This window comes from Serpentinicella alkaliphila, from assembly GCF_018141405.1.
GTDB lineage: Bacteria > Bacillota > Clostridia > Peptostreptococcales > Natronincolaceae > Serpentinicella > Serpentinicella alkaliphila.
This window is the reverse complement of record NZ_CP058648.1, coordinates 3,071,593-3,128,644: the sequence shown is the minus strand read 5'-3', so window position 1 is coordinate 3,128,644 and position 57,052 is coordinate 3,071,593. Positions and strand designations below refer to the sequence as shown.

General features: G+C 31.4%; 68 protein-coding genes and 2 riboswitches (2 of these 70 running past the window's edge). Of the genes, 40 read left to right on the top strand and 28 right to left on the bottom strand.

The window, feature by feature from the left end:
- Together HZR23_RS15975 and HZR23_RS15970 are read right to left on the bottom strand one after the other, a co-directional pair.
- A protein-coding gene (locus HZR23_RS15975; RefSeq protein WP_132847734.1) for a thiamine pyrophosphate-dependent enzyme crosses the window boundary here: on the bottom strand, positions 1-1,563 show its 5' portion. The gene continues 246 nt to the left of window position 1, outside the view; 1,563 of the gene's 1,809 nt are visible here — the first part of the coding sequence; the start codon lies at positions 1,561-1,563; its stop codon lies beyond the left edge, outside the window.
- Between the two features lie 45 nt (positions 1,564-1,608).
- Positions 1,609-1,917: a hypothetical protein gene (locus HZR23_RS15970; RefSeq protein ID WP_132847662.1), complete on the bottom strand. Its 309-nt coding sequence runs from the start codon at positions 1,915-1,917 to the stop codon at positions 1,609-1,611.
- A 235-nt stretch (positions 1,918-2,152) separates the two neighbouring features.
- Here HZR23_RS15970 and HZR23_RS15965 point away from each other — a divergent pair, with 235 nt between their 5' ends.
- Positions 2,153-2,722: a GDSL-type esterase/lipase family protein gene (locus tag HZR23_RS15965; RefSeq protein WP_132847661.1), complete on the top strand. Its 570-nt coding sequence runs from the start codon at positions 2,153-2,155 to the stop codon at positions 2,720-2,722.
- Positions 2,723-2,758: 36 nt separating this feature from the next.
- Here HZR23_RS15965 and HZR23_RS15960 read toward each other — a convergent pair whose 3' ends face one another.
- Positions 2,759-3,778: a nucleoid-associated protein gene (locus HZR23_RS15960; RefSeq protein WP_132847660.1), complete on the bottom strand. Its 1,020-nt coding sequence runs from the start codon at positions 3,776-3,778 to the stop codon at positions 2,759-2,761.
- Between the two features lie 152 nt (positions 3,779-3,930).
- On the opposite strand from HZR23_RS15960, the gene HZR23_RS15955 reads away from it, so the two are divergent.
- A complete protein-coding gene (locus HZR23_RS15955; protein ID WP_132847659.1) occupies positions 3,931-4,212 on the top strand; it encodes an NUDIX hydrolase in 282 nt (93 codons plus the stop codon).
- Between the two features lie 74 nt (positions 4,213-4,286).
- Here the strand turns inward: HZR23_RS15955 and HZR23_RS15950 are convergent, their stop codons facing one another.
- From HZR23_RS15950 to HZR23_RS15930, 5 genes are read right to left on the bottom strand one after another with little or no spacing between them, the layout of a single operon-like run.
- Complete coding sequence (locus tag HZR23_RS15950) at positions 4,287-5,012, bottom strand: tyrosine-type recombinase/integrase (RefSeq protein ID WP_213050287.1); 726 nt, start codon at positions 5,010-5,012, stop codon at positions 4,287-4,289.
- The gene (locus tag HZR23_RS18155) at positions 4,934-5,302 is read right to left on the bottom strand and encodes a site-specific integrase (RefSeq protein WP_213050286.1); all 369 of its coding nucleotides are present in this window, start codon (positions 5,300-5,302) and stop codon (positions 4,934-4,936) included. Before HZR23_RS18155 ends, HZR23_RS15950 begins: the two co-directional genes overlap by 79 nt.
- Positions 5,292-5,558, bottom strand: coding sequence for a site-specific integrase (locus HZR23_RS15940; protein ID WP_213050285.1), 267 nt, complete (start codon positions 5,556-5,558; stop codon positions 5,292-5,294). Before HZR23_RS15940 ends, HZR23_RS18155 begins: the two co-directional genes overlap by 11 nt.
- On the bottom strand, positions 5,546-6,292 hold the full coding sequence (locus HZR23_RS15935; protein ID WP_213050284.1) for a tyrosine-type recombinase/integrase: 747 nt from the start codon (positions 6,290-6,292) through the stop codon (positions 5,546-5,548). Before HZR23_RS15935 ends, HZR23_RS15940 begins: the two co-directional genes overlap by 13 nt.
- Entirely contained in the window at positions 6,282-7,508 is a 1,227-nt protein-coding gene (locus HZR23_RS15930; RefSeq protein ID WP_132849885.1) for a site-specific integrase, read from the bottom strand. The genes HZR23_RS15935 and HZR23_RS15930 overlap by 11 nt, the downstream gene beginning before the upstream one ends.
- A 265-nt stretch (positions 7,509-7,773) precedes the next feature.
- Here HZR23_RS15930 and HZR23_RS15925 point away from each other — a divergent pair, with 265 nt between their 5' ends.
- The 5 genes from HZR23_RS15925 (at position 7,774) to HZR23_RS15905 (ending at position 10,334) form a co-directional block, all read left to right on the top strand.
- Positions 7,774-7,935 carry a hypothetical protein gene (locus HZR23_RS15925; RefSeq protein WP_165913806.1) on the top strand — a complete coding sequence of 54 codons (162 nt, stop codon included), beginning with the start codon at positions 7,774-7,776 and terminating at the stop codon, positions 7,933-7,935.
- A 113-nt stretch (positions 7,936-8,048) separates the two neighbouring features.
- Positions 8,049-8,522: a MarR family winged helix-turn-helix transcriptional regulator gene (locus HZR23_RS15920; protein WP_132849875.1), complete on the top strand. Its 474-nt coding sequence runs from the start codon at positions 8,049-8,051 to the stop codon at positions 8,520-8,522.
- Complete coding sequence (locus HZR23_RS15915; protein WP_132849876.1) at positions 8,519-8,995, top strand: flavodoxin domain-containing protein; 477 nt, start codon at positions 8,519-8,521, stop codon at positions 8,993-8,995. Before HZR23_RS15920 ends, HZR23_RS15915 begins: the two co-directional genes overlap by 4 nt.
- Positions 8,996-9,028: 33 nt before the next feature.
- The gene (locus HZR23_RS15910; protein WP_132849877.1) at positions 9,029-9,913 is read left to right on the top strand and encodes a hypothetical protein; all 885 of its coding nucleotides are present in this window, start codon (positions 9,029-9,031) and stop codon (positions 9,911-9,913) included.
- A gap of 22 nt (positions 9,914-9,935) precedes the next feature.
- Positions 9,936-10,334, top strand: a complete 399-nt coding sequence (locus HZR23_RS15905; RefSeq protein ID WP_132849878.1) for an FMN-binding protein — start codon at positions 9,936-9,938, stop codon at positions 10,332-10,334.
- A gap of 113 nt (positions 10,335-10,447) precedes the next feature.
- Here HZR23_RS15905 and HZR23_RS15900 read toward each other — a convergent pair whose 3' ends face one another.
- The 3 genes from HZR23_RS15900 to HZR23_RS15890 are packed head-to-tail and all read right to left on the bottom strand — an operon-like array spanning position 10,448 to position 12,238.
- Positions 10,448-10,840, bottom strand: a complete 393-nt coding sequence (locus HZR23_RS15900; protein WP_132849879.1) for a hypothetical protein — start codon at positions 10,838-10,840, stop codon at positions 10,448-10,450.
- Positions 10,833-12,071 carry an N-acetylmuramoyl-L-alanine amidase gene (locus tag HZR23_RS15895; protein ID WP_207667953.1) on the bottom strand — a complete coding sequence of 413 codons (1,239 nt, stop codon included), beginning with the start codon at positions 12,069-12,071 and terminating at the stop codon, positions 10,833-10,835. The genes HZR23_RS15900 and HZR23_RS15895 overlap by 8 nt, the downstream gene beginning before the upstream one ends.
- Complete coding sequence (locus HZR23_RS15890) at positions 12,068-12,238, bottom strand: hypothetical protein (protein WP_213050283.1); 171 nt, start codon at positions 12,236-12,238, stop codon at positions 12,068-12,070. The genes HZR23_RS15895 and HZR23_RS15890 overlap by 4 nt, the downstream gene beginning before the upstream one ends.
- Positions 12,239-12,532: 294 nt before the next feature.
- Here HZR23_RS15890 and HZR23_RS15885 point away from each other — a divergent pair, with 294 nt between their 5' ends.
- The 3 genes from HZR23_RS15885 to HZR23_RS15875 are packed head-to-tail and all read left to right on the top strand — an operon-like array spanning position 12,533 to position 14,256.
- Positions 12,533-13,231, top strand: coding sequence for a hypothetical protein (locus HZR23_RS15885; protein WP_213050213.1), 699 nt, complete (start codon positions 12,533-12,535; stop codon positions 13,229-13,231).
- On the top strand, positions 13,228-13,653 hold the full coding sequence (locus HZR23_RS15880) for a transposase (protein ID WP_213050282.1): 426 nt from the start codon (positions 13,228-13,230) through the stop codon (positions 13,651-13,653). Before HZR23_RS15885 ends, HZR23_RS15880 begins: the two co-directional genes overlap by 4 nt.
- A 9-nt stretch (positions 13,654-13,662) precedes the next feature.
- Positions 13,663-14,256 carry an IS1634 family transposase gene (locus tag HZR23_RS15875; protein WP_249536768.1) on the top strand — a complete coding sequence of 198 codons (594 nt, stop codon included), beginning with the start codon at positions 13,663-13,665 and terminating at the stop codon, positions 14,254-14,256.
- Positions 14,257-14,325: 69 nt separating this feature from the next.
- On the opposite strand, the gene HZR23_RS15870 is transcribed toward HZR23_RS15875, so the two are convergent.
- From HZR23_RS15870 to HZR23_RS15850, 5 genes are all read right to left on the bottom strand, one after another.
- A complete protein-coding gene (locus tag HZR23_RS15870) occupies positions 14,326-14,520 on the bottom strand; it encodes a hypothetical protein (RefSeq protein WP_213050281.1) in 195 nt (64 codons plus the stop codon).
- A gap of 210 nt (positions 14,521-14,730) precedes the next feature.
- Positions 14,731-15,780, bottom strand: coding sequence for a YheC/YheD family protein (locus HZR23_RS15865; RefSeq protein ID WP_132849850.1), 1,050 nt, complete (start codon positions 15,778-15,780; stop codon positions 14,731-14,733).
- 97 nt (positions 15,781-15,877) lie between these two features.
- Positions 15,878-16,135, bottom strand: a complete 258-nt coding sequence (locus HZR23_RS15860) for a DUF6897 domain-containing protein (RefSeq protein ID WP_132849849.1) — start codon at positions 16,133-16,135, stop codon at positions 15,878-15,880.
- A 118-nt stretch (positions 16,136-16,253) separates the two neighbouring features.
- On the bottom strand, positions 16,254-19,268 hold the full coding sequence (locus HZR23_RS15855; RefSeq protein ID WP_132849848.1) for a DUF4183 domain-containing protein: 3,015 nt from the start codon (positions 19,266-19,268) through the stop codon (positions 16,254-16,256).
- A 153-nt stretch (positions 19,269-19,421) separates the two neighbouring features.
- Positions 19,422-19,781, bottom strand: coding sequence for a DUF4183 domain-containing protein (locus HZR23_RS15850; RefSeq protein WP_132849847.1), 360 nt, complete (start codon positions 19,779-19,781; stop codon positions 19,422-19,424).
- Between the two features lie 164 nt (positions 19,782-19,945).
- Here HZR23_RS15850 and HZR23_RS15845 point away from each other — a divergent pair, with 164 nt between their 5' ends.
- Together HZR23_RS15845 and HZR23_RS15840 are read left to right on the top strand one after the other, a co-directional pair.
- On the top strand, positions 19,946-20,332 hold the full coding sequence (locus HZR23_RS15845; RefSeq protein ID WP_132849846.1) for a hypothetical protein: 387 nt from the start codon (positions 19,946-19,948) through the stop codon (positions 20,330-20,332).
- Positions 20,301-20,870, top strand: a complete 570-nt coding sequence (locus HZR23_RS15840; RefSeq protein ID WP_213050280.1) for a hypothetical protein — start codon at positions 20,301-20,303, stop codon at positions 20,868-20,870. Before HZR23_RS15845 ends, HZR23_RS15840 begins: the two co-directional genes overlap by 32 nt.
- A gap of 393 nt (positions 20,871-21,263) precedes the next feature.
- Here HZR23_RS15840 and HZR23_RS15835 read toward each other — a convergent pair whose 3' ends face one another.
- Both HZR23_RS15835 and HZR23_RS17410 read right to left on the bottom strand, forming a co-directional pair.
- Positions 21,264-22,799 (bottom strand): IS1634 family transposase, encoded by a 1,536-nt coding sequence (locus HZR23_RS15835; protein WP_249536701.1) that lies wholly within the window; start codon positions 22,797-22,799, stop codon positions 21,264-21,266.
- A 17-nt stretch (positions 22,800-22,816) separates the two neighbouring features.
- A complete protein-coding gene (locus HZR23_RS17410) occupies positions 22,817-23,032 on the bottom strand; it encodes a hypothetical protein (RefSeq protein WP_249536655.1) in 216 nt (71 codons plus the stop codon).
- A gap of 206 nt (positions 23,033-23,238) precedes the next feature.
- Between HZR23_RS17410 and HZR23_RS15830 the strand changes: the two genes are divergently transcribed.
- A complete protein-coding gene (locus HZR23_RS15830) occupies positions 23,239-23,496 on the top strand; it encodes a hypothetical protein (RefSeq protein WP_213050279.1) in 258 nt (85 codons plus the stop codon).
- Between the two features lie 323 nt (positions 23,497-23,819).
- Here HZR23_RS15830 and pepT read toward each other — a convergent pair whose 3' ends face one another.
- Both pepT and HZR23_RS15820 read right to left on the bottom strand, forming a co-directional pair.
- The gene (gene pepT, locus HZR23_RS15825) at positions 23,820-25,043 is read right to left on the bottom strand and encodes a peptidase T (RefSeq protein ID WP_132849659.1); all 1,224 of its coding nucleotides are present in this window, start codon (positions 25,041-25,043) and stop codon (positions 23,820-23,822) included.
- Positions 25,044-25,101: 58 nt separating this feature from the next.
- The gene (locus tag HZR23_RS15820; RefSeq protein WP_132849660.1) at positions 25,102-25,392 is read right to left on the bottom strand and encodes a DUF1292 domain-containing protein; all 291 of its coding nucleotides are present in this window, start codon (positions 25,390-25,392) and stop codon (positions 25,102-25,104) included.
- A gap of 195 nt (positions 25,393-25,587) precedes the next feature.
- Between HZR23_RS15820 and HZR23_RS15815 the strand changes: the two genes are divergently transcribed.
- From HZR23_RS15815 to HZR23_RS15800, 4 genes are all read left to right on the top strand, one after another.
- Positions 25,588-28,848 carry a hypothetical protein gene (locus HZR23_RS15815; RefSeq protein WP_132849661.1) on the top strand — a complete coding sequence of 1,087 codons (3,261 nt, stop codon included), beginning with the start codon at positions 25,588-25,590 and terminating at the stop codon, positions 28,846-28,848.
- A gap of 149 nt (positions 28,849-28,997) precedes the next feature.
- The gene (locus HZR23_RS15810) at positions 28,998-30,314 is read left to right on the top strand and encodes a nucleotide sugar dehydrogenase (protein WP_132849662.1); all 1,317 of its coding nucleotides are present in this window, start codon (positions 28,998-29,000) and stop codon (positions 30,312-30,314) included.
- The gene (locus HZR23_RS15805; protein WP_132849663.1) at positions 30,301-31,044 is read left to right on the top strand and encodes a glycosyltransferase; all 744 of its coding nucleotides are present in this window, start codon (positions 30,301-30,303) and stop codon (positions 31,042-31,044) included. The genes HZR23_RS15810 and HZR23_RS15805 overlap by 14 nt, the downstream gene beginning before the upstream one ends.
- 100 nt (positions 31,045-31,144) lie before the next feature.
- Positions 31,145-32,461, top strand: a complete 1,317-nt coding sequence (locus HZR23_RS15800; protein WP_132849664.1) for a DUF6395 domain-containing protein — start codon at positions 31,145-31,147, stop codon at positions 32,459-32,461.
- A gap of 47 nt (positions 32,462-32,508) precedes the next feature.
- Here HZR23_RS15800 and HZR23_RS15795 read toward each other — a convergent pair whose 3' ends face one another.
- Entirely contained in the window at positions 32,509-33,174 is a 666-nt protein-coding gene (locus HZR23_RS15795) for a transporter associated domain-containing protein (RefSeq protein ID WP_132849665.1), read from the bottom strand.
- A 238-nt stretch (positions 33,175-33,412) separates the two neighbouring features.
- Here HZR23_RS15795 and HZR23_RS15790 point away from each other — a divergent pair, with 238 nt between their 5' ends.
- Positions 33,413-33,688 (top strand): hypothetical protein, encoded by a 276-nt coding sequence (locus HZR23_RS15790; protein WP_132849666.1) that lies wholly within the window; start codon positions 33,413-33,415, stop codon positions 33,686-33,688.
- Positions 33,689-33,744: 56 nt separating this feature from the next.
- Here the strand turns inward: HZR23_RS15790 and HZR23_RS15785 are convergent, their stop codons facing one another.
- The 3 genes from HZR23_RS15785 to HZR23_RS15775 are packed head-to-tail and all read right to left on the bottom strand — an operon-like array spanning position 33,745 to position 36,052.
- Complete coding sequence (locus tag HZR23_RS15785) at positions 33,745-34,533, bottom strand: metal ABC transporter solute-binding protein, Zn/Mn family (RefSeq protein WP_132849667.1); 789 nt, start codon at positions 34,531-34,533, stop codon at positions 33,745-33,747.
- 26 nt (positions 34,534-34,559) lie between these two features.
- Positions 34,560-35,360, bottom strand: coding sequence for a metal ABC transporter permease (locus tag HZR23_RS15780; protein ID WP_132849668.1), 801 nt, complete (start codon positions 35,358-35,360; stop codon positions 34,560-34,562).
- Positions 35,357-36,052 (bottom strand): metal ABC transporter ATP-binding protein, encoded by a 696-nt coding sequence (locus HZR23_RS15775; RefSeq protein WP_132849669.1) that lies wholly within the window; start codon positions 36,050-36,052, stop codon positions 35,357-35,359. The genes HZR23_RS15780 and HZR23_RS15775 overlap by 4 nt, the downstream gene beginning before the upstream one ends.
- Before the next feature lie 274 nt (positions 36,053-36,326).
- On the opposite strand from HZR23_RS15775, the gene HZR23_RS15770 reads away from it, so the two are divergent.
- On the top strand, positions 36,327-36,725 hold the full coding sequence (locus HZR23_RS15770; RefSeq protein WP_132849670.1) for a DUF3842 family protein: 399 nt from the start codon (positions 36,327-36,329) through the stop codon (positions 36,723-36,725).
- A 27-nt stretch (positions 36,726-36,752) separates the two neighbouring features.
- Here the strand turns inward: HZR23_RS15770 and HZR23_RS17405 are convergent, their stop codons facing one another.
- Positions 36,753-37,247 (bottom strand): transposase, encoded by a 495-nt coding sequence (locus tag HZR23_RS17405; RefSeq protein ID WP_249536676.1) that lies wholly within the window; start codon positions 37,245-37,247, stop codon positions 36,753-36,755.
- A 134-nt stretch (positions 37,248-37,381) separates the two neighbouring features.
- On the bottom strand, positions 37,382-38,284 hold the full coding sequence (locus tag HZR23_RS17400) for a transposase (RefSeq protein ID WP_249536700.1): 903 nt from the start codon (positions 38,282-38,284) through the stop codon (positions 37,382-37,384).
- Between the two features lie 370 nt (positions 38,285-38,654).
- Between HZR23_RS17400 and HZR23_RS15760 the strand changes: the two genes are divergently transcribed.
- Both HZR23_RS15760 and HZR23_RS15755 read left to right on the top strand, forming a co-directional pair.
- Entirely contained in the window at positions 38,655-39,461 is an 807-nt protein-coding gene (locus tag HZR23_RS15760) for a CsxC family protein (RefSeq protein WP_132848953.1), read from the top strand.
- A gap of 228 nt (positions 39,462-39,689) precedes the next feature.
- The gene (locus HZR23_RS15755) at positions 39,690-40,481 is read left to right on the top strand and encodes a CsxC family protein (protein ID WP_132848952.1); all 792 of its coding nucleotides are present in this window, start codon (positions 39,690-39,692) and stop codon (positions 40,479-40,481) included.
- A gap of 102 nt (positions 40,482-40,583) precedes the next feature.
- Here the strand turns inward: HZR23_RS15755 and HZR23_RS15750 are convergent, their stop codons facing one another.
- The gene (locus tag HZR23_RS15750; RefSeq protein WP_165913720.1) at positions 40,584-41,522 is read right to left on the bottom strand and encodes a peptidoglycan-binding protein; all 939 of its coding nucleotides are present in this window, start codon (positions 41,520-41,522) and stop codon (positions 40,584-40,586) included.
- A 6-nt stretch (positions 41,523-41,528) separates the two neighbouring features.
- Positions 41,529-41,663: riboswitch (cyclic di-AMP (ydaO/yuaA leader) on the bottom strand.
- Between the two features lie 292 nt (positions 41,664-41,955).
- On the opposite strand from HZR23_RS15750, the gene HZR23_RS15745 reads away from it, so the two are divergent.
- The 12 genes from HZR23_RS15745 to HZR23_RS15690 all read left to right on the top strand — a co-directional run bounded on the left by HZR23_RS15745 (position 41,956) and on the right by HZR23_RS15690 (position 51,983).
- The gene (locus tag HZR23_RS15745; protein ID WP_132848950.1) at positions 41,956-43,323 is read left to right on the top strand and encodes a DEAD/DEAH box helicase; all 1,368 of its coding nucleotides are present in this window, start codon (positions 41,956-41,958) and stop codon (positions 43,321-43,323) included.
- Between the two features lie 131 nt (positions 43,324-43,454).
- Positions 43,455-44,036, top strand: coding sequence for an ECF transporter S component (locus tag HZR23_RS15740; protein ID WP_132848949.1), 582 nt, complete (start codon positions 43,455-43,457; stop codon positions 44,034-44,036).
- Positions 44,037-44,155: 119 nt separating this feature from the next.
- Entirely contained in the window at positions 44,156-45,049 is an 894-nt protein-coding gene (gene queG / locus HZR23_RS15735) for a tRNA epoxyqueuosine(34) reductase QueG (protein ID WP_132848948.1), read from the top strand.
- 100 nt (positions 45,050-45,149) lie between these two features.
- On the top strand, positions 45,150-46,799 hold the full coding sequence (locus HZR23_RS15730; RefSeq protein ID WP_132848947.1) for a glutamine--tRNA ligase/YqeY domain fusion protein: 1,650 nt from the start codon (positions 45,150-45,152) through the stop codon (positions 46,797-46,799).
- Positions 46,800-46,903: 104 nt separating this feature from the next.
- The gene (gene rarD, locus HZR23_RS15725) at positions 46,904-47,836 is read left to right on the top strand and encodes an EamA family transporter RarD (RefSeq protein ID WP_132848946.1); all 933 of its coding nucleotides are present in this window, start codon (positions 46,904-46,906) and stop codon (positions 47,834-47,836) included.
- 354 nt (positions 47,837-48,190) lie between these two features.
- Positions 48,191-48,397: a DUF1657 domain-containing protein gene (locus tag HZR23_RS15720; RefSeq protein ID WP_132848945.1), complete on the top strand. Its 207-nt coding sequence runs from the start codon at positions 48,191-48,193 to the stop codon at positions 48,395-48,397.
- Between the two features lie 13 nt (positions 48,398-48,410).
- Positions 48,411-49,271, top strand: coding sequence for a DUF421 domain-containing protein (locus HZR23_RS15715; protein WP_132848944.1), 861 nt, complete (start codon positions 48,411-48,413; stop codon positions 49,269-49,271).
- An 11-nt stretch (positions 49,272-49,282) separates the two neighbouring features.
- A complete protein-coding gene (spoVAC, locus tag HZR23_RS15710) occupies positions 49,283-49,762 on the top strand; it encodes a stage V sporulation protein AC (RefSeq protein ID WP_132848943.1) in 480 nt (159 codons plus the stop codon).
- Positions 49,763-50,764, top strand: coding sequence for a stage V sporulation protein AD (gene spoVAD / locus HZR23_RS15705; protein ID WP_132848942.1), 1,002 nt, complete (start codon positions 49,763-49,765; stop codon positions 50,762-50,764).
- Between the two features lie 13 nt (positions 50,765-50,777).
- Positions 50,778-51,131, top strand: a complete 354-nt coding sequence (gene spoVAE / locus HZR23_RS15700) for a stage V sporulation protein AE (protein WP_132848941.1) — start codon at positions 50,778-50,780, stop codon at positions 51,129-51,131.
- Between the two features lie 25 nt (positions 51,132-51,156).
- Complete coding sequence (locus HZR23_RS15695; protein WP_132848940.1) at positions 51,157-51,363, top strand: DUF1657 domain-containing protein; 207 nt, start codon at positions 51,157-51,159, stop codon at positions 51,361-51,363.
- 116 nt (positions 51,364-51,479) lie between these two features.
- Positions 51,480-51,983, top strand: coding sequence for a hypothetical protein (locus tag HZR23_RS15690; RefSeq protein WP_132848939.1), 504 nt, complete (start codon positions 51,480-51,482; stop codon positions 51,981-51,983).
- 27 nt (positions 51,984-52,010) lie between these two features.
- Here HZR23_RS15690 and speD read toward each other — a convergent pair whose 3' ends face one another.
- Positions 52,011-52,838, bottom strand: a complete 828-nt coding sequence (gene speD / locus HZR23_RS15685) for an adenosylmethionine decarboxylase (RefSeq protein ID WP_334295598.1) — start codon at positions 52,836-52,838, stop codon at positions 52,011-52,013.
- Positions 52,839-53,005: 167 nt separating this feature from the next.
- Between speD and HZR23_RS15680 the strand changes: the two genes are divergently transcribed.
- From HZR23_RS15680 to HZR23_RS15650, 7 genes are all read left to right on the top strand, one after another.
- The gene (locus tag HZR23_RS15680) at positions 53,006-53,779 is read left to right on the top strand and encodes a hypothetical protein (protein ID WP_132848937.1); all 774 of its coding nucleotides are present in this window, start codon (positions 53,006-53,008) and stop codon (positions 53,777-53,779) included.
- A 106-nt stretch (positions 53,780-53,885) separates the two neighbouring features.
- Positions 53,886-53,971: riboswitch (cyclic di-GMP riboswitch) on the top strand.
- 131 nt (positions 53,972-54,102) lie between these two features.
- Entirely contained in the window at positions 54,103-54,294 is a 192-nt protein-coding gene (locus HZR23_RS15675) for a Flp family type IVb pilin (RefSeq protein WP_132848936.1), read from the top strand.
- A 62-nt stretch (positions 54,295-54,356) separates the two neighbouring features.
- Entirely contained in the window at positions 54,357-54,863 is a 507-nt protein-coding gene (locus HZR23_RS15670) for an A24 family peptidase (RefSeq protein WP_132848935.1), read from the top strand.
- 2 nt (positions 54,864-54,865) lie between these two features.
- Complete coding sequence (locus HZR23_RS15665) at positions 54,866-55,267, top strand: TadE/TadG family type IV pilus assembly protein (protein ID WP_132848934.1); 402 nt, start codon at positions 54,866-54,868, stop codon at positions 55,265-55,267.
- A gap of 10 nt (positions 55,268-55,277) precedes the next feature.
- Complete coding sequence (locus tag HZR23_RS15660) at positions 55,278-56,183, top strand: TadE/TadG family type IV pilus assembly protein (RefSeq protein ID WP_132848933.1); 906 nt, start codon at positions 55,278-55,280, stop codon at positions 56,181-56,183.
- Positions 56,184-56,200: 17 nt separating this feature from the next.
- Complete coding sequence (gene cpaB, locus HZR23_RS15655) at positions 56,201-56,917, top strand: Flp pilus assembly protein CpaB (RefSeq protein WP_165913719.1); 717 nt, start codon at positions 56,201-56,203, stop codon at positions 56,915-56,917.
- Positions 56,918-56,946: 29 nt separating this feature from the next.
- Positions 56,947-57,052: the beginning of a response regulator gene (locus HZR23_RS15650; RefSeq protein ID WP_165913718.1), read on the top strand. It continues 1,115 nt past the right edge of the window; 106 of the gene's 1,221 nt are visible here — the first part of the coding sequence; it begins with the start codon at positions 56,947-56,949; its stop codon lies off the right edge, out of view.

Below are 57,052 nucleotides of genomic sequence, written 5' to 3'. Positions count from 1 at the left end.
ACCATTAGCTACAACAATTGATATACCATCATAATCAATTTCCTCTTTTATAAGTTTAGTTGCAGCTTTGTAGTCATATTGATTAATCTCTTTTACTCTATCAAAGCCCATTGATTCAATTAGAGTCTTTATGCCAACTTTCATATCATCACTTTCGTTATACAAGCCAGAGCTTGCATTAGATTGCCCGCCTGTCATCGCAGTAGTTCTATTATCCAAAATTATTATTGTTATGTTTTGCTTTTCTTTTCTTTGGTGTAATAAATTTATAAAGCCAGGGAGACCAGAGTGAAAAAATGTTCCATCTCCTATAACTGCTACTAATGGTTGAGTTTCATTATATAGGTCCATAGCTTTTTGGACACCTTTTATCATGCCAAGACTTGCGCCCATACTTATTATCGTATTAGACTGTTCGAAGGGTGGCATAGCAGCTAGGGAATAACAACCTATATCGCCAATAACTATTTTGGCCTTTGATTTTTTTAGAATATCAAAGGTAGGTCTATGAGGGCAACCAGTACAAAATACAGGGGGTCTCATAACCGTTTCTTTTAACTTAAAATCAGCTGTTTTAACGCTTTCAACTAGACCCGCCTTATATAAACCCTCTTCTATTAAATGTTGGTGAAGCTCACCAGTAAAACGAAATAGCTCCTTGCCAATACAATTTATACCCATGAGCTTAAGCTCATTTTCGATGAATGGTTTCATTTCCTCTAAAATAATAATTTTTGAGAATTTATCGGTTATTTCTTTTGCCTTCTTTTTAGAAATAGGGTAGAGTAAACCTAGTTTCCATATGCTAGCGTCTATGTCTAATTCTTTTAGGTTATTATACATTAGTCCAGAAGTAATAATTAGAGTATCTGAATTCTCTTTTAATTCTAATAGATTTAATTCTGTTTCGTAGGCATAGGCCTCTAGCTCCTCTAATCTTTCTTTCATAAAGAATTGTTTATCTCTAGATTGAGGAGGAATCATGCAGTATTTTTGAAAATCCTTATCTATGCCTCTTGTATAGTTAGGAACAATTCGGTCATTTATAGTAACAACACTTCTACTATGACAGAGACGACTAGTTATTCTTAGCATCATAGGAATAGAAAACTTTTCGCTAAGTTCTAAAGCTTTTATAGTAAATTCTTTAGCTTCTTGACTATCGGAGGGGTCTACTATACCCATATTTGCAAATTTTCCAAAGATACGATTGTCTTGTTCATTTTGAGAGCTTGAAAGACCAGGATCATCACCAGTAACTAGCAAAAATCCACCTTTAGTTGGTGTTTGTGTGAATGTCATCAGTGGATCAGATGCAATATTGACCCCAACATGCTTCATAGTGGCAATCGATCTGACCCCATAAATGGATCCACCTATAGCAACTTCTAATGCAACCTTTTCATTAGTAGAAAACTCTGAGTATATTTCTTCATATTCTTTTAACTTTTCGAGTATTTCAACTGTCGGTGAGCCAGGATAGCTGGCTGCAATTATTCCACCGGCTTCATAAAAACCTCTAGCAATGGCTTCATTTCCAGTCAAAACTCTTTTGTTAAGCATATTTTCCATGTTTCCACTCCTTCCTTTAGAAAATATATACCCAATTTATCCAAAAAATTCAGGTTTTTCTACGTAATTACTTCTAATTGCTTTGCTTAAAATTGTGAAGTCAATATTTTTTGAGTCCATTGTAAACTGACAAGGATATTGGGTTTTGCATTCAAGACATTCAATATATTGTTTAAAACCTTTTTGTTCACGGTTGTCAAATAGAAATGAGAGCCCATTTTCATCCTTTGGTTCTGTCGAATTAGGAGGTTCAATTTTATATGAGTAAACATAAGTTGATTCGTACTTAACGGAAAACTTTTTACTTAAGCATTTAGGACAAGCTATTTCTCTAAGTAATTGCATATATTTAATCCTCTCTTATTAAAACATGAAAATATTTTTTATTAACTATTAGAACACATAAAATACAAACATTTTATTTTGTGGTCAATCTATACAAATCTTTAATATTATTTCACTAAAACTGAAATATTACCACTTTTTTTCATAAACCCTTGGATTTTTAAAGGATAAATAAACTAATATGTAAAATATTAAAATATAACATTAATTTAGATTATAATTGGAGGAATTTTAATTGAAGATAGTATGTATAGGGGATAGTCTAACCTTCGGCTATGGTGTAAGAGAAATAGAATGTTGGGTTAGTTTATTAAGAAAAGGCTTAAATGGTGAAGTAATAAATAAAGGTATTAATGGTGACACAACAGATGGAATGACCTACAGATTTCAAAGAGATGTGATCAGTAAATCACCTACCCATGTAATCATTATGGGTGGAAGCAATGATTTAATAATGGGGAGAAGTAAGACAGACATCATCAATAATATTGAAGAAATGATTAACCTAAGTATTAAGGATGGGGTTATGCCAATTATTGGTATACAGCCACCTATGGATGCTGAAATGGCGAATAAATATTGGTCAGCATATACAGATTTTAAGCAAGTTAATGAGAATATTAGGGCTTATAGAGACTGGGCTACCAGTTATATTAAAAAAACTAATCTAACATGTTTTGATTTTTACAAGGCCATAAATGAAAGTATGTATAAATACAAAAAAGAGGAAATATATATAGATGGGGTACACTTTACCCCTAGAGGACATAGTATAATGGCAGGTATTATAAATATAAAGAAATAAGTCCTACAACTAGGGCTTATTTCTATCTAAAGAGGTTTATTTATTTATAATTTTATTTATATTTTTAATTATTATTGAAATAGTTCCATCTGGGTTATTAATAAATTCAACTAAATCTTTATTATTATAATAGGCTAAGGGTAAATTGATTTCTATTCCATTATCAGTTTTAAATTTATGACTTTCTAGTTTTTTAGTTATTCTTTTTGATTGTTGAATATCAATATTAGTATTTAACCCTTCTTTTTTTATTTCATTAATAAATTCATGTTGAATTTCATAATTATCCTTGAAAACCTTTTTAGCTATACTTTCTATTTCTATGCTATCAGTTTCTTTTATACTATCAGACAAAACGTTTTGGAATTTCATTGTTTTATCAAAATCGTCATCAAAGTATTTCTTATTTACTTTTTTAGTGACTTTATTGATTATTTTAAACTTTTCATTGTTAGACAAATCGAAATTACAATTTAAAAACTGTTTCGAAAGATAATAGTCCTTATTCTCGTTTATTTCATATTCTTTTTCTAGGAGCTTTATTTCTGCTGTGGTCAAGTTTATAAGAACACATTCCTCTAGCTTTTGATTTTCATTAGGAAGGGTGGTAGTTTGTCTTATTAAGTTATTAACTGTTCCTTCATCTGTATTTAATACAAAGTGTATATAACTTAGTTTATAATTAAATTTCATTATAGCTAAATATGTATTATTATCAAATTCATAGTATGTAAAAATGATATCAGCGGGTGGAATATTAGGATTTTTCTTCATAATGTCAAATAGTAAATTGGCTAAATCAACACTAGTTTCAATAAAGCTATCTTTTGTAATTTCTTTAGTACAGTTATAGACTATATTATTTTCTAAATCATTAAAAGCACCGATTCTAATATCATCACTTGTCATTACTTTTAGTATATGCGCCTCTAAGAAGCTATAAATTTCATCTTTAGATTCCATAGATTTTGTTGATAGTACAGGTATCTGAACGCTATTATCAAGAATATGTAAAACTGAATTAATAATTTTTAAGTTAGTTTGTTGATCATTCATAGAAAAAGCCCCCTTACTTTTATGCACTGCTCCACCTATTATATTAGTGAAGCTAACATAAATCAATAATAATTAAAATAATTGCATATTATTTTATATGTTAAAATAGATAGGTATTTTTAATTACATATACTGAAAAGAGGTGCTGAATAATGAGACTAATTGAAAAGATAGTACATAAAAGTTTAGAAAAATTAGATGGAAGAGTTTCTAAGAGAATTACAGCTAGAGGGATTATATTAAAAGACTCAAAGATATTACTACAATATACTAAAAGATATAATGATTACAGTTTCCCAGGGGGCGGAGTTGATCCCGATGAGGATTTAATAAGAGGACTAAAACGTGAGCTTGAGGAAGAGACGGGTGCAACTAATATACAAATAATAGACGAATTATGCAAAGCTTTTCATAATTCGTCTTATGGAAAGTGATTTATTATGTGAAGTAAGAAGCAATATACTGATTAAACCAACCAAATATCAGCTTCAAACTTCACATAATTTTTTTAGATAATTGTTTTAAGCCATTCTATCATTTCTTCTTTCTCCTTTTCTGAATATTTTTCTAGCGGTAAAACATTATGGCTTGCTTCTTCTATTGCCTTACGTTTAATTTCAGGATTTGATTTTGCATAAATTTCTGTAGTAATAACAGATGTATGGCCTAAAAAGTCCCTAATATAAATTAAATTTACTCCGCCTTCTAACAAGTGCATAGCTTTACTATGTCTTAAGGTATGTGGTGATATCTTTCCTGAAAATAGTTCTGGATGTAGACTCCTTGCTTTCTTTACATATTTATCTAATATATAAGCAATTCCAAATCTTGTAAGTTTCTCAAACTTTTTATTGAAAAACAAGGGATGTACAGGTTGCATTTCTTTTTTTCTTTTGCAGTCATTCATATAGATATTTAGGATATCAAGTGTTTGTGGCATTAGGGGTATAATTCTTGTTTTATTGCCTTTTCCTGTTAATTTTACTGTAGCAGGTTTTATGTTTCGAATATCTCCAAAAGTTAAATCAGCAATTTCCTGAACTCTAGCCCCACTATCATAAAGGAGAACTAATATTGCCATTTCTCTTCGTCCTTCTGTAGATGAACTGTCATGAAGACGAAATAGATGTTTAATGGCTTCTACTGAGATATAGTTCATTGGAATAATAGGTACTTTGCGAGTTTTAATATCAAATATTGATGAACAAAGTTCAATATACTCGGGCTTTTCCATTTGGATATATTTGAAGAAAGCATGGAGTCCGAGAGCCTATGATTAATGCTTGACACGGAATATTGTTTTTCTTTCTCTAACCAAACTAGAAAGTCTTCTAAATATTTTCTGGACAACGTCTCAAGTCTCATTTTAGAAATCGATTTGTTTAGAAACTCTTCCTGGTACTGAAAGAGAAGAATGAATGTATCTCTGTAAGATTTAATCGTATTATCACTGTAATTTGTACGTTCAGGTATATGTTTTAGAAAGTAAGAGGACAGTAACTGTTGAAAATAATTAATTTTCATAGTCTACCACCTCCGGATAGGCATTGTTGTAGTACTCAGTCATTGTGTCAATGATGGAAGCATGGGCTTCAATTGTTAATCGAAGGTATTTTTCTGTGCTTTCCAAACCCCTGTGTCCAAGATATGTGCTTAGAATTGGAAGTGAACAGTATATATCATTTCCTTCGTCAACCATCTTTTCCAAAGCATGGACAAAGAAACGTATGGCGAATGTCATGTACTCGAGGAGTTGTTCCATTTTCTCTAAATATTCCAAAGAAAGGTCATAAACTTTCTAAATTGACAGTATACGGGGGTGCTATTATATTGACTACCATTTTTACTAGGGTAATAGTAACCGTCATATGTAGATGAAAAACCCATTCTCTTTACATACTTTTTACAATATTTAAGTAGTGATTTGGACATAGGCATCAGACGTTGTATGTTATTCTTGGTGGCATCCAACCTTATGATTCCTTGTTCAATATCTAAATTTTTCATTCTCAAACCAAGGGCTTCATTAATTCTTAGTCCACATCCATAAAGCATCCTAAATAACATCGGATATATAATATGGTATGTTGGATATCTTGGACTAATTGGAATTTTATCAAGGATTTTAGTTAGTCTATTTATCTCATTGTGTGTAAAAATATATGGAGTAAAATCATTTTTAATTTGAACAAGATCTGTTTCAGGATATACATAATAGCTAAAGCCTATTCGGTTCATAAACAAAGAAAATTGACGAATAATGCTCATTCTCATATGTTGTGTTTTAACTGATTCTACTCCCCGACGTGCTACATATTTTTCTACCATTTCTTTGGTGAGAATGTGAGAATTTAATGGTAGACCATGCTGAAAAAAGAAAGTGTCCATTCCCCTTAAAAGATAATAAACAGATGATCCCATTTTAAATCCAAGACTGCGTTTATAGACTATATACTTTGTACAATATTCTGCGAGGGGACCCGTAAAGATATAGGTAATCTCTCTACTCTTCATATGCCACCTCCAATGCTACAGAGCGGAGTTGCTCAATATCAATTGATAGATACAGGCGAGTTGTACTTGTATTTTCATGCCCTAGTATCCCTGTAATTACTGGGTAGGGTGTATTGTTTTTTAGTAGATTACTTGCCAAACTATGTCTCATAGAATGCAATCCATGTTTACGATCTGAATAAGATACCATCGCTTCATCCATATATCGAGTTATTACATAATGAAATACATTTGTTGATCCATAAGGTACAAATGGCGCTCGATGTCTTAAAAAAATATAGTGGGACTCTCCCTTTGGGCGACCATTTTTAATATAATCAATAATTGCATATTTAATATTATCGGGCAAGGGGATTTGAATTGGATTTCCTGTCTTTTGCTGAATAAATTCAATTGTATTTTTGCTCCATTTTATGAATTCTAACTTCATTAACCGGATATCACCAGCACGAATTCCTAATTGTATGGCAAGCAATAAAATTAGATAATCTCTTTTACCTATGTCCTTATCTCTATTTACATGTGAAAGTATTTTCTTAAGTTCATCTTCATTATAGTAAGATGGAATACGCTCCATTTTATTAGAAAAAATAACAGGAAATAATTGCTGCATGGGAGTAGTAATATACTTTTTTTCATATAAGAAGGATAAAAAGTTTCTTAATGTGAACAGAATACCACTTCTAGTAGACGTAGAATAACCCTTTTCGGAAATATATTTCACATATGAGAGAATAGGTTCTGGTTCCAGTAGACTAATTTTCCTTATACCAATTTTCTCAATATAATTAAGAAAACTTGTTAGTTGAATAGATTTACCTTCTATAGTCCTTTTAGTCAATCCAGATTCTAATCCAGTATTTAGAAATTCGGATAATATATCTGCAAATTCTGAGACTACCTGAACTCCTAATTTTTGATGACATTTAAGAATCTTACCATATAGTGCATACTCATTCAAAACTTTAATAGTCCTAAGATAAAATACATGGTGGTGCTTGAGGTTTTCTAATGATGGGATATTGTATTCTTCTTGAATAAATGACAAACATTTTTTATAAGAAAATTCTTCTATTCCATAAATACTGCATCGTTTTAATATTTTTCTCCAACAAGAACGATATCTGTTAATTGTATTTTTGGAATATCCAGAAGCACTAAGGTGTGATTCTACACTACTGATTAATTGTTTTAATGATATAGTAGTCATATTCATCACTGAATTCTCCTTTTCTATCTACTATATCAGAAATTATTATGCAAAGTTAAAAACAAATATTCTATTGAAATGTAACGATTTTAGCTACCAACTTCACATAATAAATTACTTTCCATAAGATGAATTCGGTTATATAGAAGAGTTCCTACCTCACTATAACCCTAAGTATGATATAATTCACAATTTAGCATATTTTTATATTTGTGATATCAATGAAAATTTCGATAAGGCAAAATTAGAGGATTATGAAATAGCTAATGGAATGACTCCTATATGGGTAGATATTAAAGAAGCAATAAATCATAATAAGAAGGTAATTGAGAGAAACGAAAAGTCTAAAGGAGTATATATTGAAAGAGAAACCCTAGTTCTTGAACTTGTTGCTAAGGAACTACTAAAACTTAAAAAACATAAAACAGTGTAAAAATTTTAATAAAATTTCTAAAAAGTGGTTGACAAAAAGGCAAATAGGTAATATATTACTTATGTAGGTAACGTATTACCTATTTAATTTTCGGAAAAGATAGGTGTAGACATATGAATAAGACTGAAGAATTGTATAAACAAAAGCAAATATTTGGTGGACTATTTTTAATCTCAAATAAACTTCAAGTTATACTAGATAAATCATTGGCTATGCATGACATGACAGCTAAGCAATGGTTTCTTACTGCAGTAATAGAAGAATTTTTCGAGAGTCCACCAACATTGAGTGAGGTGGCAAAGATTATTGGTAGCTCAAGACAGAATATAAAGCAAATAGCCTTAAAGCTTGAAGAAAAGGGTTTTTTAAATCTTGAAAAGGATGAAAAGGACAAAAGAGCCATAAGACTTAGACTAACAAATAAAAGTTATGAATTTTGGAAAGGTTTACAGGATGAGAGTAATAAATTTTTAGAAGAGCTGTTTATAGATTTAAATCAAGAGGAATTAAATGCAATGTTGATCGGAATCTTTAAGCTCTCGGAAAAAATAAAATGTTTAGAAGATGTTGAGGAGGTAAGTGAATGAAAACTTTAATTGTTTATTCGACTAAGTATGGATGCACTGAAAAATGCGCTAAAAAACTATCTGAAAAACTAAAAGGTTCTATTGATTTAGTTAATTTGAAGGAAGGTAAAAAAATAGATATATCTTTGTATGATAAAGTAATAATCGGTGGGTCAATATATATTGGTAAAATCCAAAATGAAGTAGTTAATTTTTGCAAAGATAATTTACAAAAGCTAATTTCTAAAAAAATTGGGTTATTTGTATGTAGTATGAGAGAAGGAGAGTCTATAGAAGAGCAGATTAGAGCCTCATTCCCTCAAGAACTTAGATTAAATGCAGTAGCAATAGAAAATTTTGGTGGTGAATTTATATTTAATAAGATGGGATTTTTAGATAAGTTGATAACAAAAAAAGTTGTAAAAATAGATAAAGATACATCAAATATTTTAGAAGATAATATTAATAACTTTGCTCAATTAATGAATAGTTAATTAAATGATTTTGAGGAGGTAGACACGGTAAAAATGAAAAGTAGTAAAAGTATAATTATTTTGGTGACTAGTATAATTCTACTTGGTATTGTGGCTACGACGGTAGGCATATTTTCAAGTTCAGGGCCAGGGCCCATTGAATTTGAGTCTATACATGGAAATATAGTAACAATGTATGGAAAAGGAATTTATAAATATATGTCATCTACTGCTGCGCCACAAGGAATAGCTCAAGATTATGTAACATTAACAATAGGTATACCCCTTTTAATTGCAAGTCTAATATTAGCTATTAAAGGGTCTATACGGGGTAAAATTCTTTTGACAGGTACATTGGGTTATTTTCTTGTGACTTATTTATTTTATTTAGTTATGGCTATGTATAACCAATTATTTTTAGTGTATGTGGCTCTTACATTTGCAAGTTTTTATAGCTTTTTAATTTGCATATTATCATTTAGATATAACGACTTAAACACCATGTTTAAAAAAGAATTACCAGTAAAATTTATAGGTGGTTTCCTTATTACAAACTCTATAGCTATAGGATTTTTATGGTTAAGTAGAATTGTCGGCCCGTTGCTAAAAGGAACTTATCCTATAGAGCTAGAGCACTATACTACACTTATAGTTCAAGGTCTTGATTTGTCTATATTATTGCCTGCGGCATTTTTATCAGGGCTATTAATTATTAAGAAAGATAAATTAGGATATTTATTTGCGCCTATATATATAGTGTTCTTATCAATATTAATGACTTCATTAACGGGGAAAATACTAGGGCAGCTACTTATAGGTGTTGACGTTGGACCAGTAATCTATATTATACCTTCAATAAACCTTATAAGTTGGGTTTGTACGGTGTTATTTTTAAGAAAGGTTAATAATCAAGAGATACTTTTAAAAAAAATAGTTTAAATTTAATGGAAGAGGTGTTATTTTGAAAGGTAAACTTAAAAAGGTTATTATAGGGTTTTTAGTAGTAATAATACTTATTGGTTCGGTATTTTATTTAGGTTTAAAAAATAAGTTAGATGAATTTTCTAGAGAAGTAAGTAAAATAGAAGTTAATAATATTGACTCTTCGAAACTAAGTGACGGGGAATATACAGGAAAATATTATTTTAATGAATTTGTAGGAGCAACGGTTAAAGTTACTATAGAGAATAGTAAAATTATAGATATACAAATGTTAGACCATAAAAATGGAAAGGGAAAGAAAGCAGAGGAGATATTAAATAGTGTAATTAATGCCCAAAGTCTAGAAGTAGACACTATAACCGGAGCGACTGGAAGTAGTATTATGATACTAAAGGCTATTGAGGATGCATTGAATTAATCTGGTTTTACAAAACAAAAAAATATTATATATCAATCTTACGCTTTTACAACTAAACCTCAATTCTTATTAAAGAAATTGAGGTTTAACTTATTCATAAATAGATAAACATGTTATTTATTATTTTTTGAAGTTCTTACGTAGTATTCTATTCTGCCATTTATCCATTCATCTACATTATTTATATATGGTTTAAGGAATTCTAAATCCTTATCGTTTGCTATGCTTAGTATTCTATTTTTAGTCTCGAAAAATGCTTCCTCTTTATCCTGTTGAAGAAATGAATTAGACTGCTTTAGTTTTTCTACAAAGGATTTGTTGGTTATCATAACACTCAATTTTATTGTATCGTTAAGTTGATTGAGCGTTTCATTTGCTTTTTCTGAGTTATTTACAAATTTACTTTCACGGTATAAAGAGGATAATAGATTCAATCCGAAAGTAACCAAAACTAAAATAGATCCTATAATTACTATAGTTGAAACATTATATATAAAACTAATCATTATTCATTAACTCCTTTCTTAGGCGGCTTATGAGGGCGAAAACCATAGCTTTGCTGGCTGGTTCATCTAATGTGGACGTATGGTCTGTATTTAGTAAACCAGCATCAAATAATTCATCGTGATAATGCTTTGCCCAATGAACAGGTTGTATTACAGGAGGGTTTTTGGGAATATTAGGTAAATACTTCTCTAAAATTGTCTTTTGAAGCTCCACAATTCTTTCACCATAACCGACTCCCGGTACTGCCCATTTACCATTTAAATCTTCCCAGTTTGGAGCGCTTCCTCTAATAACTAGTGCAAATCTAGTGTTGTATAGTGTACGTCCAGTAGGAAGGGGTTTTGTTGAAGCATATGCATAAAGGTGTTGCAGATGAGCTTCAACTCCAACTGAAATAGTTGTGAAGGATAAACCTGGATTGCTTGCTCCTGTTGCACCTAAACCTGCAAAATTATTTTGATGTGGCTTAACAACTCCTGTGAATTTTAACCAACCGGTTTCGTGTAAACATTGGATAAATGCCAAGTCTGCTTTTATACCGTAAATTGGAGCTATATTGTAATAAATATCAACTATGTCAAGAATAGCTTGGTTATTGGCTGCTTTCAGGGCGGATTTTAACTGAGAAGGTCTAAGTATCGATTCTCCTAAAATACTCGTTTTATTATTTGCTAATGGAGAAGCGTATTTACTAATTGCTAAAGCCACAGCAGATGTAAGACGCTTTTGCCATTCAGGATCTGTTAGCATTTTAAAATCATCTTTATTATCCATAAAGCCGAACTCTACAATAAGTGTTTCGACTTGAGGATATGTTAATCTAATTATATAGTAGTAGTCTTGTTCAACACTTGATGGTAAAGTACTTTTTCTACTAAAAGCCCTTCTAATTGGAAAATTAGTCTTTTTAACTTCCTCTAATATTAATTTTGCTAGTTTACCGTCTGTGTGTATGCTATGAATAACTTCGAATCCACTGGCACTACCATTGAAAGCATTGTTATGACACGAAATACATAACTTTGCACCTGACTTTTTTATTAAATCAGTTAATTCGTTTGGTGTATAATTTTTATCATTAATCAATGATTTATCTACTTCAAAGTTTAGTTGCTGAAGTTGACTAGCTAATAAGTTTGTAAAAATAATATTTAAATCCTTTTCTTTAACTCCGAATGCAACTGCACCTGGATCGCTACCACCATGACCTGAATCTATTATTACCTTCATAATATTCCCTCCAGTTCACTACTATGGAAGGTATGAGGACTAATAAATTGAGAGTTTAAGAAAAATGAAATTTTATTTTCTAGCCATGTATCTAAATCTCTATACTTATTCTCTAGTTCATGAGCAATTGCCTCACCAATAAGGTTTTTTGACTTTTCTTTTATCATTGTAAAGGCAGTATTTATTTCTTCTGGTGAAAGTTTATTATTCCTTCTAAGAATATCATCAATATATGTTTGATATACAGTGTAGATTGAGGTAACAATAGCTGTTTCTGCTATTAAGGTATATTTAGCTAAAGTATCACTATCGAGTTTACTAGTTATTTCTTCTGTATATTTATTTAAAACTGAAACAATATACCCTGAGTTTATAGGTTCAAAAACTAAAAAGATAATAAAACACTTGAATTTCAGGTGTTTTTTTATTGGAAATTTTGGAAATAATCGTTGTGTACTTCGATGTACTGTGATATAATAAAAGAGGGTGATTTTATGTTTATTAGAGTGACTAAGAGTCCTACAGCTAAGTATAAAAAAGTATATCTTGTTGAAGGCTACCGTGACGAAAATGGTAAATCTAAACAAAGAATTATTAAATGCTATGGCAATCTTGAAGAATTAGAGGCTAATGATCCGGATATTCTACAAAAGCTAAAAGATTCTGCTAAATTGATAACTAAAAACCAAGTAAATCTAACATTGAACCTTAGTGATAGTAACGATGATATGGAAATTGATAAGAACTATGGCTACTTTTTTCTTGAAAGACTCTATAATGAGCTTAGTTTACCTCAGTTTTTTAAATCACAAATGCGTAAAAGAAAGCATGTTTTTGACTTGAATGAAGTTTTTCAATTGCTTCTATATGGAAGAATTCTGAAACCTGCTAGTAAAAAATCAACATTTGAAAATAAAGATGAGTATTTCGAATCTTTTAAAGTAACTATAAATTCTATTTACGAGTCTCTCTCTCTAATGAAGGATATTAAAGAAGACCTACAACAACATCTTCATCAACAAGTTTCACAGATCCACGGTAGAGATACTTCACTTGTTTTCTTTGATGTAACTAACTATTACTTTGAATCAGACTTAGAAAATAATCTTAAAAAGTTGGTATCTCTAAACAAAAAAGAACAACGCCAATCGTACAAATGAGTCTAGCAATTGATAGAGCAGGCCTACCTGTTGGGTATGATCTTTTTTCTGGTAATACCCATGATAGTACAATGCTTATTCCTGCCTTAAAGAATATGAAAAATAGATATGCTCTTGAGAGAGTAATTCTAACAGCAGACAAAGCTCTAAATAGTGGTAAAAACCTAGCTTTTCTTGTAGAAAACAATGATGGTTACATAGTTTCACAAAAGGTAAGAGGTGCCTCTAAGACATTTATAAAAGAAATTCTTAAAGATGAAGGCTACGTTTATAACTCTACTAAAACTTTTAAGATTAAATCTTTCTTCAGGGAAAGAAAAACTAATAACGAAAATGGTGAGGAAATTACACTCAAAGAAAAAGTTGTATCTTTCTGGGTCACGATTATGATGCTAGAGAAAAACACAAAAGAGAAAAATTAGAAGAAAAAAATTCAAGAGTATCTTGAAAATCCTTCGAAATATAAAGCTTCTAATCGTTATGGTGTAAAAAAGTATTTAAAAGAAATAGAGATAGATACTTTTACAGGTGAAGTGGAAGATAAAAAAACGCTCTTAGAGTTTGAAGTCGCTAAGTACGAAAGAGATGTGGCCTTAGATGGGTATTATGCTCTTGTTACCAGTGAGCTTGAAATGCCTGATGAAGAAATAATTGAAAGGTATAGAGGTCTTTGGAAGATAGAAGAATCTTTTAAAGTTTTAAAGTCAGATTTAGAAGGTCGTCCTGTCTATGTTCGAAGAGAGGATAGAATAGAAGGACATTTTCTTATTTGTTTCGTAGCATTATTAATTTCGAGAATTTTAGAGAATAAACTCAAAAACAAATACTCTATTAAACGAATACAAGAGTCTCTTAGAAATGCGACGTGTAGATTTATTACCAATGGAATCTACTCACTTAATAAACAAGATGAAATTTATAGAGATATCGAAAAATTATTTGGTGTTTCTCTAAATTACAGAAATATAAGAATCGAGCAAATTCGTTCTTATAGGAAAGAAATAGTTCACAACATAAAAAAATAAAAACAAATCAGCTATGACCTAGTATTTTTAAGGTGTTTAGCTGATTTTTTGTTCTTGCAACCTATAAACTCAGGAGGTAACAATAGCTGTTTCTGCTATTAAGGTATATTTAGCTAAAGTATCACTATCGAGTTTACTAGTTATTTCTTCTGTATATTTATTTAAAACTGAAACAATATACGTTGTAATTATAGGGATTACAGGGATTACTAAACCTCTAATGATTGTGCCAAGTAGCTCGTTAAATAATGTAGCCTCATTCATTAAATTCACTCCAATCATTTCTTTTTCACTAAATAATATGTACAGTATATACATTGGTTCCTGTTTAATATATATGTTAGTAAGTAACTCTTTATAATAAAGGATATTTTGTGTGAGAATAGAAGTACTGCTAGTATATACTAACAGTATTTTATAATCTAGAATTTGGTTTAGAGAAAATAAAAATATATTAAATAGAATGGTAAATTGCTATTTTCTTGAAAGGTAATATGCGTATTCTATAGGTCGTATATAAGCATTATCATGTTGTTTTTTATTTTTTAGAAATTTGTAAATTTTCTTTTGAGGTTGACCATTAATTTCTATAATTTTTAAGTCACCTGTACTACTTATTCCGTAGTCAACACTAAGCTCGCCTATATGTCCAAAACTAGACTCTAGTGTTTTAGCAACTTGAATGCTAAGTTTTTTTAGTTTTAATATGGTCTTTACCTTATCAATACTATTAAATTCGTCTAAAATGTCTTCAGTTAGTACTACTTTTTCATATAAACTAGTATTATTAAAAAACTTATTAGTGACTCTACTAACTATGCTCGTTACTTCCCAATTACCATTTATATTTTTCTGTATAAGAACTCTTATATCAAAGTAACCTTTGTTTAGGCTTACCATAGGAATTTCTTGTTGTACAATAAATTCTTTCTTGCCAACAAGTTCAGTTAACATTCTGTTTAACTCATTATTATTTTTAAAGGTTTCTTTTGCTCTAGTTGAATGATAATAAAGATTTATTAATCTATCTGAAGTCATAGATAATTTATAAACATTTTCACCCAATTGACCATATGAAGGCTTTAGGTATATGGAAGTATATTTCATGAGAATATCTATAATATTAATTTCTTTTAGGAGATAAGTTTTAGGTAAATATTCTTCAAAACCTTTATCTTTAAGGGTATTGTAAACTTTCCACTTACTAAATTTACTTATATAGTTAAAGCATTTATTTAAACCTATATATTTTTCAAACCTTTTCATTAAATTGCTATTAGTTGTACTTAATCTATTATATACCACCCTCGGAAAAGGAAGGGTTATTTCAACTTGTTCACCATTAATAAATGTTATACCATTAATATTATTTTTTTCCCAGTCAATATTTTTAGAGTTAAATACAATTAAAGTAAATTTCTGATTGTTAATAAATGGGGTATAGGCCTGAATATATTCTTTTCGAGATTCTTTTGGTGAAATTAAAATACCTATTATAGGATTTTTTATTTTAGTTTTACTCATATATTCACCTGCTTATTAAAATATGAGTGATAATATTCACTCATATTAGTAAATATTATCACTCGTTAACTTAATTAATAACTATATTTTGTATTAATTAAACTCCATGTGGTGGTGGTAAGTCTGTATCTCCAATGAAATCTACCTCAGTAGGAGTTAAGTTTCTAATTGTACATATCTTATCACAACAAATATTGGTTAGTCGCCCAGGTTGTTGTTCTAACTGGATAATCGCATCCGTTACATTTTCGATAGTTCCAGTCAGCATACCTTGGCAAACTGTATTTATTTGTACTTTTGCTTCTAAATCTATGCCTAATAATAAATCGTTACAGGTACATCCAAGTCTACCCATTTAATATTTCCCCCTTAAATGTAATTATCTTTACTGCACTATATATTATTCTAGTTATATAAAATGGTGATACAGGACCTACAAAATATATTATTAATAGTAGGTTGTATAATTGATTTTACATAAAAATACTAACGAACTGAATATAAATAGGAGAATTGACTACGGGCAGATTTGCATTTATAGTTAGCTTACCCTTTTCAATTACGTAGTTTAGCTTAGGTTGAAGTATTCCGTTAATATAGAGGTTAATATAGGTGGATTCATTCGGATCTAGAATTCCTTTCTCACCATAAACTAAAATTTCATCATCATCACAATAAATCTTTTTATTTGTCGCATATGTGTTATATTGATAAGTTACAGCCTTTAATAAATTATTGTTGTGATCTTTTATAATAAATGATTCTAAAGTTATGGGCACGCCAGATATTGGAATATCATCAGTAGTCAATATTAAAATTCCTAGGTTGATTTTGTAATTTGATACTGGCTGTAAAACACCATTAATATAGAGATTTTGTAATGTAGATTGACTAGGGTCTATTATTCCATTAGAACCATATTCAATTAATTCATCATCACTTGTAAATTCAAAGGTTTCTCCATCAGAAACTGTGTTATAGTGTAAATGCTCTATCGATAACTCTGGGGTTTTGGAGTTAAATAAGCCAGTAACTTGAAAAGTTAAAATAGCTGTAGATACGGAGTATAGCGTCCCTATTTTCCAATTTAATTTGTTGTTTTCTATATAGGCATCACCATGAGATACACTTTCTATTGTAATACTATTTAAGTCGTCTAAATATAGGGTGTCAGTAACAACAATCCTTCCTACAGGGCCATATCCATTATTAGTAACTCTAATTTCAACTTTCCATGAATATATTTCTCCAGCATAAATTTCTATAGGACCTGATATAATGTTTTTTTGAATAGATAAATTGCCGAAAATAGAATCACATGTACATGTAAATTCTTTTAAACGACTGGATTTAAATTCATTGTACTTAATAGAAACCTTATATTCCTCAGCTAAGGGTGGTTCTGTAATGGATTTAAAGGCAGGAATTGTCATTTGTACTGTACTTACTACTTGTATTAAAATTGCAATACCAACACTAGCCTTTAATTGTCTATCTGATGTAGTATAATAATCTAAAAGTTTTGTATTTGTTTTAATACTAATATTATATAAAAACTCGTCCCTAGCCTCTGGCATGTAAAGAATTATATCCTTAGAAATTTCCGGCAAAAACCCGTTTAATACATTGCCATTTACTGAATGTACTTCATAGGGAATTATAAAAAGAAATTTTACACGCTTAAAGTTACTATTATTAGTATTATTTACTTCTAAGCTATTCTCAACTATATACCCAGGCTTAAAAAGGATATTATTAAAAACCAAATCTCCTAAATCTAAAGGGACATTAGTAAGACACTCTTTTTGTCTACATTGGGAATAAATTTTATCGGCTAATATACAGACATCTTCTATTATCAGATTCTGTACATTAATCAATGGACCGGATACTATATTTGAAGTAATACAATTATCTGTATGTGAATTTAAAGATAAAGCAATTCCCCTACCTATAGAACGTAGTCCTGTGGATAGAAATAACCCATGCAATTTGATAGTGACAGATTCTGATTCCCCGGGCTTTAAATCTTTAATATTCCACGTTATTATTTCATCTGAAACTGTAATATCATCACGAGAACAATTAGTACAACTAACACTATCAATTTTGTCTAATAAAATTTGATAGGTAACCATTATATTATTCAGTTTAATCATCATTGGATTAGTTATTTTTAATGTTACATACCACGTATTAAACCTATTATAAATGGAGAATAAATCACCAGTAATGAACTTCTGTAGTATTATTCTATTATTTATTGGTTTACTTACTGGATGAACAACAGCATTGATATCTCTTAATGGTCCAACTGTAACAATAGCTTCGTTACAATATGCTGTGGCTGTAGCTTCTCCTAAGTTTATTTGGCCTTTAAAAGTAAAGGTACCTGTAACTTCATAAATTAGTATCACTGTCTCAAAACTTTCAATGTCTGATATTTGCCATAGTAGGTTGTTCTTGTCCAAGGTTAATTTACCCTTTGAAATATTAATAATCTTAACATTTTTTATATAATTTAAAGATATGCTATCAACAAGTCTAAATTCTGATATAAGCTCATTACTGAAGTTTACTGCCTTTATTTCAATTTTCCAAGTGTATAGTTTTTTTGCATTTACTTCAATTGGACCGGAAATTATATTTTTAAATATATCTAAACCTTTATCTACCAAAACAGGGCTGCAAGTAGCAATTTGTGATTGTACTGATCTTAAAGGACTATTCCCCATGGCCATGGATTTAATAACATATCGGTTACCAACTGTACTAAATTTACCAACTAATTTAAAATTCAGTGTAGCATAATCTCCAGTATTTAAAGTTCCTATATCCCAATTTATTTTATTTTCATTTAAAAATAGGCTCCCATTAGATGACTGTAAGTTAGTTATACTTAAAACCTCTTCTAAAAGTATAGTATTAGTAACTTCTATATTATCCACTGGCTCATCGTATAAATTAGTAACTTTCACACTAAATTCCCAGGTTTGTATGCTGTTTGCAATTACTGATTTTTCACCATAAATATTAAATATTTCTACTTTCAGTAGAGAAGAATGATATTTGTTAGAGGCAAGTACTATAATATTTTCGTCAATAACCTGGCCATCTGAAATAAATCCAGAAGGGATGCTACCTTCAACTTCTGCACTATTAATATTTACTAAAGAATCATCAACAAAGGTAATAAATGAAAGAATAATTGAGACTCCAATTGGAGGGATATCTTCGGTTTCAAGTGAAAGTAGTCCTTCTTCAACTGTATAGTTTACCTTTGGCTGCAGAACTCCATTAATGAACAGGTTATAGAAGGAGACCTTTTCAGGGTCAAGTATACCCTGATTGCCATATTCAATAAGTTCATCCTCATTTGTATAAGTTCTTTTTTTTCCATCTGATATAGTATTATATTGATAAACCACAGCGTTTAAAAGCTCCTTAGAAGAATTGTTTATAATATTTGTGGGGTCGTTTTTTTTCATGAGGACCACTCCAAAAAAATCTATGTTCTTTTCTAAAATATATTATGAATGTTATTTACATATGTTCAATAAATAAAAGACCAGACATGAGAGTAGAGATTTATAAAATTACTAAAGGATGTGCTAAGGCACATCCTTTGATAATATTTATCCCTATGATATTATCGTAGTATCTGATTCAGGATCGAAGTTAGTCACGACAAGTACAATTGGTGCATTTTCAGGAATACCTGTGGCATCCGTTACAACAACATTATTTTCTGTAACAGTATATAAACCTTCTTGTTGCAAAACACCATTTATTAATAGCATATAGTATCCATTGTCTGCTACTGCAGTAGGAATTGTAACAACCGCATCGCCACTATCATCTACAAAAGATGCTGCTACAATGGTTAAAGTTCCATTATCCACGTCCCCCGTATTTAATTGATAGAAAAATCTTTGGACATTGGGTTTTGTTGTTGTCGTTGTTTGTGCGTCTATAACAAGCTTAAATAAACTTGCAGGCATATAAATTTACCCCCTAATAGTTTTTCAACTAAATAGAAATAAATATCTATTTGTTCGGTACAGTATATTACTACACATAGTAATTTGTCACATAAAGCTGAACATAAAAAAATATTTTTAGTATTGGAATATTAAATACTTACAAGTAGAAAGCGGGGGGCATTATGACAACGAAGCTGTATAAGGCAGTTTTTCAATCACAAAATATTAATATTGATAACTTACCAGTAACAGCATACAATGATTTGCGTGTCGCAACATTAACTCTTTTAGCTTCCTGGACATTTGCTTATACAATAAATACTGATATAGTTATTCCAGAAACTTCGGGAGCTAGTGCTTCTGTAACACAGAATAACTCCAAAGGGATTTTACAGACTGGTACATTATCAAATTCTATGGCTAGAATAAAATCAAGAAAGTTTAGTATTTATGCACCTGGGATGGGGCTTTTAGTTAACTTTACCGCAACTTTTACACAAGGTGTTACTGGTAGCACTCAATCCATAGGTTTAGGAGATGAGTTGGACGGTCTATTTTTTTGGATATAATGGTTCTACATTCGGAGTTCTTAGAAGACAAAATGGAGCTAATTATTGGACTCCACAAACAGACTGGAATGGTGATAAGCTTGATGGGACTGGTGAAAGCAATATGAATCTTAACACTACTCTGGGGAATATTTATGCTATAGAATTCCAATGGTTAGGTTATGGGATAATTAAGTTTTTTGTTGTGAATCAGTATACTGGGAAATTGATAAATGTACATACGATTGAATATCCTAATACATCTTTAGATCCGCATATTATGTCACCTAATCTACCGTTAATGGCAGAAGTTAGAAATACGTCTAACGAAAGCAATGTTAAAGTTGAGACTCCCTGTGCAATTGTTCACCTGGAAGGAAATTTGAATTCTGCGGTTACTACGACTAATGCCATGTTTAGTAATAAGACTATTGTAGCAAATGTACCTACTAATATGTTAACTGTTAGAAATAAGACTCTCATTAGTGGAAAAACGAATAGAGTTCCCGTTGAGTTAACTCTGATTTCAAATTCAAGTGAAGGGAATAGACCAGTTTGAATTAGGCTAATTAGAAATGGAACAATAATTGGTACTTCGTACACTGACATAAATGCAACTAATAGTGTAATAGAATATGATACTGCCGGTACATATGTAGCAGATACTGGAAAGTTTTTGCTTGGTAATACTTTAGCTAAATCAGACGCTTTTACTCTGCTTCTACAAGATATAGATGTATTTTTAGAGTCCGGATATTCTATAAGCGTAGTAGCAATTTCTTCTCAGACGTGTGAGGTTTCTGTACAGCTTTCGTGGAAAGAATATTATTAGTTAACAAAGCGTCCAGTAAGTTTGAAAAATGAAGGACGCTCCTGAGTTTAGAACTTAGAGGCGAATAAAACGGTATAAACGTTAATATATAAACATTTATACCGCTTTATACTTGTCCTATTATTTAAGATTTACTGATAAATCAAGTTTTGTGCAAGCTCTGAACTTCGTTAATGTCATATTACTTTTTAGTGTAGATAATTTTAGTATCTCAGCTAAGACAAGATAAGATTGAGAAATTCGTGTAGGTGTGACAACAACTTTTGGAAACTTGCCTTGAACCAAGACTAGTGGTTCTCTTATCGCTTCCATAATTTCAGCCACTGACACCTGCCTACCTTGTTCACTTGATAAAAGGTATTGCATATATCGTAAAATACATAAACATAGAAAGCACATTGTAAAATGCCCTTTAATATGATTATCACTCCACACGAATACTGGACGAGCTCTTAGGTCTGTCTTTAATATACGAAAGCTTTCTTCTATTTTCCAAAGTCCCCCGTATATTTTCATTACTTCTTCTGTACTTAACTCTAGGTTGTTTGTTATTATTGCATAATAACCATCATAGCGTGATGCTTCATTTATTTTATTTTCATCTAATTTCCAGCCCTCTGTATCTAATTCCATTTCAAGATATTGATTACATCCTCTTCTTAGAGCTGCTTTTAATTGGTATGGCTTATCCAATTTCTTTTTTAATTTTTCAAGCATTCTTTCTCTATCTTGGTTATCTTTTTTAGCGCGTTTAGACGACCATGTCAGATGAATCTTTACTGGTATTTCTTCAATTCTATATTTTTTAGGCCTACCCCGTTTGCCAATTTCTGAAATTTCATCTTCTTTTAGAGGAACTTTAACTTCTATATTTTGATTAACAACCTTACTGCGATATATGATTTCACCACTCATTGGATCTGTAGTGTTATTCCAGTTACTTTCATCCCAAACCATTTCTTTGAATCGTTCTTTAGAACGTTTCAAAGTATAACTAATTACAAAGTCTTGTCCACCTTTGATAAGGTATTCTAAGTTACTTCCACTATTAAGTCCTCTATCTGCTACCACGGTAATCTTCTCTAACCCATATAACTTTTTTAGTTTTTCAACAGATTGTACTAAAGTATTTTGGTCCATTGTGTTCCCTGGAAAAAGCTCAAATGTTATTGGAATGCCGTTATTATCCATCAAAAGCCCCATTACTACTTGAACTTCATTATTTTTATGATCTTTTGAAAATCCAAACATTCTAAGTTCGCCCCATTTGGTACTTTCGAAGGAATATGTCGTTACATCATAGTAAGCTTCAGACTCTTTTCGGTTCGTTTTCTTTTGAAAAAAGTCTGCTAAATGGGCTACCACAGCTTCTTTTTGGTCAGCAAGAACGTCTAAAACATCATAAAATATATCGTTTCCCAGAATTGGTACTCCAGCATAACGTTTTTGCTCTGAAGCCGCTAGATTAATGCTTGATGGGTGTGCGCAGCGATGAGCAATTAAATAATAAAGTGCTTGGGCCACAGTCTTTGCATTGCGCTTTCCAGAACTAACTTCAAAGAAGTTATCAAGGGCCATATTACTCCATAGTTGGTTGATTAGTGCATGACCGAAGTTATAGGAAGGAACAACATCAGTAGGAGACAAAATATCCATAACGGGTACTTCAAGAGCTAAAGGTGCAGTAGAAGTTTTCTTTGCCTTAGTAATTTCAAATTTGCTTCGGCTTTTAATTTTGCAATAATATCTGGATCTTCTGCAAGCATACGTTCATAGTTGCCAATAGTTTTTACAACATGAGTTTTCTTGCGATTAGTTCCCGGAATGCGAGTATCTTCTCTAAATTGAATTACACGAGCCTTTCCTGAACCTGTTATTGCAACGTACATAACCTGTTCCCCCTGAATAATTATTTATATTCCTATTATACCATTTTTAAGTATAAATGGAAAGAAAATAATAGGAAATAACAGGACAAAATATATTAAAATTTTACAAATAAAAAGATCTCTGAAAACCGCTTCATTAGCAATCCTCAGAGATTCCTATTAAATTTAATGGGCATAATATCTTCTAAAGTCAGGATCTACCGTTAATGGCAGAAGTTAGAAATACGTCTAACGAAAGCAATGTTAAAGTTGAGACTCCCTGTGCAATTGTTCACCTGGAAGGAAATTTGAATTCTGCGGTTACTACGACTAATGCCATGTTTAGTAATAAGACTATTGTAGCAAATGTACCTACTAATATGTTAACTGTTAGAAATAAGACTCTCATTAGTGGAAAAACGAATAGAGTTCCCGTTGAGTTAACTCTGATTTCAAATTCAAGTGAAGGGAATAGACCAGTTTGAATTAGGCTAATTAGAAATGGAACAATAATTGGTACTTCGTACACTGACATAAATGCAACTAATAGTGTAATAGAATATGATACTGCCGGTACATATGTAGCAGATACTGGAAAGTTTTTGCTTGGTAATACTTTAGCTAAATCAGACGCTTTTACTCTGCTTCTACAAGATATAGATGTATTTTTAGAGTCCGGATATTCTATAAGCGTAGTAGCAATTTCTTCTCAGACGTGTGAGGTTTCTGTACAGCTTTCGTGGAAAGAATATTATTAGTTAACAAAGCGTCCAGTAAGTTTGAAAAATGAAGGACGCTTTTGCTTTAACTATATACAATTGAGTTCGATTATTTTTAAAATAACTTCAACTGCTTTACTCATTGAGCTAATGGGGATAAATTCAAATTTTCCATGAAAATTATGTCCCCCAGTAAATATATTTGGACAAGGTAAACCCATGTAAGACAATCTAGCCCCATCTGTTCCACCACGGACTGGTGTAATCATAGGTTCAACACCAACCTCTTCCATAGCTTTTTTGGCTAGTTCAACAATTTCAAATACAGGTTCAATTTTCTCCTTCATATTATAATATTGATCTTTTAAAACCAGATGAATTGTTCCTTCACCGTATTTCTTATTTAGAAATGAAACAGCTTCTGTTATTATTGATTTTTTCTTTTCAAAGAGATACTTATTATGGTCTCTAATTATATATTTAAGTGTAGTTTCTTCTACGTTACCATTGAAGTCGTTTAAGTGAAAGAATCCCTCATAGTTTTCCGTATGTTCTGGTTTTTCATTTTGAGGTAACATGTTCGCAAGCTCCATTGCTATTGAAATTGAGTTTTTCATTTTATTTTTGGAAGATCCAGGGTGGACATTTCTACCTTTAATTATTATTTTTGCACCTGCAGCATTAAAATTTTCATATTCTAGCTCACCAATTGGACCACCATCTATTGTATAGGCAAAATCTGCATTAAATTTTTTAACGTCAAATAAATCTGCTCCTCGCCCTATTTCCTCATCAGGGGTAAAAGCAATTTTCACAGTTCCATGCTTTATTTCTGGTTTCATAATCAAATATTCCATTGCTGTAATTATTTCTGCAATTCCTGCCTTGTTATCAGCACCTAATAGGGTTGTTCCGTCTGTTGTAATTAAGGTATCGCCTATATAGTTTTTTAAATCAGGAAAATCACTTGGAGATAGAATTATATTTTTCTCCTTATTTAATTCTATATCTCCTCCATTATAGCTTTCAATAAATTGAGGTTTAACATTTTCACCTGATATATCAGGACTTGTATCCATATGAGCAATAAAACCAATAGTAGGGCAGGCTTTTTCTATGTTTGATGGAAGAGTAGCCATAACATAACCGTTAGTATCCATCGAAACATCTGATAGCCCAAGTCTTTTTAATTCATTAACTAATTCTTTACCTAAATTTAATTGATTGTTTGTACTAGGACATGATTGAGATTCAGGATCAGATTTAGTGTCAAACTTTACATACCTTATAAATCTCTCTACAACATTATTCATAATTCCCACTCCTTTAAGTAGCTTATATCTACAAATCCAAACTTTCTTTGTAAGCTTGTTAGATATAATTGTGACTGTTTTTTTTCAAAAATACGTCTCCAGCCATTGTATATTCTTCATCGCTCTCAATATTACTTAGAGAAATTTCATCTTTATTCTCTGTAAACCTATATAGCAGGGCTGTCTCTGAATTCGTTGGTAGTACAGCTATGTATTTTTGTGGACTAATTTCAAAAATATCTATAACATCGCATTCAAGTTTAGAATCATCTTGCAAAGTAAGATAGATTTTCCTTTTTTCTTTCTTATGATCATGATCATTACAAGTACCCTGTGAACAATTTCCCATAGTTACTCTCCTTTTGTATAGCGTTTTTCTTAATTATTGCCTTTAGCCTATCAATAATATTCAATATAATAAATTTTAACAATACAGTCAAAATTTATCAATATTAAATAAAACAATTAATAAAATCTAAGATATTATATCGCTTCTATAATATGAAACATATAATGTATATCATAAAAAAAGAAGGTGATATGAATGGCTCAACCGTGGCCAGTAGAATGGAGAGCTTATACAAAGAATAACTTTCCAGTTGGAGACCCAGTAGATGAGAGTCCAGGTTCTACTGATATAGTTGGAAGTATAGAATTTCCAGCAGTATTTTATCAGTGGGATGAAAAGGCAATATTTTTTAGAATGAGGCTAAGACAAAGTCCTTTATCTGGAACAAATCTAGTAAATTTCAACTGGGGAGTTCTATTTTCAACTAATACAACTGTGACATCATATGATTGGTTATTTACTGTAAACGGACAAAGCGGTACGTTAGAAATATGGGAGAACTTTATAAAGCAACCGCCTAATAGCTTTGCCGATCAGGCAGAAGGAGTAAATAGAAGTGCCCCTTTTATACCAAGTTATTCTGAATCTGTTGTATTATCTAGTAATGTTAGAGTGCTACCCGTAGAGGATGGTACAAATTTCGGAGGAACAATTAACTATTTTCTAGATTTTCAGATTAATTACAATAAATTTTCTTCACTACTTGAAATCAATGAGGGGACTCACTTATCCTTTATATACTATACTGCTACATCAAATCGAAATGCCAATAAAGATATAGTACCTAATGGACGAACACCTTCTGAATCATTTGGAGACTTTATTACTTTGTCCCCTGAAATATCTATTGGAGCATTAGATGTTATTAAAGAAATAGTTGATGGTCCATCGGAAGTTAAGATAAATCAAACAAACAAATGGTTAATCGAAATTAAAGTAAGTAATCCAGGAGAAAACAATGTTAATGAAGTAGAGGTTATTGATAATTTCTTAGTTAATATAGAGGATGTACAAGTAATTTCTACATCTACAGGGTCAGTTAATATAAATAATAATACTTTAGTATGGGAAGTAGGTAACATTGAAGCAAAAGAAGTACATCTATTGACATTGCAGCTTACTGGAAGTTTTTCAACTGTAGGGGAAGGGGTTCTTGATGAAGTATATGGAAAGGGAGTAGAACCGAGTATTGGCGCTATAAAGACTGGATTTAGTACTGGTTCTGCAATCAATGTACTAAATCATACACCCATCCCGGGATTAGAGATAACAAAGGTGTTAGTAAGTGGTCCGACAAATATCGAAGTAGATACTAATGCTTCTTGGCTAACGGAGATACATGTTAAAAACATAAGTAATGATAATTTAAAAGATGTTATTTTGTCAGATACCCTCTTAATAGAACAAATAAACAGTGCTGCAGTAGTTAGTGTTAGTAAAGGGACCACAGTATTTAACCATAATGTGTTTACTTGGAGAATAGATAATTTAGATATTAACGAAAAAGCCACAATAATAATACAAATTACTGGACAATTTACTACTGTAGGTATGCAAGCGTTAAATCGTGTTTTTGGGGCAGCCACCTCACAAAGTACTGGAAATATGATAATATCCAGGCACTCCATGGATATATTTATTAATGTTGAAAATGTAATTTCTAATAATAAATTGAATTTATTAAAGAGAATTATTGCAGGTCCAAATAGAACAGTGATTAAAGATGATAATACGTGGAGAGTTGAAATCATTGTTAATAACTCTGGTGGAGTTTTACAAGATGTAGTTGTAGAAGATTTAATACTATTAGATAATATTGAAAATATAAATATTGTTGAAATAACTAAGGGTTATTACGAAAGGAGTCTAAATAAAATTTCTTGGGAAGTAGGGGAATTGGATAGTACAGAAGCTGCAAAAATAATATTAGATATAGAAGGTTCCTTTCTAATACCAGGGCCAAAGACATTAAATCGAAGTTTTGCTATTGGATTTGAATCTATTAGTAATAATGAGGTTAGGTCAAATATTTCAAGTCCAGATTTAATAGATGTTTTTAATGAAATAAGTGCATCCCTTAATATTACTAAGAGGATAGTTGACGGATCTCTATCTGTTGTTGTAGGCACTGAAAATACATGGGTTGTAGAAATTCATATTGAGAATAAAGGGGATTTACCAATTAGAGATATTCTTGTAAGAGATATATTTATATTAGACAACAATATTAATGTTGACATAATATCCATATCTAGAGGTAGTGTAAAAATGGAAAGTAACAACTTAAGTTGGTCAATTAATAAACTGCCTCCGGGTGAGAAATCTGTTTTAACTTTTAGACTAACTGGTACAGCAAATAGTATAGGGAGAAGAGGGCTAAATGCAATTATAGGTAGAGGGATTGTAGAAGGAACAGGAGTAGAGATAATAAGTGGACCAATAGCAGATTTGTTTATTTATGTAACGGACGTACTACCGGATGCAAACTTAGTAGTTAACAAAAATGTTATTGAGGGTCCTACTACTTTATTGAGTAATTCTATGCATATGTGGAAAGTGGTAATATCAGTACAAAATCTGTCTCAAAGCCCGATTAGTGAGATAATTATTAGAGATGAAATATTAATAGATGAGATAGTAAAACTTTATAATATAGAGGTCACAGAAGGTATATATCAAGTTTATGATGGAACAATTATTTGGTCAATAGAAAACTTAAAACCCGGTGAATCTACAAATTTATACGTTACAATTTTTGGAAGCTTCTATACGTTAGGAAAACGAGCTATTAATAGAACATTTGCATCTGCAATAGATGAGAGCGCCGGACAGACAGTTTATAGCCATATTAGAAGTGCTGAACATATTTTAATAACAGATTTTATCGCAGAATGTATAATGGCAAATAAAATATACTCAGTATGTCAACAAAGAGAGTGTTTAGATAAAGTTAGACTTTCGATTTCAGGCGGACCTTTCAAGATATTAAACATAACATTTAAAAATGGTGAGATTATACCAAATTCCTTAGACATAACTAAGATTAAGGGGAAAAATTTTAGTAGAGTTAAGTTCCAAATGGTTGTACCTATAAATATAAAACTAAGGCAGATAGATACAGGTACAATTATAAATATTGAGTCCTCTTTACCTATAATTTCAAAGGATATAATAATGTTTATCCCGGAGGGACGAGATGAATTTAGATTAAATATAGTAACTGAAACAGCTTCTAAGCTCTTAAGTAATCCAATTTTTGATGACAACTCAATAATGTTTAAATCAGGAGTATTCATACTAATAAAGGCCGTTGGTGAAGTTCAATTGCATATACCGACATATGGATTCTGTGCCATTCCTGAGGAGTGTGAGGAATATAGAAAAGATATATGTACAAACTTTAATAATTTGAATTTCCCAGAGTTTTTCCCACAATATAAAGAAAATCTTTTTTAAATCTATGTAATTAAAGGATGACACGATGTTTTTAGATTGTGTCATCTTTCTATATTTATTTTAAATAAATAGTCACCTGATAAAATTTTTTACATAATTTAAATTAGATAAAGGACAGATATATGTTTATTTTGAAAAGGGGAATTGAGATGACATTAAAAGAGAGAATTATAAAGAAAGAGGCCAACATAGGAGTCATAGGTTTAGGCTATGTAGGGTTACCCTTGGCAATAGCAGCATCTTTAAGTGGTTATAAAGTTACTGGTATAGACACTGATAAGAAAAAAATTATTAATATCTTATTAGGTAGGTCATATATTAAAGGAATTGAGGATAGTATTATCGTTGAAGCTTCTAAATCAGGTAATTTAATTGTTACACATAATATAAAAAGGCTTGAAAGCATGGATGTTCTAATTATATGTGTGCCTACTCCATTAGATAAGGAGCATAATCCTGATGTAACATTTATAAATGAAGTTGTTACGAATATAAAAAAATACTCGAAAAAAAATTGTTTAATTATACTTGAAAGTACAACCTATCCAGGTACAACACAAGAACTTATTAAGGAAGAATTAGATAAACTAGGGTGGGCCTTAAATGAGCACTATAATTTGTGTTTTTCTCCAGAACGAGTAGACCCAGGAAATAAAAAATATGGATTAAGAAATACACCGAAAGTTGTTGGTGGAATTAGTAAAGAGTGTACAGAGCTTGGTGCCTTATTTTATAAAGAGATAACAGATAATGTCAAATGTGTTTCTTCAGCATCTGTGGCTGAGATGGCTAAATTACTAGAAAATACGTTTAGGTTTATTAATATTGCACTAGTTAACGAATTATCAGTAATGTGTGATAAAATGGGCATTAATATTTGGGAAGTAATAGATGCAGCTGCAACAAAACCCTTTGGATTTATGGAATTTTTTCCTGGGCCAGGGGTCGGGGGACACTGTATTCCTATTGACCCTATATATTTAAATTGGAGAGCTAAGAGCTATAATGTTCAAAGTGAGTTAATTAAATTATCTACACAAATAAATAATAGTATGCCGGAGTATGTAGTTAATTCTATTATTAATATACTAAAGAAGTCTGATTTAGAAAATTGTAAAATACTTGTTATTGGGGTCGCCTATAAAAGAGATATTGATGACATCAGAGAATCTCCTGCAATTCCAATGATTAAATCTCTGAAGAATTATAAGGCAGGAGTAGATTTTTATGATCCATATATTAAAGAAATAGATGTAAATAATGAGATTCTGTATTCTATTGATTATTTAAATAAAGATTTAAGTGAATATGATTGTATCATAATTGTAACAAATCACACTGATATAAATTATAACTACATTTCACAGAATGGAAAAATGATATATGATACTAGGAATTCTTTTAATATGATAAGTGGGAATATTATTACATTAGGAGGGGGTCTTAGTGTAAATGAAAATGTATGATGTAGAGATTAATAAAGAAAAAAAGGTCACAAAAGCAACAGGTGTATCGATAATTACATGTACAAATAAACTTGATGCCCTAGAAAATATCTTAAATAATTACTACAGGCAGGACTGGAGAGTCAAAGAGCTTGTCATTGTAGTGAATAACAATAGGATAGATCTCAATGATTGGAGAAAAAAAATTAATTTAAATAAAAATATTACAATATATAAGCTAGAGGAACAGAAGAATTTAGGTCGCTGTCTGAACTTTGCGATACAAAGAAGTAAATATAATTATGTATCTAAATTTGATGATGACGACTATTATGGAGAAAAATACTTAAGTAAATTAATGCCTCTATTCAACTATACTGATGCTCACATTATTGGAAAAAAGTCCTTTTTTGTTTATTTCAAAGAAAGTAAACTTTTGACTCTTAAATTTCCAGAGTATGAAAATAAAGAGGTGCCTCATTTGGCTGGGGCAACTCTAACAATAAATAAAGATGTATTTAAAAAAGTAAAGTTTTCTGAAACTCTGGTTGCAGGATCAGATAGTGATTTTTGTAATAGATGTTATTTTAGTGGCTTTAAATTGTATTCAGGAAATAGGTTTGACTATGTATGTATAAGAAAATCGAATAAAGATGAACACACATGGAAAATAACAGATGAGGATTTAATGATAAAAGCAACTCGTATCGCTAAAACCGAGGATTTTACTAAATATATATCGTCAAATTAGCAATCTAAAAATCTAATTAGGGGTTACTACATTGTTAATTTGAGTGAAGTAACTCCTTTTAACAATGCCTGAATGACCTGTGCAAGGGGGGCAATTATAAATGAAAGTAGATTTTAATTGTAATAGTGGAGTGTTAAACCTCAAATTTTTGTTAGATCAAAATGAGGGCATGGACTGTACAGGTAGTGTAAAAATGGAAAGAGATGAATGTAAGATAGTTTTACCTAAGGATTGGACAGTATATTCAATTCATCCAGATTTATTTGCACTAGCTGTAATCCTTATTGTTTATCCATTTATAGATAAAGAATTAAACATAGGAATTGGAGTAAGTAAGGAATTTAATGAAGAATTTCATAGTTTAACAGGGAAAAAAATAATTCCTGTAGATAATAGATTGAAACCAAGAAAGGCAGAGCGAAATTCTAGACCTGCGTTAGCATATAGTGGGGGAGTAGACTCAACCGTAGCACTAACGCTTTTACCCGAGAATACCTTCTGCGTATTTTTAGATAGGATATTACCCAAAGATGATAGTAATATAAAAATATACGATAAAAGAGCAATATATAAGGCATGTAAATTTTTAAGCGATATAGGAAGGGATGTTCATGTTATAGAAACTGATTTGGAATATGTAAGAAGTCCAAAGGGATTTGCAATTGAATATTCAACATCAATTCCAGCTATACTATTGGCTGACTATAAAGATGGGTTTGATAGTATCGCTTCAGGTACAGTTTTAGAAAGTGCTTATTTAGAGTTTAAGGACTTTAATAAATCTAGACTATATAATATAGAATGGAGAAAGTTATTTAATATAGTTGACTTACTACGTAATGATGTCACAGCAGGATTAAGCAATGTGGCTACATTAAAAATATTGCATAAAGATCAAAGGTACGTCCATATTGCAAAATCATGTATGAAGAGTGATGGGTTAAAGAATTGTATGGATTGCTGGAAGTGTTTTAGAAAAACGTTGATTATAAAAACCCTTAATAAGGAACAAATTACAGATGAACTAATAGATAGATTGTTTTTAATATCGGAGGCAAGGACATACCTAAAAAGAATCCCTCTTAGATTTGAAAATCAGTTTGCATATATAACAGCTAATTATGAAGGAAGTCATCCTCTGATGAAGTTATTAAAAAATCTAACTAAAGAATACAATAATATAGAAGTTTATTGGCTGGAGAAATGGTATAGCCCATCTGTAGAGCATTTATGTCCAAAATATAAAAATACGATTATAGAAAATATAAAAAAATATGTTGAAGTAATGAGTGAGGAAGAGCAAAAAATAGTACAAAATTGGGATAGTAGAAATATATATAATTTAGATAATTATAAGAAGACACATAGCAGATTTTTAGATACATTGAATAATCATAGAAAAAATAAAAAGAAGTAGAATTTAAGATAATAAAAAATATCTTGAGATAAAATCTCAAGATATTTTTATTCATTGGTGGATTTTATTTGATCTGAATCATTTATATTTTTTATAGATACTTGCTCAATAAGGCCATCTTTTATTTTTAAGATTTTCATCTTTACGTTAGAGACTTCGTACTCAGCTCCCTCTTCTATAGGGATACATGTTTCATCTGACAATTTACAAATAAGTCCACCTAATGTAACTCCTTTGTTTTCAGGTAAGTTAAGTCCAGAATCAAAATTTATTGCATGAACTGGAGATGCTGCTGATACGATATTCCCCTCCCTTTCATAGGAGTATTTTGGTGACATTAGGAATTTACGTGTAAGAAATATAATAGCAATTGCAGCGGTACCTATTAGTAAGTCCATCATAGTTTCACTATAAACAAGCATTTTACGTGCAATAGCAAATAAAACTAATTCTAAAATACTACTTGTTGAATGAGATAATAACATTAAAACTAACTCAACCCCGATTACGAGCAAAAGAGCTACAGCTAAAAACTTCTTCATAATAAAATAGGTCTCACTCACATCAGTTTGGAATATAAGAAATAAATATCTAATAATTGTTATTAAGCCAATTGCTATAGCCAAAACTATACATAATGCTAAAATTAGTTCCAGTCCAGTTGCATATTTTACTAGCTTTTTCTTTATTAGATTCATATTAATATTTGGCATAAAATAATACCTCTTTTCTAAATTAATAAATATAATATTAATAGTCTTTAATAGTATACTCCTATAAAATACATAATGCAACAAAATCGGACAGGTTTAAATATTCAGACATTGAAACAATTTAAATGTATGTTGAAAATTATAAATATAACAAATAGTTTTGTAAGATATTGTAGAATTAAATAACCATAGATTGAGGATAATAAAAGAAAAACTTAAGGAGGTAGATTAAGATAATATGGATAATATGAAGGACGCTATTGATAGAATTCAAGGTTTAGAATGTCCTACAGGAGAATTGGAAAATAGAGTATCTCAAATCCTGGAAGCATATAAGGTTGCGAACAAAGGAGATATATCCATTAATAGGGAAGAGAGAATGGATGGAAATGGTGCTGAAGCTTATAGTGTAGAATTAAGAAATTTTGATAAAGATGCTATGACAATATTAGCTATTTCAGGACCTGAGGACTATGTAGCGAAAGTTGTAGATGTATATCAAAATAATAATTAGGTAAATTAAAAGTAGATAAAAAATAAGGCAAACTTTTAAATGTTTGCCTTAATTCTTTAATATAGTCCTAAAATTGTTGCATTATCAGTAACTAGTTCAATAATAGATTTATGTTGAGGTCCAGGAAAGTTTCTTAGCTCAACTCTAGCTACACCACTAACTTCAGCAATAGCTATACCTTGTGGGTTGTGATAATTATCTATAATTAAATCTGGATTTAATTTAGATAATTCACCAATCTTCGCAGGACTTAATTCCTCTGCACCATAAACTTCTAATACTTCAAACCCTAAGGATCTCACAAAATCAGCCATATGCATATGAACTAAAACTTTAGTTTGACTTATTTCTTTATTTTCAGCTTGTTCAAGAATTGAGTTCATAACATTTGTAAATTCGTTTTCCCAACTTTGTTGAATTTCTAGAGTACCAAGTTTTTCTGCTATAACTCTAGTTTGAGCAACTAAGTGATCATAAGTATTAGTTGTTCTAATCTGAATGGTTTTTTCTTCGTCGATTGAATTTGACTCTAAGATTTTTTTCATGAAACCCTCATATCCCGCCAGTATTACCCAATCAGCTTCTTGTACAGCTACAATATCACTAGGTTTAAAGTCGTATTCAGGCGGATGTCTAAGCTCCACTGGAGCGATGACATCAACACTTTCACCAGTTGCAGCCTCTGCTATTAGGGCAGTCCAACTTGTGGATGCAACTATAGATAGCTGGTCCGATGGATTTTCTTGTACAGCTGGAGTGTTTGTGACTGATTTTGTACAACCAAATACAATTAAAGATGAAATAAGTAATAAAACTACTAACAATAAAGATTTTTTTAGTTTCAATTTAAGTCCTCCTTTTTTGTTCTATATTATTTTTTTATAATAATACTAGCTAATAGAACTGTTACACCTGTTAATGTGATCGTTGCTCCTGTTGGAAAGTCAAAGAGCATTGAAAATAGAAGACCACCAGTTGTCGTAAATAGTCCAAATAGAGATGTAAGTAATATAAGTTGTTTGAAATTTTTAGCAATTCGTATAGCAGCCATAGCAGATAAAAGAATTAAAGAGTCTATAAGTAAGGCACCAACGATTTTCATTGCTACACCAATAGATAATCCAGTTAAAAATAAGAGGCAATTACGAATCCTTTTAGCAGGTACACCTAGCCATTCTGCTTGCTCTTCATCATAAAAGACTAATTGAATCTCTTTAGAGAATATAATATATGTAAAAACTATAACTATTCCGAGTATACTCACAAATACTATGTCGTTATTAGTTAAAGTCAGTATGCTGCCCGTAAATAAACTAAATACTTCTAGGGCAGGAACTCCAGCTTTATAAAATAATAGGAAGGCAAAAGCGATACTCCCAGTCATAAAAAAAGCCCCAATTAACCCAGTATCTAATTTGAATTTATCGGATAAAGGACCAAACAAGAGTGAACCAATAGCTATACATAGGATTGCAATAGTTAAGGGGTTCGTACCCAAGGCTAAACCAATAGCCCCGCCTAATAAACCAAAGTGCATTAATGCAAAGCGTATTGTAGTTATATTGAAAATAACGATAACTATACCTAAAAGTGAAAGGGTACTCCCTGCAATAATAGCCGCAAAAAGTGCTCTTTGAAAAATTGGATATTGTAAAAACTCATAAATACTCATATGATCACCCCAAGGTCCTGATGAATTACTCCATTATTTAAATGAACAACTCGATCACTTACTTGACGGGCATGAACATGGTTATGGCTAATCATAAGAATTGAAAGGTCATATTCAGTTCTAATCTCCTTTATAGTGTTGTCTAAATTGTCTTGAGATTCTAAGTCTAGGTGAGTAGTAGGCTCATCTAATAGTAGTATTTTAGGGTTTCTAACCAATGCTCTAGCTATGTTAAGTTTTTGGGTTTGTCCCCCAGATAACTTTCTACAATCTTCCTTAAGCAGATGACGTAATCCAACTATTTCTAAAATTTCTTCAGTAATTTTTTTGTCTTCTTTATTAGGTTTTTTAAAATACGAGAAAGAAGTACCCCATCTTCCTAATAGGGCAGCGTCAAATACGGAGATTGGAAAATTACCTCGGTTATGAGTTTGTGGTACATAACCAATTTGTGTTCTAAGCCAGGTTTTATTCTTATTATTCGTTACATCTGTATCTAACACCTTAATACTACCATTTAGAATAGGGAGTAGTTGTAATATCCCTTTAAATAACGTGGTTTTACCGGCTCCATTTTCACCAAATATTGATACAAATTCTCCAGCCTGAACATTAAGACTTACATCTTGTAGAATGACTTTTCTTCCATAACCCATAACAATGTTATTTAATTCAATCACATTATTTTTCATAATCTCAAAACCCTTCTATAGATTTTAAGTCAAAATAAAAAAACATGAAGAATAGAGTCTCTATTTCATAGAAACTTGGAATCTTCATGATTCTTAATCTAAATATTAATTTTTTAATAAAATAGATAAGGATATTACAAATATTTTCTTCTGAAAATATTATTTTTTCCACAGTTAGTATAACAACATTTATATAATATGTCAATGTTAGCTCAGAAGCATTATTTTTGATATAATTGTACTTAAGTATTAGAAGTACTATGGAGGTGGCGTTATGAAAATAGCTGTAATAGATGGACAAGGTGGAGGAATTGGTAGGTCTTTAATTGAAAAGATAAAGGGTAAGGGTGACTTTAAAATAATAGCTTTAGGAACAAATACATTAGCAACTGGTAATATGCTAAAAGCAGGAGCTTCCAATGGAGCAACTGGTGAGAATGCAATAGTGTTTAACTCTAGTAGAGTAGACATAATTATGGGGCCGATTGGAATAATAACAGCAAACTCTATGTTAGGTGAACTTACTCCTAAAATGGCTCAGGCAATATCAGAGAGTTCTGCTAAAAAAATACTCATTCCATTTAATAAATGCAATATATACATAACAGGTGTTACAGATGAAAGTCTTCAAAATCATCTAGAAAGTGCAGTCCAAAAACTACTTTCTTTCTAAAAAAATACTAACATGATATTACATGAGTTATGCAGTTGACTCCATATACTGGGAATTTTGCACAGTAAACCAACCTAACAATAAATTCTTCGGCCAAAATTTATCAATAAGTCTTGCAAATTGCCTAACTTCTGTGTCAAAATGTACTTGTATAGTTTGAAAGCATTGCTGTGCTTTTATAACGATACGGTATGTGGCGTTGAAAAAGTTTCGGACCATTTCGCCGTGGGTGAAGCCTTCTTCAGCGCCTTTATTATTGAGTTCCCATCTTGCATAGACAAGTAAAGTTTCTGCTGTAAAAATGAGCTCAATATGGGCGTAATGATGACTTTCCGACGTTGAGTGGCAAGAATTCAACCCCAGTTCTTGTTTTGCAGTTCTAAAAAAAACCTCAATGCTCCAACGCTTAATATATGCATCTAAAGCTTCTTCAGGATTATCGACCCTATTACTAATCAAAAGGTAAGCCCCACGATATGTAGCTGCAACCTCTTTGTTTTTCTCAAATTCATCCTTCATCATTTCAGTATCTTCTTTGAGTCTTGTAGCTACAACTGCTGCAATAGGCGTATAACGATACTTAGTTACTACTTTACCCTGCTTTCCAACTAAACGGTAGGGTAACTTGATATAAATATTAGGTATGGATATAGCACTTACTTTATCTTTGGCACCACTAATAAGAAGTTTGAAAAAACTTCTTTAATAAGCATTGAAGGCTTTACAGGGATAAAGCGTTCTCGGCCTGTAATATTCTCAATTTCTTTTCGATAAAGTGCAGTATTACGTTTTGCCTTAGTAACCCAATCATATTGATGATCTGTGAGCCAATTAAAAAAGTCTTTGCATAAAAACCAGCGGTCCATGGCAACCCATAGTACCCCTGTGTAAATCCGGCGAATATCCATTAGCATTTCTTTTGAAAGATCTATTTTTGTCTGTTTTTCATCGCTATTTTCTACCTTACGCCAAATACGCCAAAACAATGGATATTTAAGTCCGTTCTTTAATACAACAGTTGTAGCAACTATATTCATACACCAGATATTTATTTTAATGGAGCTATCATATAACCAACAAAGGAAAGGGATTTTCTTTCCATGGGCATGAGCCACCTTTGTATCATCAAGTACAATAACATCTCCTTCAGTAAATGCAGTTTCTTCTTCTTGTTGTAGTCTTTGTACTCTTTTAAAACTAAATAAACCCCAATTATAATCAGTTGTAAAAAAGCGGCTAAAGGTATATTGAGCCATTTTAAGATTCCGAAACATCGGTTGTAATAAGCTATCCTTAGTAGCATAATCAGAAATACGTGAGACAGAATTTTTATTAGCAATAAGTCCTACCACATAAGCAAAAGCAATAAGCCAAGTGGGTACACCATTACGTTTTACAATACCCGATTGCGTAAGCAGAAGTGAAAAATCAAATTTATCCCAAATTGCTTTTAAAACTGGCGTTCCGCCCCCATTTCCTTGTTGTAAATTTCTATATTTCGGTTTCCCAAGAGTCATATTTATCACCCATTCATCAAGAGTAATGGCTATTAATACCATTCACTTTGATTATTGGGGCGGGTTTAAAAAGTCAAGTCTTTTTTGCTATTTCAAGACATATAAAACAAAAATATTTTTTAGTATATTATAATATACGATACATCAGTCTTATTTACATTTATTTACACGAACTGCATAACTCATGATATTATATGTAAAAGTAAAAATAAGTATCTTTTAAAATTTTTAATTAAAAACAACTTAAGATTTAGTAAAATACTATTTTTATTATAAAAAGTAGTTGAAAAATTTTTTCTAAACTAGTTTTATTATAGGTTACCAAAACTAAGTATTCCCCATACAATGGAGTAGGGTTAGGGACAGGAGATTAACTAGCCTCGACGATATAAATTAGAGGGGGAAAATATAAATGTCTAACAGAGTAGTAGTTGATTATTATCCAAAGACAAAGCACACTCAAAAGCATGCACCGAAGGCTGATTCTAAAGTAAGTGTGGCAGGCGGAACGGTTGATACTTGCGTGAGTACACCAACAAATATTGCTGCAATAACTTCGGGTGTTGTAGCTAAGATACCAGTTGTATTAGCAGAATTAACCTTAAGAGTTAACATTAATTCTATTATTAAACTTCCTGAGTTTGCATATGAAATTAAAGATATTAAGAAAAAAGTAAAAGTAACTCAATGCTTCCTAGTCCCACAAACAGGGATGTTATTCATAAAAGGTTTTATTAGAAAAAATATTCAATATGCAACAAGAGTAGGTTCAACACTGCAAAGCTTTTATGGTGATATTCGTCACTTTACAGCAGATATTCCATTTACTTGTACAACAGATGTTACTTTTAATGGTATTCCACCGGCACCTATTGTAAATAGTACTTCAAATGAATTTGTATATAATATGAGACAGGATGTAGTTGGTAAAGATTTTGGAACAAAAGATAAGCTTTTATCTAGCGACTTAACTGAATATAATCAAGTAAGTACTGAGTTCTTTAATGAATTGCCTTATTGCGATTTAGTAAGTGCAACAATTGTTGAGCTTGATGAAGCTTTAAATCCTACATTCCCTCCATTTAAAGAGGTACCTTTTGAGGAAAGAATGTTTGAAAGAATCGAAGAAAAAATGGTTCTTGATTTAACACTAAAAATACTTCAAAATCGTCAAGTGGCAATTCCACGAATTATTGGAGCTGCAGACTACGATTGCTAATTTAATTAGATACTAATAAGATAATTCTTCAGAACCCCAAAGGGGTTCTTTTTTTTATAATTATGTTCAATTCTAATATATTCAAATATACATCTAAGTGTGCAAAAAAGTATCATGTTAATTTTATTCAAGTGTATTAAAAAGTAACTAAACATTAAATTTATCATAAAATAAACTAGGGATAACGGATTCGCTTTCCTAAGATAAAGTTTTAAGGAGGTAAGCTCTATGTCTAGTCATGTAAGAGTAGACTACTATCCAAAGACAAAACATAGGCCAGAGAGTGAGACAAAAGTATCTGTAGTAGGAGAAACAATATGTAAATGTCCAAGTACTCCTATTAACATACAGGCTATAACCTCCGGTGTAGTGGCAAAAATTCCAGTTGTTTTAGCGGAACTGACTGTAAGTGCCAATATAAGTTCAACTATTAAATTGCCTGAGTATGCCTGTGAAATAAAAAATTCAAAGAAAAGAGTAAAAGTAACTCAATGTTTGCTATTAGATGATACGGGTATGTTATTTATAAAGGGCTTTATACGAAAAGACATTCAATATTCTACTCTTACAGATTCAATAAATGGAGGCTTTTATGGCGGTTTGAGACATTTTACGGCAGATGTACCATTTTCCTGTACTACAGATGTTATTTTTAACGGGATATCCCCAGCTCCAATTTTAGTAAATACTTCTAGTGAATTTGCATATTCAATCAAACAAAATCTATTTGGCCAAGAGTTTGGAACTAAAGATAAGTTACTGTCCAGTGATAAAACGGAGTATAATCAAATAAGCACAGAATTTTTCAACGATTTACCCTATTGTGATTTAGTAAGTGCTCATATAGTTGAACTAGATGAAGCATTAAATACTTCTTTTCCACAGTTGAATGAAAAAACTTTTGAAGAAAGGAAATTCAACATAGTTGAAGAAAAAATAGTTCTTGATTTAAAAATAAAGATTCTACAAAATCGACAGGTTGCTATTGGTTCTAGTGGGTTTAAGGATGGTTACAAATAAACCATTATATACACAATGAAGAGGAATTAAATATACAATTTCCAACTGTTTTATTATATGTACAAAAATATAAAAGGTGCAAATTTGCACCTTTTATATAATCTATCTATAGAAAACATGTCCACCGATTCTTGTTACATAAGTTTTGTTTCTAACAATCCATGTCCCTACTGCTTTGTCAGGGTTAAAGAAGTAAGTTGCATCACCTACTGGTCTAGATCCCCTTAAAGCTTCTTCTGCAGCCCTTACACTTGAAGGTGATGGAGTATTGTGAATAGTGCCCTCAGCAACTGGGCTAAACTGTGGAATATTTTTGTAGTATTCAAATATTACACCATATACTGAGTTAGGAAAGTCCTTAGAAGAAACCCTATTTAGGACAACGTTACCTACAGCCACTTGACCTTGATATGGTTCACCACTGGCTTCAGCATTGATAATTCTTGATAACCAATATAAATCATCAGAGCTAAAGTTCCTAGCTGTTGTTGTACCCCTAGACACGGCTGTAGCAGTTTGTGAATAAAGGGCAGTTTGAGTTTGTCTTCCAGCAATACCATCTACAACAAGTTTATTATCCCTTTGAAAGTTAATAACAGCTCTCTGAGTAAGCTCACCATAGTATCCAGTTGTGTTCCCTTGGAAGTAACCTCTATCTTTAAGTGCCTGTTGAAGCCTTACTACATCATTACCTCTACTTCCAAATTTCAATACTGTTGTTGCGCTAGCTTGGGATGTTGTAGTAGTTGGAGATGCATAGAGAGCAGTTTGAGTTTGTCTTCCAGCAATACCGTCTACAGTAAGTCTGTTATCTCTTTGAAAACTAATAACTGCATTTTGTGTAATTTCTCCATAGTATCCAGTTGTATTACTACGGAAATATCCTTTGTCTTTAAGTGATTGTTGAAGCCTAACAACCTCACTACCTCTACTTCCAAATCTTAAGGTTACGAAAGAGTCGTTAGCAAAAACCCCTATTACCTGTGTTGCTACTAAAAGAACTACAAGTAAGGTAATAATACCTTTCTTTTTTAAGAACATATAAAATTCTCCTTCCTTAATTGCTTCCGGAGTTAGCTGACGGGTGCGGGATAGAAGGTTCCCTACCATGAGAATGGATTAACCCCTAAGATTGGTTCCTCCGTATCTGGTTTGACTACCAGAATTCAGCATACATTGGGTGATACATAGTAAATTATATCTAAAGAATAGAGTTATGTAAACTGATTTTGGCTATATACCATATAATACATAATTAATAATAAATACCTATACCCGTCAAATCACCGGGAAAATCTATTGTGGGCTAAGTTTTAAGTACTATATTTTAAAATAAATAATTGTATTATGTTTACTTGTAAATAAATAGCTAAAATACTATTAATTAGGCAAATACTATGATAGAATACAGAATGAATTTGTAAATTGTGTAAATAATAGAAAATAAAATAAAGATAAGAAGGGTGTTTAATAAATGATTAAAGATTTTAATAATCTTGGCATTAGCCAGGAAATAGTAAACAAACTAAATGACAATAGGATAAACGTGCCTACTCCAATACAGACGGAGGTAATTCCATATTTAATGAAGGGTAGAGATGTTATTGGACAGGCTCAAACCGGAACAGGAAAAACACTAGCCTTTGTTTTGCCAATGATAGAAAATATCGAAGCAAATAAATCTGCTATACAAGGCTTAATAGTTACACCAACAAGAGAACTTGCTATACAAATTACTGATGAAGTTAAAAAGTTGGCACCAGTAAAGGGACTAAACATTTTGGCCGCTTATGGTGGACAAGATGTAGAAAAGCAAATACATAAGTTAAAGGGAGATATTCATATTGTTATAGGAACACCTGGTAGATTGCTGGATCATTTACGAAGAAATACTATAAGCTTTGGTCAACTAAAGTTTTTAGTTTTAGATGAGGCAGACCAGATGCTACATATGGGTTTTTTAGGGGAGGTTGAAGAAATAATAGCACAAACTCCAAAACGAAGACAAACTATGTTATTTTCTGCTACAATGCCTGATGGAATAGCAAAGTTGGCTTCAAGATATATGGAAAATCCACAAAAGGTAAAAGTAGAAAGTGAAAAAATAACTTTATCTGAAATAAAGCAGTTAATAATAGAAACAACTGATAGGGGTAAGCAAGGGGCTTTATTTGAATTTATAAGAGAAAATAATCCTTTCTTAGCTATCATTTTCTGTAGAACAAGACGAAGAGCAGGTCATTTAAATGAACTACTTCTTAAGGAAGGATTCAACTCCGATGAATTACATGGAGACTTATCCCAGGCTAAAAGAGAAAGGGTAATGAAATCCTTTAGAGATGCAGAGATACAATATCTTGTGGCAACAGATATTGCAGCAAGAGGGCTAGACGTTGAGGGTGTTACCCATGTTATAAATTATGACATTCCATTTGATACAGAAAGTTATATCCATAGAATCGGACGAACTGGAAGAGCAGGTCACTCTGGTGTAGCTGTAACTTTTGTTACACCTAAAGACAAAGAGGATATCTTAGCTATAGAAAAAGGAATAAAAATGACTATTAAGAAGCATAAAACTGAACAGGAAAAGATTAAGAAGAATGACAGGGTTCCAAAGCAAGATAAAAAACCTAGAACAGGTAAAAATGAGTTTAAAGAAAATGATAAAGATAAGAAATTTAAAACTAATAATAAAAGTAAAGATAAAGTACCAGAAAAGAAGAAAACCATTAGAAGTCAGAAACCAAAACCCAAGCTTGAGGATAAACCGATAAAGAAGAGTAGTGAAGGACCGAAACCTAAGGCTGCTAGTAGACCTCAAAATAAAAAGAGAAAATAAACAAAATTTGACACAATTTGTATAAAATGATAGTATATATATGTTGATTTATTAATCTTATAAGAGTTGAAATGTACTTTTATTTTCCCTAGTCTAGCTATCGGAAAATTTACTTTTAGGGGGATTTAGAAATGAGAAATGATACAAACAAAATGGTTAAATTAGCTGTTTTATCAGCAGTTTCACTACTACTTATGTTCGCAATAAGAATTCCATTCCCACCAGCTCCATTTTTGGAATATGAACCAGGGGATTTACCTATTCTAGTTGCAACGTTTTTATATGGTCCTGGAGCAGGATTACTAATTACTGTAGTTGTATCTGCTATACAGGCTATTACAGTAAGTATTGGTAGCGGTTGGATTGGTGCAGTTATGCATATTATTTCAACTGGAACTATGGTTATTATAGCAGGAACTATTTATAAAAGATTTCATACTTTTAAGGGTGCAATTATTTCTTTAGTAGCAGGAATAATTGGTATGGTTTTAATAATGATTCCTCTAAATCTTTTCTTTACAACAAGGTTTTTAGGAGTACCTATAGAAGTTGTTAAGAGTATGATAGTACCAGTAATAATTCCTTTTAATGTATTTAAGGGAGTAGCCAATGCAACTTTGACAGTACTGGTATATAAATCAGTAGCAAAAATTTTAAGAATAGAAACTAGTCCCTTTTCAAAAGGTACAAAATCTATTTCAAACAAAATCTAATTAGTAGAAAAGTTCTTTGATTATATATTAAAGGACTTTTTTCATATGTATATCCTTATGATAAAATCGTATTGTTAGGTAACAATAGATAAAAGAAATTGTATATGGAGTATAATTATATGAAAGAGACCCTTAGAGAGTATTGTCTAAATTTAAATATTGATTCAGTTGGAATTGCGCCAATAGGGCCTTATGGAGAATTAAAAAAGATATTAATGGCTAGGGTTAATTCTAATCACTTAACTGGGCTTGAAGAACAGAATATAGAGCTTAGAATCGATCCTAAGTTAACAATGGCAGAAGCTAAATCTATTATAGTATGCTTATTCCCGTACTACATTTGTGAACAACTGGAATCAAATCTTTCAAAATACACTTATGGTAAAGATTATCATATTGTCATAAAGGAAAAGCTCGATAGTATAGGACAATTCCTTACTAACAAAATCGAAGGGTTTAAGTTTCAATCATATGTAGATACTGGACCTTTATCAGATAGATATTTAGCATATTTAGCTGGATTAGGATATTTCGGTATAAATAGTCACATAATTACTGATAAGTACGGATCTTATGTGTTTATTGGTTATATAATTAATAACTACTATTTTGAACCAGATAAGCCTATTGAAAAAACTTGTATTAAATGTTGTGACTGTATAAAAATGTGCCCAGGTCAAATTATATTAGGAAACTTTGATATAGATCCAAGAATGTGCAGAGCATATATTACACAAATAAAAAGGGAACTAAGTGATGATGAAGTAGAAGTTTTAAAAAAAGGTACATTGATATATGGGTGTGACATTTGTCAGGAGGTATGCCCTCATAACAAGTATATACATACTACAAATATAGATGAGTTCAAAGAGAATCTTATTGTTAATTTGAACGAAGAGGAGTTAAGAAATATATCAAATAAAGAGTTTATAAGAAGATATAAGGATAGGGCCTTTGCATGGAGAGGTAAAAACGTATTGCTTAGAAATTTAGAGATTATGAAAAACAAATAAAAATAAGAAATTGATACATAGAAAATTTGTTAAATTTGTGATATATTTATTTAAATATAGAGGAAAAAGCAGTTTGTACACTAGGAAGGAGAAAATTTTTATGGAGAACAAGACAACAAGCTCTAACTTTATTAGAAATATCGTAATTAAAGATTTAGAATCTGGTAAGCATAAGGAAATTATTACACGTTTTCCACCAGAGCCTAATGGCTATTTACATATTGGACATGCGAAAGCAATTGTACTGAACTTTGAATTGGCAGATGAGTTTAAAGGAAAAACAAACCTAAGATTTGATGATACAAATCCTACTAAAGAGGATACTGAATATGTAGAGTCAATTAAAGAAGATGTTAAGTGGCTTGGTTTTGATTGGGATAACCTATACTTTGCATCAGATTACTTTGAAGAAATGTATGATAGGGCAGTGCTACTTATTAAAAAAGGGAAGGCCTTTGTTTGTGATTTAAATGCAGAGGAGATTAGAGCTCACAGAGGGACATTGACGGAGCCAGGAAAAGAAAGCCCTTATAGAAACAGATCCGTTGAAGAAAATTTAGATTTATTTGAACGAATGAGAAATGGAGAATTTAAGGATGGTGTAAAGGTTTTAAGAGCCAAAATTGACATGTCATCTCCTAATATAAATATGAGAGATCCAGTTATTTATAGAATAGTACATGCACATCATCATAATACAGGTGATAAGTGGTGTATATATCCTATGTATGATTACGCCCATCCATTAGAGGATGCAATTGAAGATATTACTCATTCAATTTGCACATTAGAATTTGAAGATCATAGGCCATTATATGATTGGGTTGTAAGAGAATGTGAGATGAAAAGTCAACCTCAACAAATCGAATTTGCAAGATTGAATGTTACTAATACGGTAATGAGTAAAAGAAAGTTAAAGTTGCTTGTAGATGAAGGTGTAGTTGATGGGTGGGATGACCCGAGAATGCCAACAATTGCTGGTTTAAGAAGAAAGGGGTATACACCCGAAGCTTTACGTAATTTTTGTAGGGAAATCGGAGTTGCTAAAAATAATAGCGTAGTAGATGAACAAATGTTAGAGCATTTTATTAGGGAAGATTTAAATTCAAAGGCACCAAGAACAATGGCAGTACTTAAACCACTTAAGGTAGTAATTACAAACTATCCAGAAGGTCAAGTAGAAATGTTAGATGCTGAAAATAACCCTGATGATGTAACAGCAGGAACTAGACAAATACCTTTTTCCAGAGAAATATATGTAGAGCAAGAGGACTTTATGGAGAATCCTCCAAGCAAATATTTTAGATTATTTCCAGGTAATGAAGTACGTCTAAAGCATGCATATTTTATTAAGTGTGAAGAAGTGATTAAGGATTCTGACGGAAATGTAGTGGAGCTTCGTTGTACTTATGATCAAGAAACTAAAAGTGGTTCTGGGTTTACAGGTAGAAAAGTTAAGGGTACTCTTCATTGGGTTGATGCAAATAACTCGATGCCAGCAGAATTCAGGCTATATGAACCATTAATATTAGATGGTCAAGAAGAAAGTGATAACTTTTTAGATAATATTAATCCAAACTCTTTAGAAATAGTGGAAGGTTTTGTAGAATTAAATATGAAGGATGCAAAACCGCAGGATAAATTCCAATTGTTTAGACATGGATATTTCAATGTAGATCCTAAAAACACAACTAATGGAAAGTTAGTATTTAATAGAATAGTTTCATTAAAAAGTTCATTTAAACTTTAAAAAGGCTGCTATGCAGTCTTTTTTAGTAGAATATATTTTGTGTATATTCAACTTCATTAATTGTTGTATAATTAGTTTATATTTTATTGGAAGAAGGGAAAGAGATGAAAGAAGAAGTTAGTCTATCACTAGAGCAAGATAGAAAGGTAGGTATTTTATATGCAGCTGCATCATATACTGCCTGGGGGCTCCTACCTATTTATTGGAAACTACTTAAAGCTGTTTCACCTGGGGAAATTCTTGCAAATAGGATAATATGGTCCTTTGTGTTTGTTTCTGTTTTACTTATATGGAACGGAAGTTATAAGAGAGTTAAAGAAAACTTAACTAATAAAAGAAATATAATTTTATTACTTTCAGCTTCTTTAATTATTAGTTTAAACTGGTTTACGTATATATGGGCAGTTAACTCAAATTTTGTTGTTCAGGCTAGTATGGGTTACTATATAAACCCATTAGTTGTAGCACTACTAAGTGCAACTGTGTTAAAGGAGAAGTTTAATAAAGGTCAGACTGGAGCTATAGGTCTAGCATTAATAGGTGTTGCTGTTATGACATTCCAATACGGTCGTATGCCTTGGGTAGCATTAATATTAGCTATAACTTTTGCTTTGTATGGACTTATCAAAAAGCTATTAGCTGTAGATTCAATTATAGGTCTAGCCTTAGAAACTGTTGTATTAACACCTTTTGCATTAGCTTTCGTAATATATAAAATGGTAAATGGAACAGGGACTATCATAGGACTGTCCTCTGCAACAATGATAATTCTGGCTTTTGCTGGTGTTGTTACAGCTACACCATTACTATGGTTTGCTAGAGGAGCACAGAAAGTGGAGTTTGCGACAATTGGGTTTCTGCAATATATTGCACCTACTTTAAGTCTTATGTTAGGAGTGTTTTTGTTCAAAGAGGAGTTTAATAAACTCCATTTACTAAGCTTTAGTTTTATTTGGCTAGCACTAATTGTTTATACTTTATCTACATTTAAACTTGATTTCATAAAGTTTAGAAAATCAATAACTCATACTAAATAAATATATTAGAGACTACATTTTTAGAGGCTACTGAAAAAGTAACTTTTTAAATTTTTATAGTGTTTTTTGGTAGTCAAATATTTATATAATGATGAAAAAAGAGCCTTAGAAGCGATTCTGAGAGCTCTGTTTTTTTGCATTCATTTTATAAATTTTATTTAAGCACTTTTTCAGTGGCCTCCATTTTTATGTGGTCTTTTTTTATTGTAACTTTTTAAATTTACTATTACCAATATATAAATAAAAAAGAGAAAAAGAATACTGCTTACTAAAATAAACATGCAAATAACGAATAAATAAACATATAAAAATAAAAAATATAAGAGTAGAAATAACAATTTTGGAGGAAGATTTATGACTGTAGGTATGAAGGTAAAGAAAACAATTGCTGATTTAAAGGGGACCAATGCTACATTGAAACTTTATTCCATTCAGTCAGGCCCAAAAGAATCAAAGGATACATATATGGAAGCCTCAAAATTACTGGATGAAATTATTTTAGATTTAGAAAAAAGGTTAAAAGTTTTGGAGTTTGAAGAACCACAATACAAAGGATTTTAAGTGAGGTAATCATATGATAAACTGGATAGAAATTTTACTAAGGTCTGTCATTCTTTTTTTTACTGTATTTATATTAGCACGAGTCGTTAGTAAAAAAAATGTAGGTAGAATGACCGCATTTAATTTTATTAATTACGTGGTTATAGCGATAATTGCAGCTCTTATATCGGTTAATATTATTAATGATATTGCTATTGGAGTAGTTGCTTTATCTGTATGGGTGCTTCTTCCTATAGTTCTTGATTTCCTAAGTCTTAAAAGTAAATTAGCATCTAATTGGATAAATGGCAGAGAGCTTATTCTAGTTAAAAATGGAAAGGTACTAGAAGATAATTTAAAACTTGCTAGGCTAACTGGTGAGGATTTACTGAAAGAGCTTAGGTCAAAAGAAGTATTTAGTTTAATGAATGTTGAGTTTGCGATGATGGAGCCGAGTGGTGAAATTAATATATTATTAAAACCAGATAATATGCCGATCACTCCAGCTCACTTAGGTGTAAAAGTAAACCCTCAAACTTCACCACAAACAGTTATTCTAGATGGAAATGTAATTAATGAATCCTTAAGTAATATTGGATTAAATAGTAATTGGTTAATGAATCAGTTAGAATCGATTGGGGTTTCGTTAGATAATGTATTTATTGGTCAAGTAGACTCTTCGGGGGATTTATATTTAGATTTATTTGATGATAAAATTCAATTGCCTCAGCCATCTGTAAGGGAAATGTTATTTGCAAGCTTAGAGAAATCTCAGGCCAATCTAACTACTTTTGCTTTAGAAACACAAGATGACGATGCTAAACAGATGTATAACAGAAACGTGCAAAAACTTGAAATGATAATAAGAAAGTTAGAACCATATTTAATGAGATAGAGGGTGAGGATATGTCTAGTAATAAGAAGAAAAAGTTGACTCCAACGCAACAAAAATATCAGGATTTTGCTAAACAAAGAGAGCCAAAAAGATCAGTTTTTTTAAACTGTTGTAAAGCATTTTTAGTTGGGGGTCTTATATGCACCTTTGGACAGTTCCTTCAATGGATGTTTATGACATATTTTGAGTTTGATGAAGTTACAGCTTCAAATCCAACAGTCGCAGTACTAATTATGATATCTGCTTTACTTACAGGATTAGGAGTATATGATCATATTGCTCAGTTTGCTGGTGGTGGAACAATAATTCCAGTTACTGGTTTTGCTAATACTGTAGCGTCAGCTGCTATGGAACATCGAAGCGAGGGTTACGTATTAGGCGTAGGTGGAAATATGTTCAAAATTGCAGGTCCAGTTATTACTTATGGTGTATTTTCTGCTTTTGTAATAGGTTTAATTAAAATTACACTTGAATGGTTAGGTGGTATGTAGATGCTTAAAGGACATCAATCTTGGATATTTCAAAATAAACCTATAATTATTTCTTCTTCTGCTGTAGGCGGACCTTTTGAAGCAGAGGGTGCATTAAGTGAAGATTTTGATATACTTCATCAAGATATATGGGTTGGGCAGGATAGCTTTGAAAAGGCAGAAAAAGTTATGTTAGAACAAGCATGTCAAAAGGCAATAGATAAAGCAAACCTAAAAAAGGAAGACATACAGTTTTTACTAAGTGGAGACTTAATGAATCAAATAATATCTAGTAGCTTTGCTGCTAGAACATTAGGAATTCCATTCTTAGGGATATTTGGTGCATGCTCTAGTTCAATGCAAGGTTTAGCATTAGCAGCCCAATTAGTAAATAGTGGAGCAGCAAATTATGTAGTAGCAAGTGCCAGTAGCCATAACTCTTCTGTAGAGAAACAATTTAGATATCCAACTGAGTATGGTGCACAAAAACCACCAACTTCTCAGTGGACAGTGACTGGTGCAGGTGCATCTGTAGTTGCAAAGGAAGGAAAAGGGCCCAGAGTTACTTCAGCTACTATTGGAAGAGTTATTGATATGGGACTGTCAGATCCATTTAACATGGGTGCAGCCATGGCACCAGCAGCTGTGGAGACTATAGAAGCCCATTTCCGAGATTTAAATATAGAGCCAGATTATTATGATTTAATAGCAACTGGTGATTTAGGATTGGTTGGACATCAAATAGCTGCGGATTTATTAAAAGAGCATGGAGTAATAATACCAGAGAAAATACTGGTGGATTGTGGGCTTATGATTTATAAAAAAGATCAGCCAGTGATAGCAGGTGGAAGTGGATGTGCATGTTCTGCTACTGTAACATATGGACATTTTATGAATCGTATGAATAGTGGAGAATTAAAGAAAATTTTAGTAGTAGCTACAGGGGCTTTACTATCTCCATTATCATATCAACAAAAAGAGAGTATTCCTTGTGTTGCCCATGCTGTATCAATAGAAATGTAGAAGAGGTGGTATTTTGGAAAAGTTTATTTGGGCATTTATAGTTGGTGGCGGTATTTGTGTAATAGGACAATTAATGATAGATGTATTAAGGTTAACTCCAGCCCACACTACAGTTAGTTTAGTTGTTGTAGGGGCGATACTAGGAGGGTTAGGATTATATGAGCCCCTTATTAAGTTTGCGGGTGCCGGAGCTTCAGTACCAATTAGTAGTTTTGGAAATGCTTTAGTTAAAGGGGCTTTTGCTGAATCACAAAAATCCGGTATTGTAGGGATTTTGACAGGGATCTTTGAAGTTACAAGTGCTGGAATATCATCAGCAATTATCTTTGGTTTTCTTGTAGCCTTATTTTTTAGGCCAAAAGGTTAAGTATATATACGAAGGAGGTGATTAAGTGACAGTAGGAACTCAAATGCAGCAGGTAATGGCTGGGATTCAAAGTGCATCTGCATCTCTTAAAACTTTTGCTCTTCAAACTGAAGATAAAAAAGCAAAGCAAGATTTTCAATCAATTGCTCAAAGTTTAGATAATGCACTTCAAACATTAGAACAGAGAAATAAATATATCCAAAGTCAGGAGCCACAATATAAGCAACAATAAATAAAAAAGCTGATAGTATATCAGCTTTTTTACAAAATTCCGCTACAAAGATAAGTTTATTAATAATATATTTATTGGACACGAATATATTATTAAAATAAATAATTGTGGAGGGGGTGTGGATAATAAAAAAGGCATTTTTTATTATATTTGTATTTATTATATTTTCTAATGTTTTAGGATGCAGATATGCAGAGGAAACAAATAGTAATAATAAGAAGTACATGGCTGCTAATGGATGGTCAATTTTATATCCATCCACTTGGGATAGGGTAGAGGACTCTTTTATTCAAGAAACATCCACAGGACAGATAATACAATTTAGTAGTGAAAGAAAAGAACTATTGGATTTATTTGATTGGATTGATAATGATATTGAAATAAAATTATCTTCAAAGGAAGCAAGCAATAGTTTGTTTGAGCCTGTAAGAGTTGATAAACTAAATGACATAACAATTTATGAGTATACAGTTCAGTCAGATAAAGATGGAATAACACGTTTGCTTAAAACAACAATTTTTTATGACGGTAATATGATGTATGAGTTTTATGGAGCATTACCTGATATTGAAGGTGAAATATATGAAGCAATTATTAATTCATTTAAATTAGAACAATAAAAAAGGAAGAGGTGAATTATCACCTCTTCAAACTTTTGGTATATTTCTACCGTAGAATATTTCAGTCATTTCGTGTTTTAATCTTTGTTTTATTCGTTTTCTTTCCTTAGGTATAAGCTCCTTCTTAGATACACCAAATAAATAGTTATCAAGCTCGAATTGTTTAAGTATCATTTTTGTATGGAAAATATTCTCCTGATAAATATTCACATCTATCATATGGTAAAGTTCTTTAGTCTCGGATGCTATATAGTTCTGAATAGAGTTTATTTTGTGATCAATAAAATATTTTTTTCCTGTAATGTCACGTGTAAAGCCTCTGACTCTATAATCAATAGTAATGATATCTGAATCAAAGCTGTGAATAAGATAATTTAAAGCCTTCAATGGAGAAATCTTTCCACAGGTGGATACATCAATATCAGCTCTAAATGTACTAATACCTTTATCTGGGTCACTCTCAGGATAAGTATGAACGGTGATATGACTTTTATCCAAGTGACCTACAACTGATTCAGGTAGTGGTCCAGGAGACTCATTATCATCAAAATGTTCAGCATCTTTAGGATGAATCTCCCCTTCAGAGACTAAAATTGTTACACTGGCTCCTTGAGGATCATAATCTTGTTTAGCGATATTTAGAACATTAGCTCCGATAATGTTTGCAACATTAGTAAGGATATTAGTAAGTCTCTCAGCATTATATTGTTCATCAATATATTCTATATAGCCTTTTCTGTCTTCCTCTGTTCTAGCATAGCAGATGTCATAAATATTAAAGCTTAGGGTTTTAGTTAAATTATTAAAACCATATAGCTTTAATTTTTTAATCGTTTTTATTTTCAATCTAAGCACCTCAATTCATAATTATTAAGCAAAATATTTAATATATTATAATTTATTATTTGTTTGTTGGGGTATTTTTATTTAGTAAATACCCTAACAAAATAATTATAATCGATAAAAAAATTATTCAAAATCAAATATTGGGGCAAAATAAATTATGAGAAAGGAGTAATTGTATGTTGAGATATAATAAAACAAGAGCCTATGTTAATATGATTACTTTCATATTACTATTAATAGCCAATGGTTTAGCAAATTATTTACCTTTAAACAATCGGACCACTGGTGAAATAGCAGAAAGGTTTCCAATCTATTTTATACCTGCTCCATATGTATTTTATATTTGGATATTGATTTATGCATTGCTTTTTTGTTTTACAATTTTTCAAATGCTTAAATCACAAAGAAAAAACCCGTTTATTAATTTAGTTAGTTATTGGTTTGCTTTAAGTTCAGTATTAAATATAGCTTGGCTATTTTTTTGGCACTATGAATATTTTGTACTTTCTTTTTTTACTTTAGTAGCACTTATTTTAGTATTAACTGTAATTTATTCTAACATAAACCAACCAAATTTACGAGCATACTTTGAAGATAAAATATTAGTTAAATATCCTTTTATAATATATTTGGCTTGGATATGTGTAGCAGCAATTTCTAATTTTAATATTATGTTGTATTCATTGAATTGGAATAGGTTTGGAATGAGCCTAGAATACTGGACTATTATAATGCTGAGTTTGGCAACATTAATATCTGCAATAGTAACATTAATTTATAAAGACATATTATTTAGCCTAGTATTTATTTGGGCATTTTTCGGAATAGCATATAGATTTCTTACGATTCCAATTATTTCAAGGCCTAGCTGGTTAATGAGTGGTATTTTAGCTATTGTTATAATTGTTACTATGGTTAAAAGGCGTAGGAGAAAATCCTTATACTATTAATACGATATGCCCAGTATATTAGTGCTATTTGTTCATTATAATTTAGGAATATTGGAATATTTACTCCTTGAAATCTGTCGAATATAATAATATCAAGAAGTAAAACAAAATATTTTGGCAAAGCTATCGAAAGGTAGTGACGCAAAGCTAAAGGGGCTAAGGTGACAATCACTATGCCAGCCAGTTGCGAGGGTATATATTTATCCTGTTTTCTAAAATATAACCCACTCGTCAACGGATGAGTGGTTTTTTTTAACAGGTACCCCAGCAGCTGTTCCTAGAACAGTAGTCTAAACAAAAAATTAAATTAGGGGGTAAGAAAAATGAACGTATTAAAAAGGTTATGGAAAGAAGAAGAAGGACAAGGTATGACGGAATATGGATTAATAATTGGAATTGTATCAGTTCTACTTATAACTGTATTAGTAGCCTTTAGAGGTAAATTAGTTGAAATCTTTGAGAGTATAACTAATAACCCACAACTTAATGAAGCAACGAGTCCAAGTCAAAGTTAGCATAATTAAAGAAAGGTCCTACTTAATAGTAGGACCTATTTTTTAAAAAAGGATGTGAGATTATGGAAAACATTATCGTTGGTGTAACTCTTTTAATCTGCTTTGTTACAGATCTAAAGGAAAGAAAAATATATAATAAAGTACTACTACCAGCATTAATTATAGGTATAGGAATGAATATATGGAAAGATGGTTTAATAGGCTTGAAAATCAGTGGATTCGGTTTTTTAATGGGCCTTTTTTTTCTAATTATTCCTTTTATATATGGTGGTATTGGTGCCGGAGATGTAAAACTATTAGCAACAATAGGAGCAATAAAAGGACCGAAGTTCATATTCTATACTTTTTTAGCAACGGGAATTACAGGTGGTATCATTGCATTAGCAATATTAGTTTATAGAAAAAAAGTGTTTAGAACACTAAAAAATATAATCTTAGGTCTTAAGTTGATGATTATCTCTAAGTTTAAAATAATTTCATTTATTGGGGATGAAGACAAATATATGTTCCCCTATGGAGTTGCTATATCAATAGGTGCAATGCTTGCATTTTGCATATTGGGGGCGTAGGGATGCTAATAAGACTAAAGAAAGAAAATAGAGGACAGGCATTAGTTGAACTAGCCTTGGTTTTGCCAATACTTCTTCTCTTAGTTTTTGGAATAGTAGAGTTTGGTAGAATATTTGGTACATATCTAATGGTTACACATGGAGCAAGGGAAGGTGCAAGGGCCGCAGCGGTAGGAACAGAAGATACGGAGATTATTTCTTTAGTGAAAAACAGAACCTCAGCACTCCAATTAAATGATAGTAAAGTAGTTGTTAATATATCACCTGGTCAAATTTCTAGAGTTAGAGGGAATGGGATTACAGTAAAAGTAGAGTATCCTGTACAAATTTATGCACCATTTATTTCGGTATTTACAGGGGGTTCATATAAGGTTTCATCACAAGTAACGATGAGGTATGAGTAGGAGGTAGCCTATGATACGTAGATTATTAAATAATGAGAACGGAAGTACAGTAATTATTGTAGCCTTATTAATGGTAGTACTAATAGGATGCGTTGCATTAGTTGTTGATGGTGGTTTGTTGTATATAACAGAAGCTAAAATTTCAAATGCAATAGATGCCGCTGCTTTAGCTGGAGTACAAGAGCTACCATACTCTCCAACTATGGCAGTAGATAAAGCTAAAGAGTATGCCGCTACTAATGGTATAAATCCAGAAAAATTAAATGTAGAAATATTTAATAATAACAGAGGAATTAAAGTCGAATATGAAAGGAAAGTTGAGCTTTTATTTGCAAAAATTTTAGGATTTGGCATTGGAAATGTAGATGGTAGCGCTATTGCACAGGTGGCACCTATAGTTGGTGCAAGTGGGGCAGTGCCACTTGGAATTCAAAATTATAACTTTGTATTTGGTCAAACCTATACCCTAAAGGTAGGGGGAGGCGATGGTAGTACAGGTTGGTTTGGAGCCTTAGCCCTTTCTAAGCCAGGAGCAAAGGTTTATGAAGATAATCTCACCTATGGTTTTAAAGGAAGTATTAGAATTGGAGATATATTAGATATTGAAACCGGTAACATGTCTAATCCTACTAAAAGAGCCATCGACTATAGGATTGGAAGGTGTAATCATACGCCTTTTTGTAATGCTGAAAAATTTAATCCAAACTGTGACAGACTCTTAAAAGTACCTGTAATAGAATTTATAGAAAGTAAAAAGGTTAAAGTTCTAGGTTTTTCAGTATTTTTAGTAGATGCAGTTACTGGCCAAGGTAACGATAGTATAATAACAGGAAAATTTGTTAGAACCGTAACCTCTGGAGAGATAGATTATAACGGGCCTGATTATGGTTTATATGGAACTAAACTTACGCACTAATGAATGGGGGACAATATATGAAAAACAAAGTAGTGTTTATTTTAGCAATAGCCTTTGGATTAATAGCAGCCATATTAACCTATACATATTTAAATAACTTTAAAAAGACTATAGATACTACTGAATATGTAGAAATAGTAGTAGCAAAACAAGTAATTCCTGAGAAGACAGTAATTACAGGGAATATGTTAGAGCATAGGAAGATACCTTCAAAATATAAGCATGCAAATGAGGTATTAGAAATAAGAGACGTAGTAGGTAGAATATCTTTAGTGGATTTTACTGTCGGACAAAGCATCTTCAATAATCAAATTGTTGAGCGTGGAGATTACAAAGAAGGTCTAGCATATATGATACCAGAGGGTAAAAGGGCTATGTCAGTGCCTGTTGATGAAGTAAGTGGTGTTTCTGGACTAATAAGGCCTGGGGACAAGGTAGATATTATTTCCGTAATTTCTATTGATATTACGAATAATCAATCAAAACCCCACTCACTTGCAGTACTTCAGGATATAGAAGTTTTAGCTATAGGAAAAGCATTAACTATACGTACAGGAGAAAATGCTCAGAATCCAGTAGACGCTAAAACTGTAACTTTAGCAGTGTCATTAGAAGAGTCTATACAGTTGCAGATGGCTAATCAAAGAGGAACGATTAATTTATTACTACGTTCTCCTATAGACGATTCAAAATTCTATTCAAAACCTTTTATAGCAGAAGACTTTCTTAAATAACTAGTAATGTAATGTTGGGAGGTGTAATTATGGACAAAATAAGAGTGTTAATAGCTAGTGATTTAGTTGCAAATGAAGGATATTATTTAAATGTATTTTCTTCAACTGAAGATTTGAAAATAGTAGCTGAGGTAA

Coding starts and splice junctions, on each gene's coding strand:
- HZR23_RS15970 (WP_132847662.1), bottom strand. CDS start 1,917: ATGCAATTACTTAGAGAAATAGCTTGTCCTAAATGCTTAAGTAAAAAG.
- HZR23_RS15960 (WP_132847660.1), bottom strand. CDS start 3,778: ATGAATGATCAACAAACTAACTTAAAAATTATTAATTCAGTTTTACAT.
- HZR23_RS15955 (WP_132847659.1), top strand. CDS start 3,931: ATGAGACTAATTGAAAAGATAGTACATAAAAGTTTAGAAAAATTAGAT.
- HZR23_RS15950 (WP_213050287.1), bottom strand. CDS start 5,012: ATGGAAAAGCCCGAGTATATTGAACTTTGTTCATCAATATTTGATATT.
- HZR23_RS18155 (WP_213050286.1), bottom strand. CDS start 5,302: ATGAAAATTAATTATTTTCAACAGTTACTGTCCTCTTACTTTCTAAAA.
- HZR23_RS15935 (WP_213050284.1), bottom strand. CDS start 6,292: ATGAAGAGTAGAGAGATTACCTATATCTTTACGGGTCCCCTCGCAGAA.
- HZR23_RS15930 (WP_132849885.1), bottom strand. CDS start 7,508: ATGAATATGACTACTATATCATTAAAACAATTAATCAGTAGTGTAGAA.
- HZR23_RS15925 (WP_165913806.1), top strand. CDS start 7,774: ATGACTCCTATATGGGTAGATATTAAAGAAGCAATAAATCATAATAAG.
- HZR23_RS15920 (WP_132849875.1), top strand. CDS start 8,049: ATGAATAAGACTGAAGAATTGTATAAACAAAAGCAAATATTTGGTGGA.
- HZR23_RS15915 (WP_132849876.1), top strand. CDS start 8,519: ATGAAAACTTTAATTGTTTATTCGACTAAGTATGGATGCACTGAAAAA.
- HZR23_RS15910 (WP_132849877.1), top strand. CDS start 9,029: ATGAAAAGTAGTAAAAGTATAATTATTTTGGTGACTAGTATAATTCTA.
- HZR23_RS15900 (WP_132849879.1), bottom strand. CDS start 10,840: ATGATTAGTTTTATATATAATGTTTCAACTATAGTAATTATAGGATCT.
- HZR23_RS15895 (WP_207667953.1), bottom strand. CDS start 12,071: ATGAAGGTAATAATAGATTCAGGTCATGGTGGTAGCGATCCAGGTGCA.
- HZR23_RS15890 (WP_213050283.1), bottom strand. CDS start 12,238: ATGATAAAAGAAAAGTCAAAAAACCTTATTGGTGAGGCAATTGCTCAT.
- HZR23_RS15885 (WP_213050213.1), top strand. CDS start 12,533: ATGTACTGTGATATAATAAAAGAGGGTGATTTTATGTTTATTAGAGTG.
- HZR23_RS15880 (WP_213050282.1), top strand. CDS start 13,228: ATGAGTCTAGCAATTGATAGAGCAGGCCTACCTGTTGGGTATGATCTT.
- HZR23_RS15870 (WP_213050281.1), bottom strand. CDS start 14,520: ATGAATGAGGCTACATTATTTAACGAGCTACTTGGCACAATCATTAGA.
- HZR23_RS15865 (WP_132849850.1), bottom strand. CDS start 15,780: ATGAGTAAAACTAAAATAAAAAATCCTATAATAGGTATTTTAATTTCA.
- HZR23_RS15860 (WP_132849849.1), bottom strand. CDS start 16,135: ATGGGTAGACTTGGATGTACCTGTAACGATTTATTATTAGGCATAGAT.
- HZR23_RS15855 (WP_132849848.1), bottom strand. CDS start 19,268: ATGAAAAAAAACGACCCCACAAATATTATAAACAATTCTTCTAAGGAG.
- HZR23_RS15850 (WP_132849847.1), bottom strand. CDS start 19,781: ATGCCTGCAAGTTTATTTAAGCTTGTTATAGACGCACAAACAACGACA.
- HZR23_RS15845 (WP_132849846.1), top strand. CDS start 19,946: ATGACAACGAAGCTGTATAAGGCAGTTTTTCAATCACAAAATATTAAT.
- HZR23_RS15840 (WP_213050280.1), top strand. CDS start 20,301: ATGAGTTGGACGGTCTATTTTTTTGGATATAATGGTTCTACATTCGGA.
- HZR23_RS15835 (WP_249536701.1), bottom strand. CDS start 22,799: ATGGATATTTTGTCTCCTACTGATGTTGTTCCTTCCTATAACTTCGGT.
- HZR23_RS17410 (WP_249536655.1), bottom strand. CDS start 23,032: ATGTACGTTGCAATAACAGGTTCAGGAAAGGCTCGTGTAATTCAATTT.
- HZR23_RS15830 (WP_213050279.1), top strand. CDS start 23,239: ATGGCAGAAGTTAGAAATACGTCTAACGAAAGCAATGTTAAAGTTGAG.
- pepT (WP_132849659.1), bottom strand. CDS start 25,043: ATGAATAATGTTGTAGAGAGATTTATAAGGTATGTAAAGTTTGACACT.
- HZR23_RS15820 (WP_132849660.1), bottom strand. CDS start 25,392: ATGGGAAATTGTTCACAGGGTACTTGTAATGATCATGATCATAAGAAA.
- HZR23_RS15815 (WP_132849661.1), top strand. CDS start 25,588: ATGGCTCAACCGTGGCCAGTAGAATGGAGAGCTTATACAAAGAATAAC.
- HZR23_RS15810 (WP_132849662.1), top strand. CDS start 28,998: ATGACATTAAAAGAGAGAATTATAAAGAAAGAGGCCAACATAGGAGTC.
- HZR23_RS15805 (WP_132849663.1), top strand. CDS start 30,301: ATGAAAATGTATGATGTAGAGATTAATAAAGAAAAAAAGGTCACAAAA.
- HZR23_RS15800 (WP_132849664.1), top strand. CDS start 31,145: ATGAAAGTAGATTTTAATTGTAATAGTGGAGTGTTAAACCTCAAATTT.
- HZR23_RS15795 (WP_132849665.1), bottom strand. CDS start 33,174: ATGCCAAATATTAATATGAATCTAATAAAGAAAAAGCTAGTAAAATAT.
- HZR23_RS15790 (WP_132849666.1), top strand. CDS start 33,413: ATGGATAATATGAAGGACGCTATTGATAGAATTCAAGGTTTAGAATGT.
- HZR23_RS15780 (WP_132849668.1), bottom strand. CDS start 35,360: ATGAGTATTTATGAGTTTTTACAATATCCAATTTTTCAAAGAGCACTT.
- HZR23_RS15775 (WP_132849669.1), bottom strand. CDS start 36,052: ATGAAAAATAATGTGATTGAATTAAATAACATTGTTATGGGTTATGGA.
- HZR23_RS15770 (WP_132849670.1), top strand. CDS start 36,327: ATGAAAATAGCTGTAATAGATGGACAAGGTGGAGGAATTGGTAGGTCT.
- HZR23_RS17405 (WP_249536676.1), bottom strand. CDS start 37,247: ATGATGAAGGATGAATTTGAGAAAAACAAAGAGGTTGCAGCTACATAT.
- HZR23_RS17400 (WP_249536700.1), bottom strand. CDS start 38,284: ATGGTATTAATAGCCATTACTCTTGATGAATGGGTGATAAATATGACT.
- HZR23_RS15760 (WP_132848953.1), top strand. CDS start 38,655: ATGTCTAACAGAGTAGTAGTTGATTATTATCCAAAGACAAAGCACACT.
- HZR23_RS15755 (WP_132848952.1), top strand. CDS start 39,690: ATGTCTAGTCATGTAAGAGTAGACTACTATCCAAAGACAAAACATAGG.
- HZR23_RS15750 (WP_165913720.1), bottom strand. CDS start 41,522: ATGTTCTTAAAAAAGAAAGGTATTATTACCTTACTTGTAGTTCTTTTA.
- HZR23_RS15745 (WP_132848950.1), top strand. CDS start 41,956: ATGATTAAAGATTTTAATAATCTTGGCATTAGCCAGGAAATAGTAAAC.
- HZR23_RS15740 (WP_132848949.1), top strand. CDS start 43,455: ATGAGAAATGATACAAACAAAATGGTTAAATTAGCTGTTTTATCAGCA.
- queG (WP_132848948.1), top strand. CDS start 44,156: ATGAAAGAGACCCTTAGAGAGTATTGTCTAAATTTAAATATTGATTCA.
- HZR23_RS15730 (WP_132848947.1), top strand. CDS start 45,150: ATGGAGAACAAGACAACAAGCTCTAACTTTATTAGAAATATCGTAATT.
- rarD (WP_132848946.1), top strand. CDS start 46,904: ATGAAAGAAGAAGTTAGTCTATCACTAGAGCAAGATAGAAAGGTAGGT.
- HZR23_RS15720 (WP_132848945.1), top strand. CDS start 48,191: ATGACTGTAGGTATGAAGGTAAAGAAAACAATTGCTGATTTAAAGGGG.
- HZR23_RS15715 (WP_132848944.1), top strand. CDS start 48,411: ATGATAAACTGGATAGAAATTTTACTAAGGTCTGTCATTCTTTTTTTT.
- spoVAC (WP_132848943.1), top strand. CDS start 49,283: ATGTCTAGTAATAAGAAGAAAAAGTTGACTCCAACGCAACAAAAATAT.
- spoVAD (WP_132848942.1), top strand. CDS start 49,763: ATGCTTAAAGGACATCAATCTTGGATATTTCAAAATAAACCTATAATT.
- HZR23_RS15680 (WP_132848937.1), top strand. CDS start 53,006: ATGTTGAGATATAATAAAACAAGAGCCTATGTTAATATGATTACTTTC.
- HZR23_RS15675 (WP_132848936.1), top strand. CDS start 54,103: ATGAACGTATTAAAAAGGTTATGGAAAGAAGAAGAAGGACAAGGTATG.
- HZR23_RS15670 (WP_132848935.1), top strand. CDS start 54,357: ATGGAAAACATTATCGTTGGTGTAACTCTTTTAATCTGCTTTGTTACA.
- HZR23_RS15665 (WP_132848934.1), top strand. CDS start 54,866: ATGCTAATAAGACTAAAGAAAGAAAATAGAGGACAGGCATTAGTTGAA.
- HZR23_RS15660 (WP_132848933.1), top strand. CDS start 55,278: ATGATACGTAGATTATTAAATAATGAGAACGGAAGTACAGTAATTATT.
- cpaB (WP_165913719.1), top strand. CDS start 56,201: ATGAAAAACAAAGTAGTGTTTATTTTAGCAATAGCCTTTGGATTAATA.